The organism is Micromonospora sp. NPDC023888 (genome assembly GCF_040639415.1).
In the GTDB taxonomy this organism is placed as follows: domain Bacteria; phylum Actinomycetota; class Actinomycetes; order Mycobacteriales; family Micromonosporaceae; genus Micromonospora.
Map to the genome: position 1 here is coordinate 1 of NZ_JBEZZW010000044.1, position 55850 is coordinate 55850.

53 protein-coding genes (1 of these 53 running past the window's edge) are annotated in these 55850 nt (G+C 70.6%); 18 read left to right on the forward strand and 35 right to left on the reverse strand.

The window, feature by feature from the left end:
• Positions 1-213: 213 nt before the first annotated feature.
• Positions 214-441, reverse strand: coding sequence for a hypothetical protein (locus AB0F61_RS29005; protein WP_357815982.1), 228 nt, complete (start codon positions 439-441; stop codon positions 214-216).
• 463 nt (positions 442-904) lie between these two features.
• Here AB0F61_RS29005 and AB0F61_RS29010 point away from each other — a divergent pair, with 463 nt between their 5' ends.
• Positions 905-5188, forward strand: a complete 4284-nt coding sequence (locus tag AB0F61_RS29010) for a fibronectin type III domain-containing protein (protein WP_357815985.1) — start codon at positions 905-907, stop codon at positions 5186-5188.
• A 237-nt stretch (positions 5189-5425) separates the two neighbouring features.
• On the opposite strand, the gene AB0F61_RS29015 is transcribed toward AB0F61_RS29010, so the two are convergent.
• The 10 genes from AB0F61_RS29015 to glgX form a co-directional block, all read right to left on the reverse strand.
• The gene (locus AB0F61_RS29015; protein ID WP_357815988.1) at positions 5426-6580 is read right to left on the reverse strand and encodes a helix-turn-helix domain-containing protein; all 1155 of its coding nucleotides are present in this window, start codon (positions 6578-6580) and stop codon (positions 5426-5428) included.
• A complete protein-coding gene (locus AB0F61_RS29020) occupies positions 6567-6728 on the reverse strand; it encodes a hypothetical protein (RefSeq protein WP_357815991.1) in 162 nt (53 codons plus the stop codon). The genes AB0F61_RS29015 and AB0F61_RS29020 overlap by 14 nt, the downstream gene beginning before the upstream one ends.
• A gap of 112 nt (positions 6729-6840) precedes the next feature.
• Positions 6841-8031: a helix-turn-helix transcriptional regulator gene (locus AB0F61_RS29025; RefSeq protein ID WP_357816117.1), complete on the reverse strand. Its 1191-nt coding sequence runs from the start codon at positions 8029-8031 to the stop codon at positions 6841-6843.
• A gap of 102 nt (positions 8032-8133) precedes the next feature.
• Positions 8134-8712 carry a hypothetical protein gene (locus AB0F61_RS29030; RefSeq protein ID WP_357815994.1) on the reverse strand — a complete coding sequence of 193 codons (579 nt, stop codon included), beginning with the start codon at positions 8710-8712 and terminating at the stop codon, positions 8134-8136.
• A gap of 247 nt (positions 8713-8959) precedes the next feature.
• Positions 8960-9121 (reverse strand): hypothetical protein, encoded by a 162-nt coding sequence (locus AB0F61_RS29035; protein WP_357815996.1) that lies wholly within the window; start codon positions 9119-9121, stop codon positions 8960-8962.
• Positions 9122-9245: 124 nt separating this feature from the next.
• The gene (locus AB0F61_RS29040; protein ID WP_357815998.1) at positions 9246-10436 is read right to left on the reverse strand and encodes a helix-turn-helix domain-containing protein; all 1191 of its coding nucleotides are present in this window, start codon (positions 10434-10436) and stop codon (positions 9246-9248) included.
• 636 nt (positions 10437-11072) lie between these two features.
• Positions 11073-12257, reverse strand: a complete 1185-nt coding sequence (locus AB0F61_RS29045) for a low temperature requirement protein A (RefSeq protein WP_357816001.1) — start codon at positions 12255-12257, stop codon at positions 11073-11075.
• Positions 12258-12720: 463 nt separating this feature from the next.
• The gene (gene treZ, locus AB0F61_RS29050; RefSeq protein ID WP_357816003.1) at positions 12721-14445 is read right to left on the reverse strand and encodes a malto-oligosyltrehalose trehalohydrolase; all 1725 of its coding nucleotides are present in this window, start codon (positions 14443-14445) and stop codon (positions 12721-12723) included.
• Positions 14442-16748 carry a malto-oligosyltrehalose synthase gene (gene treY, locus AB0F61_RS29055; protein WP_357816005.1) on the reverse strand — a complete coding sequence of 769 codons (2307 nt, stop codon included), beginning with the start codon at positions 16746-16748 and terminating at the stop codon, positions 14442-14444. The genes treZ and treY overlap by 4 nt, the downstream gene beginning before the upstream one ends.
• Before the next feature lies 1 nt (position 16749).
• A complete protein-coding gene (gene glgX / locus AB0F61_RS29060; RefSeq protein ID WP_357816008.1) occupies positions 16750-18867 on the reverse strand; it encodes a glycogen debranching protein GlgX in 2118 nt (705 codons plus the stop codon).
• Positions 18868-19368: 501 nt separating this feature from the next.
• Here glgX and AB0F61_RS29065 point away from each other — a divergent pair.
• Together AB0F61_RS29065 and AB0F61_RS29070 are read left to right on the forward strand one after the other, a co-directional pair.
• Positions 19369-20640 (forward strand): glycosyltransferase family 4 protein, encoded by a 1272-nt coding sequence (locus tag AB0F61_RS29065; protein WP_357816120.1) that lies wholly within the window; start codon positions 19369-19371, stop codon positions 20638-20640.
• A 242-nt stretch (positions 20641-20882) separates the two neighbouring features.
• Positions 20883-21527: a maleylpyruvate isomerase N-terminal domain-containing protein gene (locus AB0F61_RS29070; protein WP_357816011.1), complete on the forward strand. Its 645-nt coding sequence runs from the start codon at positions 20883-20885 to the stop codon at positions 21525-21527.
• A gap of 320 nt (positions 21528-21847) precedes the next feature.
• On the opposite strand, the gene AB0F61_RS29075 is transcribed toward AB0F61_RS29070, so the two are convergent.
• The 4 genes from AB0F61_RS29075 to AB0F61_RS29090 form a co-directional block, all read right to left on the reverse strand.
• Positions 21848-23131: a citrate synthase gene (locus AB0F61_RS29075; RefSeq protein WP_110567066.1), complete on the reverse strand. Its 1284-nt coding sequence runs from the start codon at positions 23129-23131 to the stop codon at positions 21848-21850.
• A gap of 175 nt (positions 23132-23306) precedes the next feature.
• Positions 23307-25343 (reverse strand): sulfatase-like hydrolase/transferase, encoded by a 2037-nt coding sequence (locus AB0F61_RS29080; protein WP_357816014.1) that lies wholly within the window; start codon positions 25341-25343, stop codon positions 23307-23309.
• The gene (locus AB0F61_RS29085) at positions 25336-26766 is read right to left on the reverse strand and encodes a class I SAM-dependent methyltransferase (RefSeq protein WP_357816016.1); all 1431 of its coding nucleotides are present in this window, start codon (positions 26764-26766) and stop codon (positions 25336-25338) included. Before AB0F61_RS29085 ends, AB0F61_RS29080 begins: the two co-directional genes overlap by 8 nt.
• A gap of 17 nt (positions 26767-26783) precedes the next feature.
• Positions 26784-26933 (reverse strand): hypothetical protein, encoded by a 150-nt coding sequence (locus AB0F61_RS29090; protein ID WP_007459587.1) that lies wholly within the window; start codon positions 26931-26933, stop codon positions 26784-26786.
• Positions 26934-27130: 197 nt separating this feature from the next.
• On the opposite strand from AB0F61_RS29090, the gene AB0F61_RS29095 reads away from it, so the two are divergent.
• Positions 27131-27976 carry an arginase family protein gene (locus AB0F61_RS29095; RefSeq protein WP_357816123.1) on the forward strand — a complete coding sequence of 282 codons (846 nt, stop codon included), beginning with the start codon at positions 27131-27133 and terminating at the stop codon, positions 27974-27976.
• Positions 27977-27979: 3 nt separating this feature from the next.
• Here the strand turns inward: AB0F61_RS29095 and AB0F61_RS29100 are convergent, their stop codons facing one another.
• From AB0F61_RS29100 to AB0F61_RS29110, 3 genes are all read right to left on the reverse strand, one after another.
• A complete protein-coding gene (locus tag AB0F61_RS29100; RefSeq protein WP_357816018.1) occupies positions 27980-29506 on the reverse strand; it encodes a HAMP domain-containing sensor histidine kinase in 1527 nt (508 codons plus the stop codon).
• A complete protein-coding gene (locus AB0F61_RS29105) occupies positions 29484-30230 on the reverse strand; it encodes a response regulator transcription factor (RefSeq protein ID WP_357816021.1) in 747 nt (248 codons plus the stop codon). Before AB0F61_RS29105 ends, AB0F61_RS29100 begins: the two co-directional genes overlap by 23 nt.
• A gap of 113 nt (positions 30231-30343) precedes the next feature.
• On the reverse strand, positions 30344-30574 hold the full coding sequence (locus tag AB0F61_RS29110) for a hypothetical protein (protein ID WP_357816024.1): 231 nt from the start codon (positions 30572-30574) through the stop codon (positions 30344-30346).
• A 199-nt stretch (positions 30575-30773) separates the two neighbouring features.
• Between AB0F61_RS29110 and AB0F61_RS29115 the strand changes: the two genes are divergently transcribed.
• The 3 genes from AB0F61_RS29115 (at position 30774) to AB0F61_RS29125 (ending at position 33482) form a co-directional block, all read left to right on the forward strand.
• The gene (locus AB0F61_RS29115) at positions 30774-31721 is read left to right on the forward strand and encodes a serine/threonine-protein kinase (protein ID WP_357816026.1); all 948 of its coding nucleotides are present in this window, start codon (positions 30774-30776) and stop codon (positions 31719-31721) included.
• Between the two features lie 70 nt (positions 31722-31791).
• A complete protein-coding gene (locus AB0F61_RS29120; protein WP_355033508.1) occupies positions 31792-32217 on the forward strand; it encodes an OsmC family protein in 426 nt (141 codons plus the stop codon).
• A gap of 413 nt (positions 32218-32630) precedes the next feature.
• Positions 32631-33482, forward strand: a complete 852-nt coding sequence (locus AB0F61_RS29125) for a hypothetical protein (RefSeq protein ID WP_357816030.1) — start codon at positions 32631-32633, stop codon at positions 33480-33482.
• An 11-nt stretch (positions 33483-33493) separates the two neighbouring features.
• Here AB0F61_RS29125 and AB0F61_RS29130 read toward each other — a convergent pair whose 3' ends face one another.
• The 5 genes from AB0F61_RS29130 to AB0F61_RS29150 form a co-directional block, all read right to left on the reverse strand.
• Positions 33494-34015, reverse strand: coding sequence for an ATPase (locus AB0F61_RS29130; RefSeq protein WP_357816032.1), 522 nt, complete (start codon positions 34013-34015; stop codon positions 33494-33496).
• Positions 34016-34125: 110 nt separating this feature from the next.
• Positions 34126-34572, reverse strand: coding sequence for a response regulator (locus AB0F61_RS29135; RefSeq protein ID WP_145782537.1), 447 nt, complete (start codon positions 34570-34572; stop codon positions 34126-34128).
• A 68-nt stretch (positions 34573-34640) separates the two neighbouring features.
• Positions 34641-34988 carry an STAS domain-containing protein gene (locus AB0F61_RS29140; RefSeq protein ID WP_357816035.1) on the reverse strand — a complete coding sequence of 116 codons (348 nt, stop codon included), beginning with the start codon at positions 34986-34988 and terminating at the stop codon, positions 34641-34643.
• Between the two features lie 116 nt (positions 34989-35104).
• Positions 35105-36148, reverse strand: a complete 1044-nt coding sequence (locus tag AB0F61_RS29145) for a cobalamin-dependent protein (RefSeq protein ID WP_357816038.1) — start codon at positions 36146-36148, stop codon at positions 35105-35107.
• Positions 36145-37929 carry a PP2C family protein-serine/threonine phosphatase gene (locus AB0F61_RS29150; protein ID WP_357816041.1) on the reverse strand — a complete coding sequence of 595 codons (1785 nt, stop codon included), beginning with the start codon at positions 37927-37929 and terminating at the stop codon, positions 36145-36147. The genes AB0F61_RS29145 and AB0F61_RS29150 overlap by 4 nt, the downstream gene beginning before the upstream one ends.
• Positions 37930-38139: 210 nt before the next feature.
• Here AB0F61_RS29150 and AB0F61_RS29155 point away from each other — a divergent pair, with 210 nt between their 5' ends.
• The 3 genes from AB0F61_RS29155 (at position 38140) to AB0F61_RS29165 (ending at position 39952) form a co-directional block, all read left to right on the forward strand.
• Entirely contained in the window at positions 38140-38472 is a 333-nt protein-coding gene (locus AB0F61_RS29155; protein ID WP_357816044.1) for an STAS domain-containing protein, read from the forward strand.
• Positions 38473-38566: 94 nt separating this feature from the next.
• Entirely contained in the window at positions 38567-39238 is a 672-nt protein-coding gene (locus tag AB0F61_RS29160; protein WP_357816046.1) for a helix-turn-helix domain-containing protein, read from the forward strand.
• A gap of 54 nt (positions 39239-39292) precedes the next feature.
• Positions 39293-39952 (forward strand): dihydrofolate reductase family protein, encoded by a 660-nt coding sequence (locus tag AB0F61_RS29165; protein ID WP_357816049.1) that lies wholly within the window; start codon positions 39293-39295, stop codon positions 39950-39952.
• Between the two features lie 89 nt (positions 39953-40041).
• Here AB0F61_RS29165 and AB0F61_RS29170 read toward each other — a convergent pair whose 3' ends face one another.
• On the reverse strand, positions 40042-40356 hold the full coding sequence (locus tag AB0F61_RS29170) for a hypothetical protein (RefSeq protein WP_357816052.1): 315 nt from the start codon (positions 40354-40356) through the stop codon (positions 40042-40044).
• A 200-nt stretch (positions 40357-40556) separates the two neighbouring features.
• On the opposite strand from AB0F61_RS29170, the gene AB0F61_RS29175 reads away from it, so the two are divergent.
• The 3 genes from AB0F61_RS29175 (at position 40557) to AB0F61_RS29185 (ending at position 43617) form a co-directional block, all read left to right on the forward strand.
• Positions 40557-41534, forward strand: coding sequence for a DUF2267 domain-containing protein (locus tag AB0F61_RS29175; RefSeq protein WP_357816055.1), 978 nt, complete (start codon positions 40557-40559; stop codon positions 41532-41534).
• 115 nt (positions 41535-41649) lie between these two features.
• Complete coding sequence (locus AB0F61_RS29180; protein WP_357816057.1) at positions 41650-42438, forward strand: fused MFS/spermidine synthase; 789 nt, start codon at positions 41650-41652, stop codon at positions 42436-42438.
• 84 nt (positions 42439-42522) lie between these two features.
• Positions 42523-43617, forward strand: a complete 1095-nt coding sequence (locus AB0F61_RS29185; protein ID WP_357816059.1) for an AI-2E family transporter — start codon at positions 42523-42525, stop codon at positions 43615-43617.
• A 24-nt stretch (positions 43618-43641) separates the two neighbouring features.
• Here AB0F61_RS29185 and AB0F61_RS29190 read toward each other — a convergent pair whose 3' ends face one another.
• The 3 genes from AB0F61_RS29190 to AB0F61_RS29200 are packed head-to-tail and all read right to left on the reverse strand — an operon-like array spanning position 43642 to position 46025.
• A complete protein-coding gene (locus AB0F61_RS29190) occupies positions 43642-44943 on the reverse strand; it encodes an NAD(P)/FAD-dependent oxidoreductase (RefSeq protein WP_357816062.1) in 1302 nt (433 codons plus the stop codon).
• A 54-nt stretch (positions 44944-44997) separates the two neighbouring features.
• Positions 44998-45660, reverse strand: a complete 663-nt coding sequence (locus AB0F61_RS29195; RefSeq protein ID WP_357816065.1) for a GNAT family N-acetyltransferase — start codon at positions 45658-45660, stop codon at positions 44998-45000.
• Entirely contained in the window at positions 45657-46025 is a 369-nt protein-coding gene (locus AB0F61_RS29200; RefSeq protein WP_357816068.1) for a helix-turn-helix domain-containing protein, read from the reverse strand. The genes AB0F61_RS29195 and AB0F61_RS29200 overlap by 4 nt, the downstream gene beginning before the upstream one ends.
• Before the next feature lie 118 nt (positions 46026-46143).
• Here AB0F61_RS29200 and AB0F61_RS29205 point away from each other — a divergent pair, with 118 nt between their 5' ends.
• Positions 46144-46818, forward strand: a complete 675-nt coding sequence (locus AB0F61_RS29205; protein ID WP_357816071.1) for an NAD(P)H-binding protein — start codon at positions 46144-46146, stop codon at positions 46816-46818.
• A 42-nt stretch (positions 46819-46860) separates the two neighbouring features.
• On the opposite strand, the gene AB0F61_RS29210 is transcribed toward AB0F61_RS29205, so the two are convergent.
• Together AB0F61_RS29210 and AB0F61_RS29215 are read right to left on the reverse strand one after the other, a co-directional pair.
• The gene (locus tag AB0F61_RS29210; protein WP_357816073.1) at positions 46861-47586 is read right to left on the reverse strand and encodes a VOC family protein; all 726 of its coding nucleotides are present in this window, start codon (positions 47584-47586) and stop codon (positions 46861-46863) included.
• A 127-nt stretch (positions 47587-47713) separates the two neighbouring features.
• Entirely contained in the window at positions 47714-48322 is a 609-nt protein-coding gene (locus AB0F61_RS29215; protein WP_357816075.1) for a TetR/AcrR family transcriptional regulator, read from the reverse strand.
• Between the two features lie 131 nt (positions 48323-48453).
• Here AB0F61_RS29215 and AB0F61_RS29220 point away from each other — a divergent pair, with 131 nt between their 5' ends.
• Both AB0F61_RS29220 and AB0F61_RS29225 read left to right on the forward strand, forming a co-directional pair.
• Positions 48454-49362, forward strand: a complete 909-nt coding sequence (locus tag AB0F61_RS29220) for a TIGR03620 family F420-dependent LLM class oxidoreductase (protein ID WP_357816078.1) — start codon at positions 48454-48456, stop codon at positions 49360-49362.
• Positions 49363-49388: 26 nt separating this feature from the next.
• Complete coding sequence (locus AB0F61_RS29225; RefSeq protein ID WP_357816081.1) at positions 49389-50138, forward strand: SDR family oxidoreductase; 750 nt, start codon at positions 49389-49391, stop codon at positions 50136-50138.
• A gap of 198 nt (positions 50139-50336) precedes the next feature.
• Here AB0F61_RS29225 and AB0F61_RS29230 read toward each other — a convergent pair whose 3' ends face one another.
• Positions 50337-50894, reverse strand: coding sequence for a WHG domain-containing protein (locus AB0F61_RS29230; RefSeq protein WP_357816084.1), 558 nt, complete (start codon positions 50892-50894; stop codon positions 50337-50339).
• 111 nt (positions 50895-51005) lie between these two features.
• Here AB0F61_RS29230 and AB0F61_RS29235 point away from each other — a divergent pair, with 111 nt between their 5' ends.
• Complete coding sequence (locus AB0F61_RS29235; protein WP_357816086.1) at positions 51006-51722, forward strand: MBL fold metallo-hydrolase; 717 nt, start codon at positions 51006-51008, stop codon at positions 51720-51722.
• An 84-nt stretch (positions 51723-51806) separates the two neighbouring features.
• On the opposite strand, the gene AB0F61_RS29240 is transcribed toward AB0F61_RS29235, so the two are convergent.
• Positions 51807-52511, reverse strand: a complete 705-nt coding sequence (locus AB0F61_RS29240) for a TetR/AcrR family transcriptional regulator (RefSeq protein WP_357816089.1) — start codon at positions 52509-52511, stop codon at positions 51807-51809.
• A 90-nt stretch (positions 52512-52601) separates the two neighbouring features.
• Here AB0F61_RS29240 and AB0F61_RS29245 point away from each other — a divergent pair, with 90 nt between their 5' ends.
• Positions 52602-53630, forward strand: coding sequence for a hypothetical protein (locus AB0F61_RS29245; RefSeq protein ID WP_357816092.1), 1029 nt, complete (start codon positions 52602-52604; stop codon positions 53628-53630).
• Positions 53631-53715: 85 nt separating this feature from the next.
• Here AB0F61_RS29245 and AB0F61_RS29250 read toward each other — a convergent pair whose 3' ends face one another.
• The 4 genes from AB0F61_RS29250 to AB0F61_RS29265 form a co-directional block, all read right to left on the reverse strand.
• A complete protein-coding gene (locus AB0F61_RS29250) occupies positions 53716-54009 on the reverse strand; it encodes a DUF6510 family protein (protein WP_357816095.1) in 294 nt (97 codons plus the stop codon).
• Between the two features lie 35 nt (positions 54010-54044).
• Positions 54045-54809, reverse strand: coding sequence for a ferredoxin reductase (locus AB0F61_RS29255; RefSeq protein ID WP_357816125.1), 765 nt, complete (start codon positions 54807-54809; stop codon positions 54045-54047).
• A 7-nt stretch (positions 54810-54816) separates the two neighbouring features.
• Entirely contained in the window at positions 54817-55416 is a 600-nt protein-coding gene (locus AB0F61_RS29260; RefSeq protein ID WP_357816098.1) for a sulfite oxidase-like oxidoreductase, read from the reverse strand.
• A 76-nt stretch (positions 55417-55492) separates the two neighbouring features.
• On the reverse strand, positions 55493-55850 hold the final stretch of the coding sequence (locus AB0F61_RS29265) for a TerC/Alx family metal homeostasis membrane protein (RefSeq protein ID WP_357816100.1). 668 nt of this gene lie beyond the right edge of the window; only the last 358 of its 1026 coding nucleotides appear in the window; its start codon lies off the right edge, out of view — the gene reads right to left on this strand; it ends in the stop codon at positions 55493-55495.

Here is a 55850-nt window from a genome sequence, read left to right on the forward strand (position 1 = left end):
CCTCGGGGGGGGGGGGGGGCCCCCGGGGCGCCCCCCCCACCCCCACCCCCGTCTGTTTACTCCAACGTCACTGGGCTGCGGCGTTTGGCGTGGCGTGGGCATGAGGACCGGTGGCGGGTCGTCCTGGACGAGACGGTGACGCGTGGCGTTCGCTGTGAGTCGAAACGACGGGCTGACGACGACTCGTCACGGGTCCAGTTGGACTAGGTTCGGTCAACGGGTGAGGCCGACAAGCGTCGCCAGTCGCGCCACACCGGCCGGCGCCGGCTGCGCGCGGGCAACATCGGCGATCACGGTCCGCGCCACCGGCCGGCACCGAACCTCGGCCGGCGCGACACTGTCCGCGTCCACAAGCGCCCGTGCCGCACCGCGCAGGTCACCCACCTGGAGGTACGCCCGCGCGACGTCCACCAGGTACGCGCCCCGATACTCGACCGGCAACCGCCGCGCGGAACCGTCGCCACCGTCCGCTCATCACCCGCACCTCGCCCAGAGTCGTCCGGGGTGAACTCCCCCATGGAACCCTGACGCAATTCCCTCGAAGGGCTCAGGAATCGGGACCAACCGGGTTCTGCGAAATGGTCACCCTGGGAAGACCACCTTGTTGCCAAATTCGGTCAAAAATATTCAATGCCCACCTTTTAAGCAATCGACGCGTTGCGCGGTACGGGGTCGCTCGACCCAACCCGAGCCTGCTAGCTTCAGCCGGATCCCGATCTTCTTCAGGGATAATGCTCACCATTAGAGGGGGTTCTCGTTGTCCCTGTCGAAACGCAGGAATCGGCACATCACATTAGGCACTGTCACGGCCCTCATAGCAGCCATCGTCATTTCGTTCCCAGCGCGCGCCCAGGCCGTTGACGCCTTACCAGCGCAGGGCATGTCGGCTGCGGCGGTAAATGCGATGTTCACGCAATACGGAAACGCAGGAGGCCACTGGACCGGAGGCGACCGCACTTTCTCCGTACTTCTGCCGGACGGGCGGTTGGCCTGGCTCTTCTCTGACACGTTTCTGGGCAGCGTAAACGCGGATGGCTCGCGCCCGGCCAACTCGCCCATGGTCCACAACACACTCGTGGTACAAGACGGCACGGCGCTGACCGCGACGCTGCATGGCGGGACATCAGCGGCCCCGAAGTCGTTGATGTGTGATGACAGCGTGGGTCTCGGCTGCTGGATAGCCGGCGCGATGGTCGAGGGCAACAATCTTCAAGTCCTGGTCAACAGGTACGATTCGACCGGCCCAGGCACGTTGGATGTCGCGCCCACCGGAAACGCCCTCGTGACCCTGAGCCTCCCCTCATTGTCTGTCACCGGGGTCCGGGAGCTTCCCCTGAACCCCCGGATCACCTGGGGGCAGTCGCTCGTCACCGACAATGGTTACACCTACATCTACGGGTCGGAACACGCCGCCGACTTCAAGTTCGCGCACGTCGCTCGCGTTCCGGTCGGTGGTCTCACCGGGAAGTGGCAATTCTGGAACGGATCCGGGTGGGTCACCACGGAGAGTTCTTCGGCCCGTGTGGCCAGTGGGGTGGGCACCGCATTCACGGTTAGCAAGCTGGATGGCCGTTTCGTCCTGATAACGGTGGAGGGCCATCTCGTCTTCAACAACACAATTGTTGCCTACAGCGCTGATTCTCCAGCGGGGCCGTTCTCCGGACCGCGTGAGCTTGCGCGGGCCCCCGAGGCGGGAAACTCGCCGCCGACGATCGTCTACGACACCTCGCTGCACCAGGACCTGGCCCGCGATGGCAAGCTGCTCCTGTCGTACAACGTCAATGCCTTGAACACCGATGACTCCAAGGCGAACGTGTCGATCTATCGCCCCCGTTTCATCGAGGTGGATTGGCCCCTGCCGGCACCGAATCCAGCAGGTGTGCCGGCTGCCCCCAGCAACCTCGCGGCGAGTACGGACGCGGACGGCGGTATCCACCTTTCCTGGCAAGCCCCGGCTGGCCAGACCCCGAAGTACTGGGTCTATCAGCGGGACACCACCGCCCAACAGATTCAGTGGGTGCGGCTGCCAGCTTCGGTCACCACGACAAGCATCGACCTGTCCCTGCTCCGCGACGACCACACCTACGAATACCGGATCACCGCCGAAAACGGGACTGGCGAGGGCCTGCCGTCCAACGTCGCCTCGGCGACCGTCACCGTGCAACCTCCGCCCGCACCCAGCGGCCTGACGGCCGTCCCCCAGTCAACTGGTGACATCGTCCTCAACTGGCAGCCCGCCGACCGATCCTGGTATTACGAGGTCGAACGGCTCGACGTCACCGCGGGCAAGACGGAGTGGCTGCCGCTCGCCCACCCCGATGGGACCGCCACAACGCTCACCGTCAGCTTGCTCGAACACCAGAGCCGATACGATTTTCGCGTCCGCGGGGTCGGCGGAGGCGGTAAGGGCCCATGGTCGGCGACAGCAAGCGCCACGGCTCAATTCACTGTGCCTGCGGCACCGAGCGGGTTGGCCGCGACCGCTCAAGCCAACGGCGATGTCAAGCTGGCGTGGACCGCATCCCCCGGCCAGGTGTGGTACCGCGTGTACCAACGTGACGTGACCGCAGGCGAAGCCGCGTTTACCGCCTGGCCACTTCCGGTCATCGACGCCACGACCGCGACGGCGACCTACCTGGCCCACGGCCACGAGTACGAGTTCAAGGTCGCAGCCACCAACAAGGGCGGCGAGTCTGCGCACTCCAATGTGGCGCGGGCGACCGCGACCTACCCTCTACCGGGCGCGCCGACCTCCCTGCGGGCCACCTCCGGCGACGGCAAGGCGACTCTGACCTGGCAGGCTCCGGGTCCGAACGTCTGGTACAAGGTCTACCAACGCGACGTCACGGCTGGCGAAGCTGCCTTCACGGCTTGGCCGTACCCGGTGTCCGAAGGGACGTCCGCAACCGCTCTCTACCTCGCCAACGGGCACCAGTATGAGTTCAAGATTTCTGCGACCAACGCCGCCGGTGAGGGGCCGGCAAGCAATGTCGCGGCCGTTACTCCTGCCCCGGCATTGCCAACCGCTCCTACCGGCCTTACTGCGGTAGCGAAGTCGAACGGCACGATCCAGCTCACCTGGCAGGCTCCCGGCCAGAATGTCTGGTATCGAATTTACCAACGCGATGTGACAGCGGGCGAGACGACCTTCCGGGCGTGGCCCTACCCGGTCACGCAAGGAGTCGCAGCCACTGCGGAGTACCTTGCGCACGGGCACCGGTATGAGTTCAAAGTCGCCGCCACCAATGCCGCAGGGGAAGGGCCGAGCACCGCGGCCGCCAGCGCCACCGCTCTGTACGCACCACCCGGCGCCCCGACCAACCTTCGCGGCGCCGCCATGGGCGAGGGCAAGATCGAGCTGAACTGGGACCCGCCTGCGCCGGGCACATACTCGGTCATCTATTGGCGGGACGTAACCGCAGGACAAACGGCGTTCACACGCCTCGAATACCTCACTAGCGAACCATCCATCACGATGGCATACCTCACCCAGGCGCACACCTACGAGTATCAGGTCGCCGCTACGAACGCCGGCGGTGAAGGGTCGCGTTCCTCGGCGGTGCGAGTCACGGCCTACTACAGCCTGCCAGCGTCGCCGTCGAATCTCACCGCTCGGGCGGGCGACGGACAGGTCACCTTGAACTGGACCCGTTCCGCTACGCCCAATGCTCAATATTTCGTCTACTCCCGAGACACGACTGCGGGGCAGTCATGGCAACGTACGCCTCTGCCAACTGACGCCGCCACGATCACGATGCAGTTCCTCAACAACGGGCACTCGTACGACTTCCGGGTGACAGCCACCAACGCGGGTGGGCAGAGTCCTCCGTCCAACACCGTCTCGGCGAGGCCCCTGCCTCCGCTGCCCGGCCCACCCTCGAACCTGACCGCCCGGGCTGGTGATGGGGAGGCCACCCTCACCTGGAGCGCCAGTTCGTTCCCGAACGCCTACTACCTGATCGAATACCGCGATGTCACGGCCGGCCAGAGCTGGCAGCAGGCCCCGTACCCCGTTCCCGGGGGCACGTCGATCACCATGGGTTTCCTGCACAACGGGCACCAGTACGAGTACCGGGTCAGGGCCAGCAACGTCGCCGGTGAGAGCAGCCCTTCCAACGTGGCGACCGTACGACCCATGCCGCCCCGACCACAGGCTCCTTCCAATCTCACCGTGACGGCGGAGGGCTGCGCCTCCGTCAGTCTGAGTTGGACACCGAGTCCCAGCTCGAATGTGTACCACTGGATCGAGTACCGAAATGCCACCAGGGGGCAGGCCTGGACCCGAGGGATCTACCCGATAATTGGCAAGTCGACGATCAAGATGGACTTCCTCACCAACACTCACACCTATCAATTCCGGGTGTTGGCCGACAACATCAGCGGCGACAGCCCCACAAGCAATGTTGTAAGCGCGCGACCCATGGCGCCCAACCCCGGGCCGGCCCGGTATGTCGAAGCCATCGGGGCTCCCGGCCGGGTCGACGTGAGTTGGTTCCGATCCGTCGTCACCGGCTGCGGCGCTCCCTACTATCAGGTCCAAGTCCGCAACAAGTGGGAGCAGGGCGACTGGAGAGTCCTCGGCAACACGACAGACACGAAGTGGACGTGGTATAGCCTGAACAGCAGCGACCTCCATGAATTCAGGGCTGTTGCGGTCAACGAGACAGGCTGGGACTACGGAGGTTCTGACGCTGACAGCCCTCTCTGGATACCGACGTCTTCGACCGTGACTCGCAAGAACAACAACCTCAACGGCAGCAATGCCTCGGCAGCCGCTTGGGCCAACAAGTATGGCACACCATGCTATCGAGACTCCTTGCAGACTGTTTGCATGGGAAAGTCCCCTGGCGGTGATCAACCCATGACCGTTGGAGACATCCTCCACTATCCGGATTCACTAGAAGATTTCCGGTCCAGGCTCCAAGATGAGGCCAGAAAGAGGACGTGTCTGCTGGAGACTCGTGGTCGGTCGACCGCCGTCGACCGAGGACCAGACCTCATGCGGCATGAAGCTGTCCACTCCGTTCAATGGAGCCGCTATACCTCGGTAGCGGGTTACTCAACCGCGTACGGGATAGCATCGGCGATATCCTGGTGGACGTTTCACAACCCAGTCGACGGAAACTGGTTCGAGACGGATGCCAACCTGTACCACGGCGGCTACTGGGAGCTGGACTGTAGTAACTGACCTGTAGGAACTGGGCATACAGAAGGAACCCCTGGGCGACGCGCCGGCCTTCGAGGCGCCACCCGGGGGTTCCTTCTGTCCGCCGCCCGGCGCGAAGATCGTGAAGCGAAGTTCTTTCGAGAAGACGGCCAGGGCCAGCTGCTCCTGAGCCTGCCTCGTCGGCCTCGCGCGTGATCGTCCGACGGCGGGCAGGGATCACGCCGACTCGTGGTCATCCTCCCCCGAGGCCAGCGGCCCTCACCGGGTAAGGCCGACCAGTGTGGCCAGTCGCGCCACACCGGCCGGCGCCGGCTGCGCGCGGGCAACGTCGGCGATCACGGTACGCACCAACGGCCGGCACCGAACCTCCGCCGGCGCGACGCTGTCCGCCTCGACCAGGGCGCGAGCAGCGCCGCGGAGGTCACCCACCTGGAGGTACGCGCGCGCGGCGTCCACGAGGTAGGCGCCCCGATACTCGGCCGGCAACCGCCGCCACGCCTCCCGCCGCACCACTGCCGAGTGCCGCCGCAGCGACTCGACGGCATCACCCCGCGACGCTGCCACCAACACCCGCGCCAGCTCGACAACGATCGGCCCGAAGCTGGTGCGGTGCTGATCGTCGTACCCCCGAAGGTTTGCGGCGACGCCCGCGGCCCGCTCGGTCAGCTCGTCGGCGCGGCGGGAGTCGCCGCTGCCGGCGGCGGCCAGGGCGGCCTGCACCAGCAGCGTCCCACCCACAGCCCACTCCCCCACCGACCGCTGCGGCGTCACCGTGACGCGATTCGCGGCGGCGAGCGTCGCGGCCAGGGCGAGGCGGCCGCGGTCTGCCGCACGTAGCGCCTGGGCTACCGCGATGGCTGCCGTTGCCGCCAGGATCTGGTTGTCTCCGGCGGCGGCCATCGCCCGGTCGGCGGCCAGCCAGGCCAGGTCTGCCTCGTCGAGCTTCACCAGCAGCGACGAGGTGATCCGGTACGCCGGCACCAGCACCTCCGCCGACCGCGCGCCCTGGACGGCGTCCAGCAGACCCGGCAACACCCGCACCAACTGCCCGTAGTGCGCGTGCTGGTAGGTCAACCAGGCGTACCCGACCTGCCTTCTCACCTCTTCCGGCGTCTGGGCCGGGGCCTGCGGGATGTCGTAGCGGGCGAGCGCGGCGCGGATGTCGTCCACCCCGGCCGGCGTGCCCGCCGGGGTGCTCGGCTGCTGGCCGAGCAGCACCTCCGGATCGACCCGCAGGACGTGGGCCAGTTCCTGGATCACCGAGTACCGGTCCAGGGCGCGCACGCCCCGCTCCACCTTGTCCACCCAGCTCTTCGACCTACGCAGCCGGTCGGCAAGCATCTGCTGGGTCATCGACCGCCGTACCCGCCAGCGGGCCACCTGGCGACCGATCGGGAGGTCATCGTTGGTCACGCCGCCACCGCCGGTCCGGGACCGCGCGGGTCGTGTCCTCCACGGGTACGCGCTCCGCCTCGGCCTGGGCCAGGAGGCGCTGCTTGGCAGCCTCCCGCTCGCCGGCCTTACCGTTGTTATCCGGAGCGTTGTCGTCCTGCCCGCTCATCCCCGCCTCCTCCGTCAGGGGCCCGGGAAGCTCGCCGCCCCAGGGCCATGGGACGTGTTCACGTCCCAAACCGGACAGTAGGGCGGATTGGTGATGCGTTGATTACTGGCAGTTATGCGGCCAGGTTGACGCCGATGCGGCCGGCGAGCAGGCGAAGCTCGTCGGGGATGGCTCGGCGCTGGGCACGGTGGGCCAGCGTCACCACGGCATCGCGGGCGAGGGGATTGATGGCGAACGGAATCGGTGCGGCTCGCTCGGCCTGCACGAATGCGGCGAGGGCCTCAACGTCCCGGCGACCGCCGTCCGCGAGGGCGCGGCCGAGGTCAAGCCAGTAGGACTGCTGGCGGATCGACGCTGCGAGCACCTGCGGTCGGACCGTCCTGGACAACTCAATGACGCGACCGGACTCTCCCTGCTCGGCCGCGATGGACATCTCCCACAGGCCGACATTTGTTGGCCCGAACCCGCAGCCGTTGAAGCCCGCGCCGTCGGCCGGATCTCCGAGGGTCGCTGCCTCACGAGCTGCCTCTGCGAGGTGATCGCGGGTGACATCCAGGCGACCGCTCACGGCCGAGGTCAGCGCAGCAGAGAGGTGGAGTTGTCCGAGCATCTGTCGGACTCGCTCGTCGGCGGCGTCGGCTTGAAGCTCGGTCAGAGACCGGTCAGCAGCACGGGCCGCGACGGCGGCGGACTCGATCGGCAGGCTCTGCGCGTAGGCGAAACGGGATGCTGCGATCCATGCTGGGTCCTCAGCGTGCTCGGCGACCGTTCCGGAGAGCCGGGCAGCGTTGAGAGCCAGATGCCGGTATCCAAGGTTCCGCAGGCAGGTGGCGGCCTGGTAGGCCACCTGGACGAGCACGGTGCCGCCCACAGCGGCGGCTTCGAGCAGCAGACCGGGGAGCAAACGAGCCATGGCTGGGTAGTTGCAGGACGTACGGAGCTGTTCGACGCGAGCAATCTCCGCGGCCAGCCGGTCCGGCCTGTAGGTCGACGGGCGGCGCTCGCCGTCCTCAATATCGATCAGGGCTGACCAGATCGCCGGCACGCACTCGGCGGCGCTCTCACGGGCCGGGTCGCCCGACTCGGTGCCCTGGCCCAGCAGGTCTGCCACGGTGACCTGAAGCGCGGCGGCGAGAGTTACGAGAGTGGAGCGACGATCGATGGTCTTCCGGCCCGACTCGACCTGCGAGATGTAGGACTGGGTCACACCGGCGAGCCCGGCGAGGACGGCCTGGGTCATGCCGCCCCGGCGCATCCGCCAGTAACGGATCCTGGCACCGATGGTGTCCGGCTTCGTCACCATGCCTTCGCCAACCCCCAGATAGAGGACCAGGACAGCGGCCACACCCTGCAGCCCCCGCACGTTGGACGGTACACCGAGAGTGCGTGCAAGTGACGGCAGCCACTACAGATATTTGCTTGGTTCGGTCTGCACATCGTCATTTATTGAAGCTCCCGCATCATCCCTCCCGTGCCAAGGAAGTTCAGTCTTATGAGGGGGCGACCCTTCGAACCACGCCTCCTGCCGCTCGTTGCCATATATCGATTCGTACTGCACGTGAATCCTGATCCGCTGGGTCACCGCCGCCCAAAACTCGGCATCTCTCACTGAGTCGTAGTCCTCTACCGCAAGGATCATCAGTTCCTGGCCGACCGGGATGGGCTTACCTGGGCGAAGGGATGAGAAGTTGGGCCAGGTCGTGAACGTGCCGCGCAGTGGATCGACAACCTGCTTTTCCCACGGCCCGACCTCATCACCGTCGAGATACAGCGTAGTTAAGCTGATGATAGCCGGGCCAAGGCCGGCATTTCGAATTCGAATGCCTGCCAGGCCGCTATTCAACCGGAGGCAGTCCAGGCTCAACAATGGACGAACAGATTGGAAGTTGTGCCTTCGGCTTGCTCGTGCCTCCGTAATCGAAACCACAAGTGAAGCGACGGCGACCACAGTTGCGCAGATGGCAGTAACCGAATTCGCGTCCACAGCTCTCCTCGTCCAACGGTGAGTCGGGCATGCCATCGATCAGGAGGCACCGTCTCCCAAGCTACGTCGCTCGGGCAACCGGAAACGGTCGCGTTCTCAGTTCGCGGTCGGCCAGCTACCGGGTCCAAGTCCGGTGCGGCATGCAATACCCTTCACACGATTCGACCTTGACGTCACAACTCCACGATCGCCGCGGTCTCCGATCGACCGCCGCTCCCGCCAGCGCGCCACCCGATGGCCGATCACGTCATCGCTGGTCACGCCGCCACCGCCGGTCCCGAACCGCGCGGGTTGTGTCGTCCACGGGTACGCGCTCTGCCTCGGCCTGCGCCAGAAGGCGCTGCTTGTCAGCCTCCCGCTCGGCCGCCTCACCCTTGGCCGACGGAGCGTTGTCGTCCTGACCGCCCATCCCCGCCTCCTCCGGTGGAGGCCCAGCTACTCAGGATCGACCGTTGCCGCGTGGACCATCAGGACGCGTTCGCGTTCCAAACCGGACAGTGGGACGGGGATGGCGATGTCGTGATTACCGGCAGTTATGCAGCCAGGTTAATGCCGATGCGGCCGGCGAGCAGGCGCAACTCGTCGGGGATGGCTCGGCGCTGGGCACGCTGCGCCAGCGTCACCACGGCATCGCGGGCGAGGGGGTTGATGGCGAACGGGATCGGCGCGGCCTGCTCGGCCCGGATGAATGCGGCGAGGGCCTCGGAGTCCCGACGACCGCCGTCCGCCAGCGCTCGCCCAATGTCGAGCCAGTACGACAGTTGGCGATTCGAAGCCTTGAGCACCCGCGGTTGGATCGTCCGGGACAGCTCGATTATCTTGCCGTACTCGCCCTGCTCAGCCGCGATGGACATTTTCCAGAGCCCCACATTGGTTGGACCGAAGCAACACCCGTTGAAGCCGCCGCCGTCGGCTGGATCTCCCAGACTCGCCGCCTCGCGTGCGGCCTCGGCGAGGTGGTCGTGGGCAACGTCCGGACGAGCGTCCACGGTCGAGGCCAGCGCTGCCATGAGGTGGAGCTGACCAAGCATCTGCCGCACCCGGACGTCGGAGGCGTCTCCCTGAAGCTCCACGAGTGAGCGGTCAGCGGCCCTGGCCGCCAAGCGGGCGGACTCGATCGGCAGGCTCTGCGCGTAAACGAACCGCGCTGCGCCGATCCACGCGCGATCTTCGACGTCCTCGGCAGCCGATACGGATATCCGGGAGGCGTTGAGGGCCAGGTGGCGGTAGCCGAGGTGCCGGAGGCAGGTGGAGGCCAGGTAGGCGACCTGAGCGAGCGCGGTGCCGCCCACGGCAGCGGCTTCGAGCAGCAGAGTCGGGAGCATGCGGGCCATGGCGGGGTAGTTGCATGAGTTGCGGAGCTGATCGGCGCGAGCGATCTCGGCCGCCAGTTGATCCGCCGTGTAGGTCGACGGGCGTCGCTCGCCGTCCTCGATCTCGATCAGGGCCGACCAGACCGCGGGCACGCACTCGGCGGCGCTTTCACGGGCCGGGTCGCCCGACTCGGTGCCTTGGCCGAGCAGATCGGCCACCGTGACCTGGAGCGCGGCAGCGAGAGCGACCAGGGTGGAGCGACGGTCGATGGGCTTACGGCCGGACTCGACCTGCGACACGTAGGACTGGGTGACGCCAGCGAGCCCAGCGAGGACGGCCTGAGTCATGCCGCCCCGGCGCATCCGCCAGTACCGGATCCTGGCGCCGATGGTGTCCGGCTTCGTCACCATGCCTACGCCCACCCCCAGTTAGAGGACCGGATTGCGGTGTTGAAGCGCTACGCCCGCACGGTTGGACGCTACACCCGCAGAGCACCGCATCGGTGACGGTCGACGTCGTCCGGTTGCGTCTGGCACCTTCCGTGGTCAGCCGGCTTCCGAGCCTCGATCGGCAATGATGGGCGGCATCGCCGGGCGGTGCCCCGTCTGTAAACGCACCGTAGCCCTCACCGCTGACGGAAGAGTTGCGCGGCACAACAGCACCATTCGTGCCTACGCCCCGCCCGAGGAGTGCCCCGGGGGTGGACAGCGTGCGGAAGCCGCCGGGTCATGAGCACAAGCACGGCCCGGCGCAGATGTCAAGTCAATCTGGACAGGCGCCACGCTGGTGCCAACTAATAGCGGTGTCCTTTCGCCCCGGCGCCGGTGGACACGCGAACGCCGAACTGAAGTGGTGACGTCAACTCCAACGCTTCACCGGTCGCCGAGAACTCCCATCCGAGACCAATAACGCCATCGATGACCTGATATCTGACCGCATGATTACCTGGTAGCCAACCCGCATCAGAGCAGCTCACATGCCCCACTCAATTGCGCACAAGATCGTTAGCTGAGTGAAGGCTTGCGGCTAAGCTGGGCTGGGCGGGTTCAGAGCCGCGGGGGCAAGGATTGATCGCCCACCTCCCGGCCACCGCGCAGTAGGTCGAACCCGACGACCCCTGCGAGCACGACGGCGGCTGCCGCAGCGGGCACCAGTACGGGTTGCCCGACCAGGGGCGGGCCGATGGCGATGAGCACGCCTAGCCCGATCAGCCGAGGCATGGACACGCGGGTGAACACGTGCCGCCCGAGTAGTGCGTGTCCGGCGAGGAAGAGCGCCGGTCCGCTCAGGATGATGACCAGCCAGGACGCCGGGGCCGCTGCGGTCGAGTGCGCGATCGCCATCTCGTCGGAGACGGTGATGGCGACGATGCCGGCCACCATGAGCAGATGGGCGAAGGCGGATTCCCTGTTTCGAAAGCCCGGCTCGTGCGCATGGGAGAAGGCCGTGCCGAGCTTTTCCCGGGTGCGGTAGAAGTAGGTGAAGTAGAGCAGCACGGTGGTACCGAAAGCCACCGTGAACGCCGTACCTCGGTGGAGGCTAAATTCGCTGGCGTGGAATGTTCGCCCGGTGGTGATGACCGTCTCACCGAGCCCGATGATGATGAACTGCCGGTAGCGCTCGGCAAGATGCTCGCTGGCCAGATTCCACTCCGACGGGGTCGTACGACCGAGCTTCGGCGTCGGCCATCCGGAGAGCGCGGCCAGGTAGTCGATTGCGATGGCCAGGCTCCATAGCGCCACCCGGGCTGTCTCATCGACCAGTGCGCCGGCGAACCAGGGCACCGCCGAGACCACGAACCAGGGAACTGCGCGCAGCGGTCGACAGCCGAGCGGATCCCGGCGCAGAGCGATGGCCAGCAGGGAACTGCGGCCCAGGTTGATCGCGACGTATGCGATCGCGAAGAGTAGTCCGCGCTGTTCGAACGCCTCCGGGATAGTCGTGGAGATTAGCAGGCCACCGAACATGGTGGCGATTACCAGCAACTGGATATGGATCAGCCGTGAGTCCAGGGTGTCGGTCACCAGGTTGGTGTACGACCAGACCCACCACACTGCCAACAGCAGGATCAGCGTCTGGTAAGCGCCGGTCCAGTCCAGCCGGTTGAGCAGGGTCTGAGAGAGCCGGAAAAGGATAAAAATGTAAATCACATCGAAGAACAATTCGACGTAGGTGGCCTGCTTCGGCTGACCAAGATCGCGGACCAGCCCGGGGCGCTTCTCCGTCTTCATTCGAACCCGTTCCTTCACCCGTCCGGACTACCGGCTCCCGGAAGAGTCATACCACGGGCAAGTCGGACCGACGGGCGCTTCGTTCATCGCCGCAGATGCTCCGATGACCCCACTGTATCCGGGATTGTGGATGAACCTGGGCGCTGTAATCGATGTGTCTAATACTCCAGCAGGAGATCCGTCTCATGGTTCGGTGAGGGCTTGCCGGGCGTAGTGGCTGATCTTGGCTTGGTTTTGGCGCCGACGTCGGTCAGTGATGACCTTGGTACCGGTCGGCAGCCCGCGGCAGGGTGATGAACGCCCAGTCGTAGTAGCGGTGTCCTTTCGCCCCGGCTCCGGCGGAGGGGCCCGTCACGAATGCTGGGTCACGATCTCCGCTTGTTGCACGGAATGGCCCGTCGTTGGTCGCGTGATGTCATGCACGCGCTCATCTGCCGCGATCCGCAGTCATCCTCACTCGACATCACAGCGCCACGATCGCCGCAGTCTCCGCCGGCAACTGGATCCGGTCCCGCATCACGGTGACCCCCTCCCCCGTAGCCAGCAACACCCGGCGAGCCACCCCAGGCAGCGACACCCCCTGCCCCCGCCCAGCCAGGTTCGCCACCACAAGCGTGTCCCCCCGCCGCATCACCAAAAACTGGTCCCCATGCTGCACAGAAACCGCGTGCATCCGAGGATCCGACAGATCAGGGCAAGACCGCCGCAGCCCAATCAACCGCTGGTAAAAGGCCAACATCGAAGCATGCTCAGGCTTGTCCAGCTCCGCCCAGTCCAACCGCGACCGCGTGAACGTCTCCGGGTCCTGCGGATCCGGCACGTCCCCCTCCGGCCACCCGTGCGACGCGAACTCCCGCCGCCGCCCGGTCCGCACCGCAGACGCCAACTCCGGCTCCGGATGGGAGGTGAAGAACTGCCAAGGCGTAGAAGCCGCCCACTCCTCCCCCATGAACAGCATGGGAGTGAACGGCGCGGTCAGCAGCAACGTAGCGCCAACCCGCAGCAGCGAAGGCGACAGAGAGGCCGAGATCCGATCCCCGGTAGCCCGGTTCCCGATCTGGTCATGGTTCTGTAGATAAGCCACGAGCCGATGACCAGGGACGCGGGAATCCAGAGGCCGCCCGTGATGACGGTTCCGGAAGCTGGACCAAGTCCCCGCGTGGAAGAACCCACCCGTCAACACATCAGACAGCGTCTCCAGGGAGCCGAAGTCCCCGTAGTACCCCTGCCGCTCCCCCGTCAGCAACGTATGCAGGGCGTGGTGGGCGTCGTCGTTCCACTGCGCGTGCAGCCCGAACCCACCCGCCTCCCGAGGCGTAATCAGCCGCGGGTCGTTGAGGTCGGACTCGGCGATCAGCGACAACGGCCGCCCCAGGTGCGTCGACAGCGACTCGACGGCAACCGTCAGCTCTTCCAGGATGGGCACCGCCCGCGAGTCGTGCAGGGCGTGCACAGCATCCAAACGCAGCCCGTCGACGTGGTAGTCGCGCAGCCACATGAGCACGCTGTCGATGATGTAGCGGCGTACCTCGTCGGAGTGCGGGCCGTCCAGGTTGACCGAGCGGCCCCAACTGTTGCTCTGCTCGGCGAGGTAGGGCCCGAACTGCGGCGCGTAGGCCCCGGAGGGCCCGAAATGGTTGTAGACAACGTCGAGGATCACCCCCAACCCGCGAGCGTGGGCGGCGTCGACGAACCGTTTCAGGCCGTCGGGGCCGCCGTAGGGCTGGTGCGGGGCGTACCAGCAGACGCCGTCGTACCCCCAGTTGTGTTCGCCGTTGAAGGCGTTGACCGGGAGCAGTTCGATCAGGTCGATGCCCAGCGACACCAGGTGGTCGAGGCGGTCGATGGCCGCGTCGAAGGTGCCTTCCGGGGTGAAGGTGCCGATGTGCAGCTCGTAGAGGATGCTGCCGGGCAGTTGGCGGCCGGTCCACGAGGTGTCGGACCACGCGAAGGCCGAGTGGTCGTAGCGGCGGCTGGGCCCGTGCACACCAGCAGGCTGCCACGGTGACCGGGGGTCGGGCAGCGGGGTTTTGTCGTCGTTCAGCAGAAAGGAGTAGTCGAGGCCGGCGTTGGGCACGTCGACCCGCCACCAGCCGTCGGCGGCGGCGCGCATCTCGTGGTCGGCGCCGCCGGTCAGGCGCAGCCGCACGCGGGTGGCGTCCGGGGCCCACACGGAGAATTCGGTCATGACGCAGCCTCCACGGCAGCGGTGGGAGGAGCCAGTAGTGCGACGGGATAGTCGGACAGAAGGTCGTCCAGAGGCGTCTCCCCGCCACTGTAGACCCGACCGGTGAACAGGTCGGTAACCTCGTTAACGGGAAGCGACAGTGCGGTGTTGCACCAGCCACCGGCGCGGGCCAGGCCCAGCGGGAGCCGGGTCGCCACGGTGATCGCGCCGCCCCGGTCGAACGCCACCGCGTGCCGTCCCTGCGGCCCGTGCGCGGGCACCGGCCGGTAGCCGGTGAACAGCTCCGGGTGCGCGCGCCGCAACCGCAGGGTCCGCGACACGACGAGCAGCTTCGCCGCTCCGTCGGTGTCGATCGGGGGACGCCAGCCGCCGTCGAGGCGTGCCAGCAGCTCTCGGCGTACGTCGAAGTCGACCGGGCGGCGGTTGTCCGGGTCGACGAGGGAGTTGTCCCACAGCTCGGTGCCCTGGTAGGTGTCCGGGACGCCGGGCATGGTGAGTTGCACGAGTTTCTGCCCGAGGGAGTTGCACCAGCCGGCGGGGGTGATGGCGGCGGCGAGTTCGGTCAGCTCGTCGTGCAGGCTCGGGTCGTCGTACATCCGGTCGATGACCGCGTGCATGGCCTGCTCGAAGACCGGGTCGGGGTCCGCCCAACTGGTCGAGGCCGCGGCCTCCCGGGCGGCCTTCTCGGCGTACGCGTGCAGCCGTTCCCGTTCGATGGGCCACGCGCCGACAGCGGTTTGCCACAGCAGGTGGGCGAAGGACGGGTCGGGCAGCGGCGCGTACTCCATCCAGGTCTTGACCTGCTCGGCCCAGCGGCCCGGCAGCTCGCTGAGCACGGCGAGGCGGGCGCGGACGTCCTCGCCGCGTTTGGTGTCGTGGGTGGAGACGGTGGTCATGCTGGCGGGCCAGCGGACCTGCTGGGCGGCGGCGAAGCGGTGGAACTCCGCCGGCGGCACCCCGAAGTGGGCGGGGCTGCCGCCGACCTCGTTGAGCGCCACGAACCGGGTCCACCGGTAGAACGCGGTGTCCTCCACGCCCTTGGCCATCACCGCGCCGGTGAGCTGCGGGAACCGCTGCGCCAGCTCGTCGTTGGGGTCGCGCAGCCGGCGGGTGACCGCGTCCAGGGAGGCCGCCAGGTCGGGGCGGCGGCGGCCGGCCTCGGAGCGGGCGGCGGCGAGGTGCCGGGCGCCGTGCGGCGGGTAACCCCGGTAGACCTCGAACGCGGCGGCCAGCTCGGCGAGGGCCGCGCGGGCCTGCTCGGTGGGCACCTCGGGGGCGAGCGCGGCCAGCCGGGTCAGCTCGGCGGCGAGCAACTGGGTGGCGGCGGCCAGCTTGGTGCTGTGAGTCAGGTTCTCCCAGGAGGTGCGGTGCCCGACGAGCTGGGTGTCCAGCACCGTGAAGTCGCCCTCGGCGTCGGTGTCGACGAAGAGCCCACCGACCGCGGCGAGGGCCTCGTAGCCGGTGGTGCCGTCCACCGGCCAGTCCGGCAGCTCCTCGCCGTACTCCAGGATCTTCTCCACCACGAGCCAGGCGTCCGGCGCGGCGGCCCGCAGCCGGGTCAGGTAGCCGGCCGGGTCGCGCAGGCCGTCGGGGTGGTCGACGCGGATGCCGTCGACCTCCCCGGCGGCGGCCCAGCGCAGGATCAGCTCGTGGGTGGCGGCGAACACCGCCGGGTCCTCCACACGCAGACCGGCCAGGCCCGCGATGGCGAAGAACCGGCGGTACGTCAGCTCGGCGTCGCCGCGACGCCAGGAGACCAGCTCGTAGTGCTGCCGGTCGTGCACCTGCGCCGCGGTGCCGTCGCCGGTGCCGTCGGCGATCGGGAAGCGGTGCTCGTGGTAGCGCAGCTCGTTGTCGACGACCTTGAGGTCGTTCAGGGCGGCCGGGTCGTCGGCAAGCACCGGCAGCAGCAGCCGGCCCCGGTCCCAGTCGATGTCGAACCAGTCGGCGTACGACGAGTCGCGGCCCCGGCGCAGCACGTCCCACCAGGCCGGGTTGGCCGGTGGCACGGCGACACCCGCGTGGTTGGGAACGATGTCGACGACCAGGCCGAGCTGCTGGGCCCGAAGCGCGCCCAGCAGTCGCTGCCTAGCGGCCTCACCGCCCAGCTCCGGGTTGACCGCCCGGTGGTCGACCACGTCGTAGCCGTGCTGGGAACCGGGGGTGGCGGCCAGCAGCGGGGCGGTGTAGAGGTGGCTGACGCCGAGGTCGGCGAGGTAGTCGACGATCGCGGCGGTGGCGTCCAGGTCGAAGCCGGGGCGGACCTGGACGCGGTAGGTGGCCTTGGGAGGGGTGGCGGCCATGTCAGATCGTCCTCTCCAACACCACGAGGGACCGGTCCGGCACCCGGATGGTGCCGCCCGCGCTGATCACCGTGGCGTCGCCCGGTTCGGGTTCGGCCGTGCTGATCACCCGTTCCCACTTCTGGCCGTACTCGCTGCCGGGCATGGTGAAGTCCAGCGGCGCGTCGTGGGCGTTGAAGCAGAGCAGGAACGACGCGTCGTGGTGTTTCTGGCCGTACTGGCCGCGCTCGCGGATGCCCTCGCCGTTGACGAACAGCGCCACCGAACGGCCGAAGTCGTTGCCCCAGTCCTCGCCTGTCATCTCCCGCCCGTCCGGGGTGTGCCAGGCCAGGTCGGGCAGCGGCTCGTCGATGCCGCGCCCATTCACCGGCAGGCCGGTGAAGAACCGGCGACGGCGGAACACCTGGTGCCGTTTGCGGAACGCGGTGAGCGTCTGGACGAACTCCAGTAGCTGCTCGTCGACGTTGTCCCAGTCGACCCAGGCCAGTTCGCTGTCCTGGCAGTAGACGTTGTTGTTGCCGTGCTGGGTGCGCCCCAGCTCGTCGCCGTGGCCGATCATCGGCACCCCCTGCGACAGCATCAGGGTGGCCAGGAAGTTGCGCCGTTGCTTGGCCCGCAGGGCGAGCACCGCCTCGTCGTCGGTGTCGCCCTCGACCCCGCAGTTCCAGGACCGGTTGTGGCTCTCGCCGTCGCGGTTGTCCTCGCCGTTGGCCTCGTTGTGCTTGTCGTTGTAGGACACCAGGTCGTTGAGCGTGAACCCGTCGTGCACGGTGACGAAGTTGATGCTGTGGAACGGACGGCGGCCGTCGTCCTGGTAGAGGTCGGCGGAGCCGGAGATCCGCGACGCGAACTCGGCCAGGGTGGCCGGCTCGCCGCGCCAGAAGTCCCGCACGGTGTCGCGGTACTTGCCGTTCCACTCCGTCCACAGCGGCGGGAAGTTGCCCACCTGGTAGCCGCCGGGGCCGACGTCCCACGGTTCGGCGATCAGCTTCACCTGGCTGACCACCGGGTCCTGCTGGACCACCTCGAAGAAGGTGGACAGCCGGTCGACCTCGTAGAACTCGCGGGCCAGGGTGGCCGCCAGGTCGAAGCGGAAACCGTCCACGTGCATCTCGGTCACCCAGTAGCGCAGCGAATCCATGATCAGTTGCAGGGAGTGCGGGTTGCGCACGTTGAGGCTGTTGCCGGTGCCCGTGTAGTCGACGAAGTAGCGGCGGTCCTCCTCGCTGAGCCGGTAGTAGCTGGGGGCGTCCACGCCCTTGAAGCTCAGCGTCGGGCCGAGGTGGTTGCCCTCGGCGGTGTGGTTGTAGACCACGTCGAGGATGACCTCGATGCCGGCCGCGTGCAGCGCCTTGACCATGCCCCGGAACTCCTGCACCTGCTGGCCGGTGCGGCCCAGCGCCGAGTAGCCGTGGTGCGGGGCGAAGAACCCGATGGTGTTGTAACCCCAGTAGTTGCGCAGCCCCAGGTCGACGAGGCGGTTGTCGTGGATGAACTGGTGCACGGGCATCAGCTCGATCGCGGTCACCCCGAGCCGGGTCAGATACTCGATCATCGGCGGGGAGGCGATGGCCGCGTACGTGCCGCGCAGCTCCTCCGGGATGTCCGGGTGGCGCATGGTCAGCCCGCGCACGTGCGCCTCGTAGATCACCGAGTGGTGGTAAGGGGTGCGCGGCGGCTTGTCGTTGCCCCAGTCGAAGTACGGGTTGACCACCACCGACTTCGGCATGAACGGCGCCGAGTCGGTCTCCGACATCTTCTCCGGCTCCGCCAGGTCGTAGTCGTAGACCGCCGGGTCCCACGCCACGTCACCGTCGATGGCCTTCGCGTACGGGTCGAGCAGCAGCTTGTGCGGGTTGCAGCGCAGCCCGTTGGCCGGGTCGTACGGGCCGTGCACCCGGTAGCCGTAACGCTGCCCCGGCTCGATGCCCGGCAGGTACGCGTGCCACACGTAGGCGTCCACCTCACGCAGCTCGACGCGGCGCTCCGCGCCGGTGTCCCACTCGTCGAAGAGGCAGAGCTCGATCCTGTCGGCCACCTCGGAGAAGATGGCGAAGTTGGTGCCCATCCCGTCGTAGGTGGCGCCCAGGGGGTAACGCTCGCCCGGCCAGACCTGCATGTTGCTCCTTAGCCCATGGTTGTGCGCGCGCCGGCCGACGCATGCCCGCGCGCACGCAGGTAATGCCCCCGGCCCGGGAGCGCCAATCCATCCTTTCAGGCGGTGACTGAAAACCACCTGTCTGATGCGGGCTACACCCTCAGGTGTCCTCCGTCACGATGACCCTTTTCGAGGTGCGTTCTCGGGCCCGATGCACTTTCCTTGACCGGGGACAAGCGTTCGCGCGCGTTCCGCCTGGCCCTCTGCCACCCCTTACACCTCACTCCGCCGCCACTGACGCCGGCGTACCACCATGCATGGACGGAGATTGATGTGACACTGCGGGTCGACGAGCAGCACACAGCCACCAAGGACCGGGCCCACCGGCCCACCCTGACCTCCCGGTCCCCGCTCCCGACCCAGCCCGGTCCCTCCGCGCAGCCCGGTCTGTCCCCGCAGCCCGGCGCGACAGTGCCGGCGCAGCCCGGCCCCGGGGTGCCCCCGCAGACCCGTCGCATCCTGATGCTGTCCTGGGAGTACCCGCCGGTGCTCGTCGGCGGCCTCGGCCGACACGTGCACGCACTCTCCGTCGCCCTCGCCGCCGCCGGCCACGAGGTCACCGTCGTCACCCGCCACACCGACGGCGCACCCATGGAGGAGTACGCCGACGGCGTCCGCATCCTGCGCGCCCCCGAAGACCCGGTCACGTTCCCCCTCGCCACCAGCTCCCTGCTGGCCTGGACCATGGCCTTCAACCACACCCTCACCCGCACCGCACTACGCGCCACCCAGGCCGGCGCCTACGACGTCATCCACGCCCACGACTGGCTCGTCGCCCACACCGCGATGACGTTGCGCGACCACCTGGACATCCCGCTGGTCAGCACGATCCACGCCACCGAGGCCGGGCGGCACCAGGGCTGGCTGCCCGAGGAGATGAACCGCACCATCCACGGCGTCGAGCAGTGGCTCACCAGTGAGTCCGGCCGGGTGATCGTCTGCTCCGGGTACATGCGCGACGAGGTGAACGCCCTGTTCGACGTACCGGTCGGTCGGGTCGACGTGGTCGCCAACGGCGTGGAGCCGCACCGCTGGCGGGTGCCGGCGCGCGCGGTGGCCGCCGCCCGCGCCCGGTTCGCCGGGGACGGCCCGCTCGTCACCTTCGCCGGCCGGCTCGTCTACGAGAAGGGCGTCCAGCACCTGATCGCTGCGCTGCCCCGACTGCGGGAGCGGCACCCCGGGCTGCGCGTCGTGATCGGCGGCGACGGCCCGTACCGCGCCGAGTTGGAGGCCGAGGTGCACCGCCGCGGCCTGGGCGGCATGGTCACCATGCCGGGCTTCCTCGGCGGCACCGACCTGCCGGCGTTGATGGCCGCGTCCGACTGCTTCGCCGTGCCGAGCATCTACGAACCGTTCGGGATGGTGGCCCTGGAGGGCGCGGCGGCCGGCGCGCCCCTCGCCGTCGCCGCCACTGGTGGCCTCGCCGAGATCGTCGAGCCGGGCGTGACCGGGATGACCTTCCGCCCGCACGACCCGGACGGGCTCGCCGACGCGGTGGACGCGCTGCTGTCCGACCCCGACCGGGCCCGGGTCATGGCCCGCCGTGCCCGCCGGATGGTCCACGACCAGTACGGCTGGTCGGCGATCGCCCAGCACACCGCCGCCAGCTACGCCGCCGCGATCGCCACCGACGACGCGTTCACCGCCCAACGGGCCGAGCAGCGCATGGCCCAGGGCCGGGCTCTGCCGGCGCTGCCCCAGGGCAACCTGCTCGCCGCCGCCGGCCTGCGCTGAGCCACACGGCGCACGCATACGCCGCCTGATCGACTCGGCTTCCCTGGGGTCGCGGTGTCCCGTGCCGGGGACCGCCCGGCTTCCTGCAAGCCGAGTCGATCACGCCCGGTCGCGCTTGATCGACTCGATTTCCTTGACGTCGGGGTGTCCCGTGCCGGGAACCGCCGGCTTCCTGCAAGCCGAGTCGATCATGGGGCCACGAGCGCGTCGCACCGGTCGGGCGGGCCTGCCAGAATGGGCCAATGCCTCGTCCTGTCGACGCCCTGGATGCCAGCTTTCCGGTGGCCGCCTCGATCGCGCTGGACCTGATCCGACGCCCCGAGGTGTCCGAGCAGTGGTCGAGCCCGAGCACGCTGCCCCACCTGTCGGTGGGTGGCCTGGCGTGCCACCTGGGACGTCAGGCGGTACGCGCGGCGGAGCTGCTGCCGATGCCGACCGACCTGCCGGTGTTGGAGTCGGCCGACAACCACTACGAGCGGGCCGCCTGGGTCACCGAGGGTCCCCCGGACGAGGCGTCGGTCGCCTCGGGTTCGGACGAGGCCGAAGCGGTACGGGGGCCGGCGGAGCTGCACGCCCGCTGCGCCGACGCGCAGGCGGAGGTCGGCGACCTTCTCTCGCGAGGGGCGGCCCGGGACGTCGTGCCGATCCCGTGGCAGGGCTGGGCCCTGCGGCGCGGCGACTTCCTGCTCACCCGTCAACTGGAGATCGTGGTCCACTGCGACGACCTCGCGGTGAGCGTCGGCGTACCCACGCCGGAATTCCCGCCGGAGGTCTTCGACCCCGTACGTGACCTGCTGGTGCGGCTGGCCGTACGCCGCCGTGGTCAGTCCGCGCTGATCAGCGCCCTGAGCCGCAGCGAACGAGCACGGAACATCTCCGCCTTCTAATGCCCTCGCCAGGGTCGCCGCCCCGAGCCCGCCAACCAGCGGGCCGGAGCGTGATCGACTCGGCATCCCCGCACGTCGGGCCATCCGCCGGCGTGATCCATTCGGCTTTCAGGAAGTCGGGCCGTTCACCGGCGTGATCCACTCGGCTTTCAGGAAGTCGGGCCGTCCATCGCACTCGGACACCCCGACTTCACGAAAACCGAGTCGATCAAGCGCCGGCCGGCGACCGACGCGGACCATCGGCAGTCCCGGGGGGCGGATGCGCGGCAGGCCGCCGACCCGAAGGGGGTCGACGGCCTGCCGGTGAAGCGAGGAGCGGGTCAGCGCTCGGCGAAGGGGACGTAGTCCCGCTCGGGCGCGCCGACGTAGACCTGCCGCGGACGGCCGATCTTGGTCTCCGGGTCGCTGATCATCTCGCGCCACTGGGCGATCCAGCCGGGGAGCCGGCCGAGCGCGAAGAGCACCGTGAACATCTTGGTCGGGAATCCCATGGCCTTGTAGATCAGGCCGGTGTAGAAGTCCACGTTCGGGTAGAGCCGGCGGGAGACGAAGAAGTCGTCGGCGAGGGCGATCTCCTCCAACTCCATGGCGATGTCCAGCAGCGGGTCCGGCTTGGCCATGCGGCCCAGCACGTCCTGCGCGGCCTTCTTGACGATCGCCGCACGCGGGTCGTAGTTCTTGTAGACCCGGTGGCCGAAGCCCATCAGCTTGACGCCGTCCTCCTTGTTCTTGACCTTGCGGACGAAGGAGCGGACGTCGTCGTCACCGGCGTGGATCTGCTGGAGCATCTCCAGCACCGCCTGGTTGGCACCGCCGTGCAGCGGGCCGAACAGCGCGTTGACCCCGGCGGAGACCGAGGCGAACAGGTTGGCGTTGCTGGAGCCGACCAGGCGCACGGTCGACGTGGAGCAGTTCTGCTCGTGGTCGGCGTGCAGGACGAACAGCATGTCCAGCACCTTCGACATCACCGGGTCGACCTCGTACGGCTCCGCCGGCACGCCGAAGGTCATCCGCAGCAGGTTGTCCACGTACCCCAGCGAGTTGTCCGGGTAGAGCAGCGGCTGCCCGATGGACTTCTTGTAGGCGTACGAGGCGATGGTGGGCACCTTCGCCATCAGCCGGACCGTGGAGATCTCCACGTGCTCGGAGTCGAACGGGTCCAGGCTGTCCTGGTAGAAGGTGGACAGGGCGCTCACCGCGGACGACAGGACCGCCATCGGGTGGGCGTCCCGGGGGAAGCCGTCGAAGAAGCGGCGCATCTCCTCGTGCAGCAGCGAGTGCCGCCGAATCCACTCGGTGAACTCGGTCAGCTGCTGCTCGGTCGGCAGCTCACCGTAGATGAGCAGGTAGGAGACCTCCAGGAAGGAGGACTTCTCGGCCAACTGCTCGATCGGGTATCCCCGGTAACGCAGGATCCCCGCGTCGCCGTCGATGTAGGTGATCGCCGATGACGCAGCCGCGGTGTTGACGAAACCGGGGTCGTACGTCGTCATCCCGGTTTCCTTCAGCAGCTTGCTCACCCCGATACCGGCGGGGCCCTCGACCGCGGGATGTACCGGCATCGAAAGCTGCCCACCGGGGTGATCGAGCTTGACTTCCGTCATGTGGTTCCTCGCTTCGCCGGCAGATCTACGTTGAATTGCCTTCGCTTCTACCGTAATTGCGGCTCGGGGGACAACGCCCGCCGTGGTTCGGCGGTGAGGCATGCGTCACCCGATTCCCGACCGGGCCGCCGGGAAACCCGGCTTCCCGGCAGGCGGGACGAGCCCGGGGGCCAGGTCAGGACAGTGCGAGGCGTCGCAGCGTACCGTCCGTCGCGACCTGGTAGACGTCGAGCTTGTTGCTACCGGCGTGGAACAGCTTGTCGTCGGTGAGCAGCGCGGCGAACCGGCGTCCGCCGGGGTCGGGTGGCACCACCGGGACGACGGCCCCGATCCGCCCGTTGACGGCCACCGCCAGCAGCGTGCCGTCCGGGATCCGGTCCGGGACGTCCCCCCAGACGAGCGCCGGGAGGGTGCCGGTGTCCGGGTCCATGGCCGTGAACGCGGCCAAATCTGCCACCCGGGCGTTGCCGCCGGCCGGTCCGGCGCGTACCTCGGTGCCGACCAGGGGGTGCGGTGGCGGCAGCGGCGGCGGAGCGGGCACCCCGCCGGGGAAGGTGACCGGTTCGCCCGGGCGGTCGTAGAAGTGTTTCGTGCCGTCGCTGCGCGGAGCCTGCCGGGCGGAGCGGCCGTCGACCCGCCAGGGCAGCCGGATGTTGGCCTCGTCGGCCACGGTCGGCAGTAGGTCGACGTGTTCCCAGTTGCGGTCGTCCACCCGCCCGGTCTGCTGCCGGGGCTCCTTGACGAACATCGGCACCCAGGCGACCTCACCGGCGGCGGCCTTGATCGCGTCCATGCCCCGACCCTGCGCGCCCGGACGGAAGCTGACGCCGTGGTCGGCGGTGACCACCACGAGGGCCTGGTCGTAGAGGCCGCTGGCGCGCAGCGTCCGCAGGGTCTCCCCGATCAGCCGGTCGGTGTAGCCGAGTTGGGCGAGGTGGCGTCGCCGGGCCAGGTCGATCCAGCCGGCGCCGTCGTTGGGCAGGTCCTCGGGGGCGTCGTAGCGCGCCCCGGAGGGCAGGTACGCCCACGGCGAGTGCGGCATCAGCAGGTGCAGGAAGTGCAGGGTCGGCCGGGGCGTGGGCTTCAGCCCGGCCAGGAAGCTGGTGAACCGGGCCGGTTGGTTGTCGTCGAGGCTGTCCCAGCGGAACGTCGGGTCGGCCGGCACCGGCTCGGCGGCGTCCAGGCCGGCCTCGGCCCGGGTCTGCTCCCGGTAGGAGTCCTCCGGGTCGACGGCGCTCTCCGTCGGCCCGGCGACCTGACCCAGCAACTTGCCGGTCTCCCGGACCAGCACCCCGAGCCCCTGCTCGGGGGCGACGGGCTGTTCGCAGCGGCTGGGCGGGCACAGTCGGGTGATGCTCTCCTCGGCGCGGATGTCGTACAGGCCGCCGAAGGCGGTGAAGATGTTGTCCGGGTACTGCGAGTAGTGCGGGGCGACCGGCTTCGCCGGGTACCGGCCGGTGAGCATCGCCGGCAGCGCGTTGGGTGTCCAGCCGCTGACCCCGGTGGCGTTGCGGTACCAGGTCGAGCCGGAGGCCAGTTCGGCGAAGTGCGGGTACCTCGCGGCGTCGATCCGCCCGTCCGCGCCGAGCAGGCTGACCAGCGGCAGCTCGTCGAGGATCAGCATGACCACCGGTGGGTGCACGCCGGTGCCCTGCGCGGTGCCGGCGGCACCGCCGTCGCCGCGCGGCAGCACCACCGCCGAGGTGGGTGAGACGAGCAGGAAGAGCGCCACGAACGCCACCGGCCCGGCGGCGGCCAGTCGCAGCACCCGGCCCGGCGCCCGCCACCGCCGGTGTGCGACCGCGCCGCCGGCACCGGCCAGCACGGCCACCAGCAGCAGGGGTACGCCCCGAAGCGGCGTCACGTGCCGGCCCACCTGCACGGCGAGGGCGGCGAGCAGCAGCCCGACCAGCCCGGTGTGGGTGAGGGCGCGGGCGGCCCGGCCGGCCAGTCGACTGAGCGCGCCGAGCACTGCCACCGCGATCGTGGGCAGCACCGCCACCAGGGCGGTCAGCAGCAGGATCTGGGCCGGGTCGGCGCGGTGGAAGAGGAAGAAGTCGGGGCTGCGGCCGAGCACGTCAAGCAGTGGCTGGGTGACCACCAGGCCGACCAGCGCGACCACCTCCAGCAGCCGGCCCAGCTCGCCCCGCCAGCCCTGGTACCACCGCCCGGAGGCCGAGCGCGGCCGGTCGACCGGGGCCGGTTCAGCCACCCATCACCGTCCGGTAGAGCGTGCGGGTGCCCGAGGGCAGTTCCAGCCGGTCGGTGATCCGGCCCCGGGCGGCGAGCAACGCCTCGAAGGTGTCGCGTCGGTAACCCGGGAAGAGGCCGGCGGGCTTGTTGGCGAGCAGTCGGGCCGCCATCGGGTCCTCCGGTGCGACGAACTCCACCACCACCGCGCCGCCGGGCCTGGTCAGCCCGGTCAGCCAGTCGACGACCTCCGGCAGCGGCACGTTGCGCCCGATCGCCAGGTGGTGCACCACGGCCAGGGCGAGCACCACGTCGGCGGAGGCCCGTTCGGCGAAGCCGGCCCGCTCGACGCCCCGCCAGCCTCCACCGGGTGACGGGTCGGCGAGGTCCAGCACCAGCGGCAGGATGCGGCGCTGTCCCTCGGCGCGCAGTTTGCGGTACAGCTCGTCGACCACCGCCGGGTCCTGCTCGACGGCGACCACGTAGTCGGCGTGCCCGGCGGCCAGTCGGGAGTAGCGGCCGTCGTTGGCGCCGAGGTCGAGCACCAGGCGGGGGCGGGTGCCGGCGGCCACCGCGGCGGCCACGAACTGCTCCTTCGCCACCCGGTCGCGGGCCGAGTAACCGCAGGTGTGCTGGTAGTCCGACCAGTGGCTCCCGGCCGGGCGATGGTCCAGCTTGCCGACCAGTTTCCGCATGCCGCGCACTGTCGCCAGCAGCAGCTCGCGGGAGAAGCCGGCGGCCCGTAGCTGGTCGCGGACGTCGGTGGTGCTGGCGGCGGCGTTGCGGCGCTGCATGGCGCCGTGCAGGTGCAGGTGAGTCAGCACGCCGGGGCGCAGCCGGCGGGTGCCGCCGAACAGGGGCCGGAGTTCGTCGGCCGCGATGCCGTCGACCCGGGCGCGCAGCCAGGGTTGGAAGTCGACGCCCAGGTGGGCGGTGAGCATCAGCGGATAGAGCACGGTCTGGCAGAACTGCCGGTAACCGGCCCACGGCTCGCCGTCGCGGACCGGCTCGAAGGAGCCGATGTCGATGAAGACCGGCTCCGCGCCACGCCACTGCAGGTTGTAGGCCGAGCCGTCCTTGGTGGTGAAGCCGTCGGTGAGCGCGGCGCGCAGGATCTCCAGGTGCAGCAGGGCCGCGTCGCGCAGCATGCCGAACGACCACTCGTACGGGTGGGAGACGAACGGGATGCGCTCGTGGCGCAGCACGGCGGCCCACGGTGCGCCGGTCGCGGCGGGCACCAGTGTCGACGGGGCGTCCTCGGTGGCGCAGACCTTGCGCGCGGCGACCAGGGCCGGGAAGAACGTGCTGCCGGCCAGGGCACGCCAGTGCTCGGCGGCCTGGGGGTCCAGCCCGCGCAGCACCTCGTCGCCGACGTGGAAGACGCGGTTGGCGGGGTCGCGGAACGAGGCCGGCTCGGGTCGTACCTCGGTGGGTGAGATCGCCATCGTCGGGACCGGACCGTTCACCGCTGGTCGGTCGGCTGCCGGCGGAACCGGTCGACGAGGCGTCGCCAGTAGAGCTTGGCGGCGACCGCGGCGCCGGCCACCCCGCCGACGACGGCCTGCACGATCAGGCTGCCGGATCCCGCGTCCAGGTAGGCCAGATGTATCACCGATCGCTCCTTGCCCTCGCCCGTCCTGACCCCGGTCCCAGGCGTACACCATGAGGGTTTTGACCTAGAAAGCCGGACTTGTCCCTCACCGTACGCTGATCGCCATCCGCGTCGCGGGCACATTCGCGGACTCCCAGCCTCGCCACAGAATGGGACCGGGACACCACCCCCGCCGGTACGCTGCGGACGTGCGCTGGATGATTGTGGACGCGCCGTTGGACTCCTCCGGAACGGGGCGCGGCGAGGAGCGGGCCCCTGCCGCGCTGCGCCGGGCCGGCCTGTGCGACGCCCTGTCCGCCGACGACGACGGGCAGATCGACGAGGCCCGGTTGCGCGACCCGATCCGTGACCCGGTCAACGGGGTGATCGGCGCCGAGGGCCTGGTCCGGGCCGGTGGCGCGATCGCCGCGCGGGTCGGCGCGCTCATGGCGGACGGCCATCGACCGCTGGTGCTCGGCGGGGACTGCGCGATCCTGCCCGGCATCTGCCAGGCCCTGCCGCCGGCGACCGCGCTCTGGTTCGTCGACGCCCATCCCGACTTCCTCGACGGTGCGACCTCACCGACCGGCGAGGCCGCCGACATGGACCTCTCGGTGGTCACCGGGCACGGCCCCGCCGCCATCGGGCCGGACGACGCACTGCTCGACCCGGGCCGCGTCCACCTGCTCGGGCACCGCCCGGCCACCGACGAGAGCAGCCGGGTCGAGGCGGCCCGGATCGACCCGGCGATCCACCAGGTGCCCGCCGCCGAGCTGCTGCGCCGGGGCGCCGGGGCGGTCGGCGCCGCGCTGGCCGCCGACGGCGACACCCCCGCCTGGCTGCACCTCGACCTGGACGTGGTGGACCCGCGCGACCTGCCGGCGGTGACCTACCCCGAGCCGGACGGGCCACGTTGGGCGGACCTGATCGCGCTCGTCACCCCGTTGGCCCGCACCGACCGGCTGCTCGGCATGAGCGTGACCGACCTGAACACCGACGAGGACCCCGACGGGCGGCACACCCGGCGCGTCGTCGAGGTCCTCGCCGAGATGCTGCGCGGCTGATCCTCAGGTGTCCGCGTGCGCCGACCAGGCGTCCTGTGTGGGATGGGGCAACCGGACGCTGAACACCGTCCGCCCGGGACGGCTGTCCACCGCGACAGTGCCGTGGTGGGCCTCCACCACGGCCGCCACGATCGCCAGGCCGAGACCGGTGCTGCCGTGCGCCCGGGACCGGGAGCTGTCGCCGCGCGCGAACCGTTCGAACAACTCCGGTTGCAACTCCGCCGGCACCCCCGGGCCGTCGTCGGCGACGGTGAGCACGGCGCTGTCGGCGTCGACGGCGAGCGTGGTGACGACAGTGCTGCCCGGCGGGGTGTGCACCCGGGCGTTGGCGAGCAGGTTCGCCACCACCTGGTGCAGCCGGGCCGCGTCACCGGGCACCCGGATCGCCACCTCGGGCAGGGCGAGCTGCCAGCGGTGGTCGGGGCCGGCGACGTGCGCGTCGCTTACCGCGTCCACCAGCAGGGCGGTCAGGTCGACCGGGTCCGCCGCGAGCGGCCGACCGGAGTCCAGGCGGGCCAGCAGCAGCAGGTCGTCGACGAGGCTTGTCATCCGGGTGCTCTCCGACTCCACCCGGCGCAGCGCGTGCGCCACGTCGGCGGGAACCTCGTCGCGGCCGCGCCGGGCCAGCTCCGCGTAGCCGCGGATCGCCGCGAGGGGCGTGCGCAGCTCGTGGCTGGCGTCGGCGACGAACTGGCGTACCCGGGTCTCGCTGGCCTGCCGCGCGGACAGCGCGTCGGCGACGTGGCCCAGCATCCGGTTGAGCGCCGCGCCGACCTGGCCGACCTCGGTACGCGGGTCGGTGTCCGCGGCCGGGACCCGGACGGCGAGCGCCACCTCGCCGCGGTCCAGGGGCAGTTCGGTGACCCGGGTGGCGGTGGCGGCCACCCGGTTGAGCGGGCGCAGCGTGGCCCGCACGATCAGCGCCCCGGCGACGCCCGCGAGGAGCAGCCCGACGGCGACCACCCCGGCCTGCGCGGCGAGTTGTCGTTGGACGGTCTCCCGCACCCCGGCCAGCGGGACGGCGACGACACGTATTCGGCCGTCCCAGTACTGCCGGGCCACGGCCCGGTAGTCGCCGCGGGCGCCCAGGTCGACGGTGCGCGGTCTGGCGTCGAGGGGCAGGGCCGCCAGTGCGGCGACCTCCCCGACCGGGACGGTCTGCTCGTCCGGGAACGGGTCGTCGCTGGACGGGCTCTTGGTCAGGGTCCGGGCGCTCGTCACCCGGCCGTCGGTGATCTCGGCGACCACCGTGCCGGACGGGGACCCGGGTGGGATGGCCGGGCCACTGCCCGGAAACGCCGGCCGCCCGGGGCGGTCACCCCGCGGGACGGTGGCGGGGGCCAACTCGGCGTCGAGCCTGGCGATCAGGGCGTGCCGCAGCGCCACCGTGGTGAGGCCAGCGACGGCGACGCTGACCACCGCCAGCAGCGCGACCAGGGCAAACACCAGCCGGGTACGCAGCGAGCGGCCGGCCAGCCACCGGCGGGCGGCGCGCAGCGGGCGGTGGCTACTCGGCGGGCTTGAGGACATAGCCCGCACCGCGCAGCGTGTGGATCATCGGCGCCCGACCGGCGTCGATCTTCTTGCGCAGGTACGAGATGTACAGCTCCACCACGTTGGCCTGGCCGCCGAAGTCGTAGTGCCACACCCGGTCGAGGATCTGCGCCTTGCTGAGCACCCGGCGCGGGTTACGCATCAGGTACCGCAGCAGCTCGAACTCGGTAGCGGTGAGGGTGATCAGGTGGCCGTCGCGGCGTACCTCGTGGCTGTCCTCGTCGAGGCTGAGGTCACCGACGGTGAGGACCGCGTCCTCCCGGGCGGCGACGGCGAAGCCGGAGCGGCGCAGCAGCGCGCGCAGCCGGGCGATCACCTCCTCCAGGCTGAACGGCTTGGTCACGTAGTCGTCGCCGCCGACGGTCAGGCCGGCGATGCGTTCCTCGACGGCGTCGCGGGCGGTCAGGAAGAGCACCGGGACGGTGGGGGCGTGCTCGCGCAGCCGGCGCAGCACCTGGAAGCCGTCCAGGTCGGGCAGCATCACGTCGAGGACCACGGCGTCCGGCTCGAACTGTCGGGCGGCGCTCAACGCCGCCATGCCGTTGCCGGCGCTGCGGACCTGCCAGCCCTCGTAGCGCAGCGCCATCGACAGCAGGTCGGTGAGTGTCGCCTCGTCGTCGACCACAAGCACCCGGACGGGTTCGCCGTCGGGGCGACGCAGCTCGATCCGGCTCGGCGCGGACTGCCCGTTGGTGACCATGGCGCCCATCGTGGCCGCGCCGGCTGTGCCCCGCCCCTGCGGAAGCTGTGTGCCGGCTGTGCGGCCGGTCCGACGTGACGCCGGTGTCGCCACCGGTCAGCCTCGCCCCGTGGTCACTCGGACACCCCGTACGCGTCGGTGCGCACGAACCGCATGCTCCAACCGCCCGCGTCGTCGGGCCTGTCGCGTTCGTAGAGGTGGTCGGGGCCGGGCTGCACCGGCCCGGTGCCGTCCGGGTGCCGCATGATCCAGTGCGGTGGTGGGGCGCCGTCCGACCCGGCCGGCAGCAGGCGGACCAGGCCGTCCGCGGGCCCGCCGACGAAGCGTACGGTGACCTCGCTCATCGCGGCGCCCCCTCGGGTGACCGTGCCGGCACAATCGGTGACGCCGGCTCTGGCTCGCAAGCTACCGCACCCACCACCGTCGGCGCAGCGCGGTGCGCGCTCAGCTCGCCCCGAACAGCGCCGCGGTTTGCCCAGCTCGGCGCTCGGGTACCGCGACCGGAGCACCCGCCGTCGGCGGAGCAGGGTCGAGGAGTGGTCGATGCGCACACTGGACGGGCGGTACCAGCTCGAGCAGCGCATCGGCGTGGGTGGGATGTCCGAGGTGTGGCGGGCGCACGACCAGGTGCTGGACCGGCCGGTGGCGGTGAAGCTCATCCTTCCCGGTCCGGACGACCAGGACGGCCCGGTGGACCGGATCCGCGCGGAGGCCCGGTCCGCCGCCCGCCTGGTGCACCCGAACGTGGCGAGCGTGCACGACTTCGGCACCGCCTCGACCTGGCCGGGCCGTCCGGTGCCCTACATCGTGATGGAGTTGGCCGAGGGTGAGACGCTCGCCGCGCACCTGCGGGCCGGGCCGCTGGACTGGCGGATCGCGGTCCGGGTCTGCGCGGAGGTCGCCGCGGCGCTGGCCGCCGCGCACGCCGAGGGCATCGTGCACCGCGACGTCAAACCCGCGAACGTCATGCTCACCCCGTCGGGCGTGAAGGTGCTCGACTTCGGCATCGCCATCCCCGCCGGCGCACCCGACCCGACACCCACGGGGATGGTGTTGGGCACCCCGGCCTACCTGGCGCCCGAGCAACTGGAGCGGGCGCCGGCCACCCCCGCCGCCGACATGTACGCCCTCGGCGTGGTGCTCTACTACTCCCTCACCGCCCGTCTGCCGTACGACGCGGCGACCATCAACGAACTGCTCGGCGTACGCCGTTGTCAGCCACCGGAGCCGCTGCCCGAGATCGAGGGGCTGCCGCCGGAGGTGGCCGAGCTGTGCCGGTCCTGCCTGGCCGACGATCCCGCGCGGCGTCCGAGCAGCATGGTCGCGGCGCTGCTGCTGGCCGAGGCCGTGGACGCCCGGGTGTACGTACCGATGACGATCCCCACGCCTCGCCGACCGGTGCCGACGTCGGCGTGGACCGAGCGGGCCGCCGCCGAGGCGACCGAGGCGGTGGCCCTGCTCGACGAGCCGGAGCGGACCTCCGGACGCTGACCACGGGCCCACCGGCGTTTCGGCGGGCGGCGGCCGGGTAGCCGACCTGCCGAGCGACGGGAGAAACGCGATGCCGGATCAGAGTTCCTGGCTGCGTGAGGCCACCGCGACCGCCGAGGGCGGTCACGTACGCACCGACGATGGCGGGCTCTCCACCCCGCTGGCCTCGCCGCTGGCGGCGCACTGCACGGGGCTGAGACCAGAGCAGTTGCTGGCCGCCGCCTTCGCGTCCTGCCTGCACCACGCGGCGGTGGAGGCGGCCGGGGAGATCACCGATGAGGCGCACACCGTGCAGGTGCGGGCGGAGGCGAAGCTGGGACGGGACGACGACGGTCTCTACCGGGCCGACGTGCACGCCTCGATCTCGTCGGCCGGCCTGAGCCGAGACCAACTGGCCGACCTGGTGGAGTACGCCGACCGGCTCTGGCCGTTCTCCAGCGGCGACGCGAGCCGGCACCGGCTGACCGTCACGCCGGCGGAGAACGGTCGACACTGACGCTCATTGCCGGCGGTGCCGGTCACCTCGGACGGCCCCTTTGCTCTGCTGCCACCCACGCACCACCCGGTGTCCGGGTATCGCACACGCGGTGGTGCATCGGTGGCAGCAGAGCAAAGGACGCGGGGAACACCCACGCCAGGCCACCGCCGGGCCGACAGACCTCACCCGTTCTGGTGATACGCCATCACCCGGAAGGCCCACCCTCGGCGGCAGCGCGATTCCGTGGGCGTCACCTGGCCGCCTGCCCGCCTTCGCGCAGCGAATCGGATATGCCGGTCTGGCCCGATCCGCGAGGTTGATCGGCCTTGCTCCGCCTTCGCCCCTGGAAATCCCCAAGATCGGGGCAAATTGTGGCGCAGGCCACGCTACGGGCAGGCGATATCGAGCAATTGGGTCTTTAGCCTCGTCAGGTGCATCCCGACGACCCCTCCGACCAGAAGCTGACCGACTCGCATCCGAGCACCCAATCGGGCGAAGTCGCATCAACCGAATGGACGATCGGCCGGCACCGCGTCCCCGAACCGCCCCGGCGTCCCCTGCTGGGCTCGACCCCGATCCGGATAGCCCTCGCCACCGGCGTCACCTGCTGCCTCAGCCTCGTCGCCGTCGCCACCGCCCGGGGCAACGACGACGAGCCGGCCCGCTCGGCGGAACCGCTCGCCGAGGCGGTCGCCGACCGCGCCGCCATCGCCGACGAGCGCGCCTCCCGGTCGCTTGATCGTGACCTCGCCCCCGCGCGGGTCCTGCCCAGCCCGACGGCGACACCCAGCCCCACACCCACCGTCGCGCGCAAGGCACCCAAGAAGCCGGTCAAGCCCCGCCGACCCCGACCGGTCGCCGGCCTCGACCAGGCGCAGATGGACAACGCGAAGATCATCGTGGACGTCGGCCTGGACATGAAGATGCCGCGCCGCGCGCTGGTGGTGGCGCTGTCCACCGCCATGCAGGAGAGCAACCTCTACAACCTGGCAAGCGACGTGCTCCCCGAGTCGGCTGACTACCCGAACCAGGGCAGCGGCTCCGACCACGACTCGCTCGGGCTGTTCCAGCAGCGGCCCAGCAGCGGCTGGGGCACGGTGGCCGAACTGATGCGCCCCTCGTACGCCGCGCGGGCCTTCTACAGCGCCCTCAACGAGATCCCCGGCTGGCAGGACATGAGCGTCACCGCCGCCGCCCAGGCCGTGCAGATCTCCGCCTACCCGGACGCGTACGCCCAGCACGAGGAGCGGGCGGCCACCGTCGCGGCGGCGCTCACCACCTGAGCCGACCGCTCTCAGCGACGGCCCGGCGGCGGCTGCGCGCCCGCGTCCAGCCCGCCGACCCCCACCCGGCTCCCCGGTACGCCGGCAGCCGCGGTCGGAGTGGCGGCGGGCACCTGGTCCTCCGTCACCTGAGCGAGGATCTCGTCCACCCGCGCCTCACGCCGCCGCCGGACGTACAGTGCCGCCTCGAAGTCGCGCCGGGCCTGCACCGCCTCCTCGTACGCCCGCTCGCGCACCTGCCGTGCCTCCGCGCGGGCCCGGTCCAGCTCGGCACGGGCCTCGGCCAGGATCTCGGCGGCCGCACGATGCTCAACGGCACCGGCGTGCCGGGTGACGGCGCTGTCGCCGAGGTCCAGCCGCTGCAGGAGGCCGCTGAGCCACGCCGCCTCCTGCCGGATCTCGTCCCACTCGCCGCCCGCCGCGGCGGCACCCTCGGCGCGGGCCGCGAGCCGGGACAGGCGGATCCCCAGCTCGTCAAGGCAGGAATCCACCTGCCACCTGTCGTAGCCGGTCTCAACGATGGAGAACCTCATCCTGTCGCCCCCAGGCAGCCGCTGTTACTTCCCCTCCTGGATCCTCGGCCGCGACCACGGCGACCGAGGAGGTTCGGGAAAAATGTTCAGCATGCGCGCACGGGCACGCGTCAGACGCGCTTGGGCAGCACGACCACCCGTCCGAAGAACTCGTCGATGCGCCGGACCACGTCGTTGAAGTCGTCCAGGTCGATCGGCTTGGTGACGTACGCGTTGGCCTGCAACGTGTAACTGCCCACGATGTCGGTGTCGGCGTTGGAGGTGGTCAGCACCACGATCGGAATGGTCCGCAGGTCCTCGTCCTGCTTCACCGCCCCGAGCACCTGCCGGCCGTCCATCCGCGGCATGTTCAGGTCGAGCAGGATCACGTCCGGCCGGCGGGCCTGCTGGTGCCGGCCCTCGGCGCGCAGGAACTCCATCGCCTCCTCGCCGTCGCTGACCACGTCGATGACCTTGTCGACGTCGGAGTCCGCCAACGCCTCCTCGATCATCAGTACGTCACCGGGATCGTCGTCGACCACCAGGATGCGTACCGGCTGCGGGCTGTCTGCGCCCATCACTACCTGCCTCGGGTCGGCGGGGACGGGACCTGACGGTCACCGCGTTGGCGGGGAAATCTAGCCCATCAGAGGGCGGTGCGGGACGCGGGGTCGACCGATTCCGGTTCGTAGCGCAACACGTCGGCCAGACCGGTCATCGCCAACACCCGCTCGACACGGCCGTTGGCGCCGACGAGCCGAAGCCAACCCCCGTCGGCCGCGGCCTGATTGTCCCCCCGGACGAACGCGGCCATCCCGGTGGAATCGCAGAAGGTGAGATCGGTGAGGTCGAGCAGCACCCGGGATTCACCGGCGGCCATGAGGCGATCGATCGCGGCGGTCAGCTCGGGAGACGTGCTCATGTCCAGCTCGCCCGCCAGACGCAGGCAGGCGCCACCGCCGTCGCGCTCGACGTAGCTGACGCTGAACGTCACCGTTCTCCCCCTCGCTCCACCCACCGGTGGGACATTTGCAGTGCGGCAAGTATACGCAGGGTCGAGCCGCGAACCGCAGGGCACGGTGATCGACAGCGGCGGGGCGGGTGGCCCGCTCAGCGGCCCACGTCGGGCAGCGCGGCGCGACCCAGGGCCACCATGCGCTCCGCCCGGGGGAAGTCGCGCAACGCCACCGCGTAGTGCTCCAGGGACCGGCCGACGGCCCCGCCGGGCACCCCACGACTCACCAGGATTCCCGCCAGCCACTCGACGAACTCGGTGAACAACGAGGCGTCGTCGACGTAGACCGCCGCGGCCAGGAAATCCACGATGTGACCCAGGTCGCTGACGGTGGAGTCGAGCTGACTGGCGGTGTAGGTGGCCGTCGCCGGCACCCGCTCCCGCAGGTCGGTCAACGCGCTGTCGATCAGCTCGCCCCGACGCCGCACCAGGCTGGCGTACTCGTCGTCGGCCAGGTGGGCCAGCCGCGCCGGCGGCACCCTCCGCAACGCCCGCTCGTCGGCGACCAACTCAGCCGCCGAGGGCGCGTCCGGCGCCCAGGCCACGCCGAGCCGGCGCGCCCACCGGCCGTCCGCGCCGAACCCGCGCCCACCCACCAGCACCGGCACGTCCGAACGGCGGCAGGCCTCGATCATCCGGTGGGCGTGCGGCAGCCGCATCGGCAGCGCGCACGCCAACGCGACCGCGTGCGCGTCATAGCGGTGCAGGTACGACACGAGGTGCGCCGCGGGCACACTGGCGCCCAGGAACGTCACCTGCCAGCCCCGCAACCGCAGCACCTCGGCCACCAGCCGGGGCGGCAGCGCGTGCCACTCGCCATCCATGCACGCGACGACGACCCGCCCGCCGGTCGGACGGGGATTGACGTGCGCGGCCACCGCCGCCACCACCCGTTCACTGATGTGGGTGGCCGCGTGCTCCTGGGCGACGCTCCACTCGTTGCGCGCCCACCGCTCACCCACCTCCGCCTGGGCGGGCGCGACCAGGTCGAGCAGCACCCGCTCCGCCGGCACGCCCGCGTCGAGCAGGCCGATCGCCATGTCGATCGCGGCGTCCTCGTCGGCGTCGGCGAGGCAGTCCAGGTAGCCGACGTAGGCGTCGCTCGGGTCGACGGCAGCGGTGGCGGCGGTGGCGGTCACGCGTCGGTCTCCCCGGGCAGGTCGGTGTGCACGGGCACCGAGTGCAGGTGCCGCGACGGGCGTCCACCCGGGCCGGCCGCCCGCAACGCCAGCACCGCGATGTCGTCGTGGTCGCCCTGCGCCAACCAGTCGCAGGTGACCTGCTCGACCCGCTCGGCCAGGGCTGGCGCCGGCATCCGTTGGCAACCGGTCACCGCGGCGACCAGCCGTTCGGCACCGAACTGCTCGTCGCCACGACGGCCACCGCGGGCCTCGGTCACCCCGTCGCTGTAGAGCAGGCAGGTCTCGCCCGGTGCCAGCCGGACGGTCACCTCGCCGACGCGCGGGTCGGGCACCACCCCGATCAGCATGCCGTGCAGCGGCACCGACTCCACCTCGCCGGAGGCGCGCAGCACCAGCGGCGGCAGGTGGCCGCCGCCGGCCATGGTGAGGGTGAGACCGCCGTCGCGGTGTGGACGCGCGACGCCGAGCACGATCGTGGCGAAGCGGCCCTGACCCTGCGCCTGGGTCGTCTCCAGCATCGCGTCGTTGAGCAGCCGCAGCAACCGCCCGGGGTGCGACTCCAACCGGTGCAGCGCCTGGAGGCACTGGCGCAACTGGCCGGTGAAGACGGCTGCCTCGACCCCCTTGCCCGACACGTCGCCGAGGAAGAACACCGAGCCACCGTCGGCGAGCCGGTGCGACCCGTAGAAGTCACCACCGATGCGGAGCCCCGCCTGCGCGGGCCGGTACGCGGTGCCCCACCGCACGCCCGCGGCTTCGGCCGGCTCGACCGGCAACAGGCTGGCCTGGAGGGTGTCGGCGACCTCCGTCTGGTCGCGGTAGAGCAGCGCGGTTGTCATCGCCGCGCCGGCCCGGGCCGCGAACGCGCGGATCAGCTCCTCGTCGGCCTCGTCGTACGAGCCGGGGGCGGCACGGGCGACCAGCAGCACCCCGACCGGCGCGTCCCGGCCCGGCAGCGGAACGACCCGGGCGGCGGTCCCGACGCCGGCGAGCTCGGGCAGCCAACCGGCGTCGACCGCCTGCTCGACCAACCAGTCCAGGGCGTGCGGCTCGACCCCGCTCAGCCCGTCGGCGATGACGGTGGGCAGATCGCCGCCGGCCAGCACTCCGTTGTCCACCGACGCCGCCTCGTCGTGGGCGCCCGAGGCCCGCCACCAATGGGCCCGACCGGAACGGTGTGCGAGGACCAGCACGGCCACCTCGGCCAGGGTCGGCACGGCGAGTCGGACGATCGCCGCGGCGGCCCGGGCGGGATGCAGCGGATTGCCCAGCTTGTCACCGACCACGGCCAGGAAATTCGAGCGGGCCCGCTCGGCGAGCAGCGCCTCGGCGCCGCCGACACTGTCGGTGACGTCCTCGACGTACCAGCAGCAGCGGGCGCCGGAGAGGGGCACCTGGCGGGCGGTCAGTCGGCGTCCGCGATGGGTGAAGCCGCCTGGGTCGCCCTCGCTCAGGCCCGGCACACCGGCCGCGCTGAGCAGCTCCCCGGGCAGCACACCGGGTAGCAACCGCTCGGCCACCGGGCTGACGTGCCGCACGACGCCGTCGGCGTCACAGACCACCAGGCCCTCACGGAGGTGCTCGACGACCTCGAACCAGTCGAGTGCGGCAGCATCGCGTTCGATTGCCATCTTCGGCAGGCCCGGGGCGGAGCGGGGCGGCGGGGCCGCGGCGGGCCGGGGCGACCTGTCGGCGGGCCACGCCGGAGGCTGCGTCGTGCTCGGGGTGAAGATCCGTCCGTCGCCCGGGTCCCAGTCCCTGACGTCGGAAGCAGTCACCAGCGGAGCCCCACTCCTTGTCATCCACCCGAACCCGTACCGGAACCGGCGTCCACGGCCACAACTCTCCAGCCCACCCTACGCCGGGACGCACAAAGCGGCATCTCAGCACGGCTGGCGAGGTGCCGCCGCCGGCGGCTGGGCGGCAGCGGGTGGGCGTGTCACCGGCCCCCGATTTGCAATCGTCCACCCGGCTGGGAACATGGTGGGATGTCCGACCAGCTGTTGACCATCGAGACAACCCGGCTCGACGCCGGGCACGTCCGACTGCGGCTGACTGGCGAGCTCGACTACGCCTCCGCGCCCGAGCTGATCGCCGCCGCCGCCGATCTGCGCGGCGACCAGCGGGTGCTGATCGACCTGACCGGCGTGACCCTCTGCGACTCCTCCGGGCTGAGCGCGCTGCTGGTGGTGCACCGCGCCGCCGGGGCGATCCGGCTGACCGGGGCCGGCCCGCAGTTGCAACGGATGCTTGACCGCACCGGTCTGACCGAGTTGCTGACCGTCGAGCACGCGGCCGACGACCTGCACGCCATCGGCTGACCCGCGGCCGTCTCCCCCACGTCGTCCCGGAGGAGGTCCGCGCTTGCGCTTCGAGCACCGCGACGCCGAGACGGACGCGAGCATCGTCGACCGGGTGTGGCGCACCGGCAGCGACGCCGAGGACACGATGACATCCGCGGCGCGCACGTGCTGCCAACTGATCCTCACGCGGATGCGGGGGCAACTCCTCGCCAGCCTGCGCGGGCCGGAGACCAGGGCGACCACGGCCCCGGTCCCGCCGAACGCCGAGTTCCTCGGTATCCGGCTCACGCTCGGCACCGTTCTCCGGCCGCATCCCGCAACCTCGATCGTCGACGGGTTCGTTTCCTTTCCCGTGACGGACTCGGGCCGAATCGTCATCGGCGGCGAGGCCTGGGAAGCGCCGACGTACGACAACGTCGAGCAGTTCGTCCGGCGTCTGCGGGACGCGGGTCTGCTGGTGCGATCACGTCTGCGGGTTGAGGAGCACATGGCCGGGCACCCGGAGGGTCGTCCGTCCACACGGACCCTTCAGCGGCAGTACCGCGCGATCACCGGCCTCTCGCAGACCGCGGTGGCCCAGATCGACCGCGTGAACGCCGCGGCCACGATGCTGTGCGACGGGCTCGACTGGCGCACGGTCGTCGAGACGCTGGGGTACTTCGACCAAGCTCACCTGGCACATGCGTTGCGGCGCTACGTCGGGCACACCGCGCGGGGGTTGCAGGCGGGCGACGACGCGACGATGTCGTTCTTGTACAAGATCTCCCCGTGGCCAGGCAGCTAGCCTCCGTCTGCCAGCCCCCGGCGGCTGTCCCAGTCCGGAATTCGGAGGAGAATCGTGCTGCTCAGCGTCAACGTGTTCGTCAGCCTCGACGGGATCATGCAGGGGCCGGGAGCCCCCGACGAGGACCGCTCGGGCGGCTTCGACCGCGGCGGGTGGCTCGTCCCGCACGCATCCGTGCACACCAACGAGGTGGTCGAGGGCTGGTTCCGGGAGGCGGACGCTTTCCTCTTCGGCCGCACGAGCTACGGCCTGCTCGGCGGGTACTGGCCACAGGTCACCGCACCCGACGACCTGATCGCCACCAAGCTGAACACGCTGCCGAAGTATGTCGTCAGCAGGACGCTGTCGGACCAGGAGGCCGACTGGAGCCCGACGACGGTCCTCCGCACCGACATCGTCGACAGCGTGCGCCGGCTCAAGGGGCTTCCCGGCAAGGAGCTCCAGGTTCACGGCAGTTGGCAGCTCGTGCAGGCGCTACACCAGGCCGGGCTTGTCGACCTCTACCGGCTGCTCCAGTACCCGGTGGTCGTCGGAACCGGGAAACGTCTGTTCCCGGACGGATCGACGCCCGCGACACTCGCCACCCCCGAAGGGAGCGCGCGTGTGCTGCCCGGCGGTGTTGTCTCGCTGACGCTGACCCCCACGACCGTCGGTTTGATCTCCGCTGGGGCGTACACCGTGCAGAGCGGGCGCTCGACGGCGGTCCCCGACTGACACCGATGCCCGGCCGGAACGACAGGTGTCTTGAGCAGGCGGGGATGGCCCCCGACCCTGGGACCTGGGGTCGGGGGCCGGAGGAATGTCTACGGAGTCGTCATCGGCTGGAGTCGGGGCCCGTTCTCGCGCAGCTCGCCCGTCGGGGCCGGGTCGACGTCCTCGGGCTCCCCCGAATCGGGCGTCTGGTACAGGTAGCGGACGAACTGCCCATCCGCCTCGTTGTCGTCCGCGCCGGGCCACTGGCCGATGCAGTCCATCCCGATGACCTCACGGCCGGTCCCGTCGGCCTCCTCCAGCAGCGCCCACAGGCTCACCGGGTAACACCTGGTGACCTCGGGTGCGAGCTGCCAGCGGGCGTACCAACCACGTCGGGCGGGGACGATCTCGACGATCTGCTTCATGACGACCTTCCTTCCGCGTACCTCGGAAGAACTCCGGTCCTGACCCATCGTGCGGGCCGGGTGGGTGAGCGGCCCTCACCCGCGCCGGATGAAGCGTCGCGGACACCGGGCCGACCCGCCCGACGACGTCCGTTTCGGCTCCCGGGACGGCGGGAAGGCGGCTGACACAGCCCACGATCCCCAGCGGAAGGGGTGCCACCATGCGCAAGCAGATGGAGGGCGACAACCAGCGGCGTCGGGCGCTGGCCCGACAGGCCCGTGACCAGGGTCGCCAGCCCAGCGAGATCGGTGCCAGCCTGAGCGCTTCCAAGCAGCTCAAGAGCCTCGACCAGGGCAGGCGGGCCGGCCCACCAGCGGCCGGAGCGCGCAAACCGGACAGCACGCGTGGCGGTCCGGCGCCGCCGCAGGTCGGCACCGCCGACAATCCGAGGCCGCAGCCGTCCCCGCCGACCGGCACCGCCGGGGTACGCAGCATGGGCTACCACGATCTGGTCGACGAGGTCCGGCGTCGGGCCGGGGTCGACTTCAAGACGGCCAAGGTGGGCACCGAGGCGACAGTGCTGGTCCTCGCCTTCGCCCTGGACGCCGCCGAGCGGCAACGCCTGCTCGCGGCGGTGCCGGCGTCGCTGCACGACGTGCTGCCCATCGACGGCATCGAGCGGCACCGCGACCTGCCCGGCTTCCTGGCCGAGGTGGGCCGGATCAGCGGCAACACCCCCGAGCAGGCCCGATACCAGGCGGAGGCGACGATCGCCGCGCTCGCCGAGCAGGACGGCGACCTCGTCGAGTCGTTGCACGTACCCGACGGGTTGCGTGACCTGCTGAACCCACCGGAGGCCGGCGGCGGCCTGGTGGGCGCCTCCACCACCACACCCACCCTGGACCAGGACGAGATCGACGCGGCGCTCGACGACCTGCCCTACTGGACCGGCGACAGTCAGGGTCTGCACCGGGTGGTCGCGCTGCCGCCGGACAACCTGGACCGGGTGCTCGACCGGCTCGACCGGATGCGCCAGGACAGCGGGCGCGGTCCGAGCATCGGCCGTCCGGGCGACACCGCCGCCGTGTTGACGGTACGAACCAGTCAGGCCGACGGGGTGACAGCGCTCGACGTGGACCTCGCCCACCAGATCGACGACGCGATCGACGAGGTGGGGGCCGGGATGGCCGGCGGCTGACCGGCCGCAGCGGCACCCACGGGCCGGTGGACGCGGGACCTCCCGCTCCGCCGGCCCGTTGGCTGTGCCGGGCCACGCGCGGTCGGGGTCGTGGCCCTGAGCTAGCGTGCCGGTCATGAACCGCGCCGCCGACCGGCTGGAGCTGGTCGCCGACCCGGTCCGGCGGACCGGCCGGACCCTGCTGTCCGCCGGGGTCGAGCAGTCGTACGTGGACGTCGAGGATCCCCGGCACCTGCACTTCGAGTACGTCCGGCGGATCGCCTCGGCGGTCGAGCTGGCCGCCCCGGCGGGTGCCCCGCTGAGCGTCCTGCACCTGGGTGGTGGCGCGTTGACGTTGCCCCGCTGGCTGGCCGCCACCCGGCCCGGCTCCCCGCAACGGGTCGTCGAGCGGGACCCGGCGGTGGTCGAGCTGGTGGCCCGGGAGTTGCCGCCGCTGCCGCCGCAGGTGCGGGTGGAGGTGGACGACGCCCGGGACGCGCTCACCGCCACCCCCGCCGGCTCCTACGACCTGGTGATCGCCGACATCTACCGGGCGGCCCGGATGCCCCCGCACGTGCGCACCGTCGAGTTCGCCGCCGAGGTGGCCCGTGTCCTGCGCCCCGACGGGATGTTCCTGGTCAACGTCACGGACCTGCCGCCGCTTGTCGCCACCCGGGTGCAAGTGGCCACGGTGCGGGCGGTCTTCGCCGACGTGTGCGTGCTCGGCGACCGGCGGATGCTGCGCGGCCGGAGGTACGGCAACCTGGTGTTGGCCGCGACGTCGCGTCCCGGCGGGCTGCCGGTCGCCCGGTTGGCGGTGGCGGCCCTGCGTGATCCGGTGCCGGGCGGGCTGCTGCACGCCGCCGCGCTCGACACGTTCGTCGCCGGCGCCCATCCCCGCACCGACGCCGACGAACGCGGCTGAGCCGGCCCTCGTCGGCCGGCCCCGAGCAGCCGTCGCGTCCGCAATGCCGGGTTTCCGACGGCGAGCGTCGGGAAGGCGCGGCGGATGAGCAACGCCGACGACCGGGTGACCGCCCGCCGCACCCTGATCGTGATCGGGCTGGTGCTGGCGACCGCGCTCGCACTGGCCCTCGTGTACGCGACCCGCCGGGTGCTGGTCTGGACGGTGGTCGCCGCGTTCTTCGCCGTGGCGCTCAAACCCCTCGTCGACCGCGTGCAACGCCGTCTCGTGCGGCGGCGCTCGGTGGCCACGCTGCTGGTGTTCCTCGTCGCGTTCGTGCTGCTGGCGATCCTGGCCGCGCTGATCCTGGTGCCGTTGTCCGGGGAGCTGGCCCGGTTCGCCGACCGGGCGCCCGGGCTGCTGCACGACGCCCGCGCCGGCCGGGGGCCGCTGGGGCAACTGCTGGAACGCACCGGCGCGCGGCGTTACGTGAGCGAGCACTCCGACCAGCTTCGTGACCTCGGCACCCGACTGCGGCAACCCGCGGTGGGCGTGCTGCGCGGCGTCGTCACGACGGTCGCCGGGGTGGTCACGGTCATCGTGCTGGCGTACCTCATGGTCCTGGAGGAGCCGCGGCTCACCCGTGGCCTGCTCGCGGCGGCCGGGGACGGTCAGGGCGAGCGGCTGCGCCGGGTGGGCCGGGAGGTGTCGCGCACCGTCACCGGCTACCTCACCGGCAACCTGTTGATCAGCCTGGTCTGCGGGGTGTTGACCTTCGTGGTGCTGCTCGTCACCGGGGTGCCGTTCGCGGCCGTGATCGCCCTGCTGGTGGCGGTGGCCGACCTGATACCCCTTGTCGGCGCGACGCTCGGCGCAATCATCGCGGCCGGGGCCGGTTTCCTGCACTCCCCCACCGCCGGGGTGGTGGTGCTCGTCTTCTTCGTGGTCTACCAGCAGGTGGAGAACCACCTGCTCCAGCCGTTCATCCTGTCCCGGGCGGTCCGGCTCAACCCGTTGACAGTGCTGGTGAGCGTGCTGCTGGCGGCGGAGCTGGCCGGTCTGCTGGGCGCGCTGCTGGCCATCCCCGCCGCCGGCATCGGGCAGACCCTGCTGCGCGAGTACGGCCCCCGCCGGCTGCGGCCCGCGCCGCCGGCCGGTCCGGGCGCGCGACGACCGGCCGGTCCCACCCCGCAGGGCTGACCGGCCGGCGCGGGTGCTGCCCGCTCAGCGGGCTCGGGACGCGACCTCGGGTGTGGTGCTCTCCAACGGCACCGCGTTCGCCGGGACCAGCCCCAACTGGACCGCCGAACGGGTGAGCGCGGCGTCGAGCACCCAGTCGGCGCCGACCCGCGTGCGGTTCCCCGGCATCGCCATCAGGTGGTACGCCCGGGTGACCGTCTTGGCCGGCAACCCGGCCAGGTTGACCTGCAACGGGTTCGCCGCCGCGTCCTTGCCCCCCAGGTCGACCACCCAACCCAGGTCGTGGTGCTTGTACGGCTTGCGCTTGCCGAACCCGTACGACGCGGCGATGTTGTGCGCCGCGCGCTTGCCCTGCCGCTGCGCGTGCTGGGCCGTCATCCCGCAGATCTTTCCCGGGTTCACCAGGTCGGGCACCGCGGCGGCGTCGCCGCAGGCGAACACCTCCGGGTAGCCGGGCACGTTGAGGAACTCGTCGACCACCAGCCGCCCCCGGTCGGTGCGCAAACCCAACTCGTTGACGAACGGGTCGGGGCGCACCCCCACACACCACACGAGGGTGCAGGTCGGCACGTACTCGCCGTCGGTGAGCTTCACCCCGTCGCAGGTCGCCTCCGCCACGGACGTGCCCAGCCGGACGTCCACACCACGGCGGTCGAGCACCCGGTGCGAGGTGTTCGACATCCGCTCGTCCATCTCGGGCAGCACCCGCTTCGCCACGTCGAGCAGCATCCACCGCGGCCGGACCGGGAGCCGGGGCCGCTGGGCGTGCAGCGCGTCGGTGAACAACTGCCCGTGCGCGGCGACCTCGGTGCCGGTGTAGCCCGCCCCGACCACCACGAACGTGGAGCGAGCCTGCTGCTCGGCCGGGTCCTCGGCCTGCTCGGCCAGTTCGAGCTGACGGACGATGTGATCGTGCAGGTAGACGGCCTCGGGCAGGCCGCGGAAGCCGTGCGCGTACTCGGTCACCCCCGGGATGGGCAACAGCTTGTTGACGCTGCCCACGGCGAGGATCAGCCGGTCGTACGCCAACCGGTTCTTCTCCCCCTCCGCCTGGGTGAAACCGACCCAGCGGTTCTGCAGGTCGACGTGGTCCGCCTCGCCGACCACCACGCGGACGCCCTTGAGCGTCCCGGTCAGGGGCACCGCGATCCGTTTGGGCTCCACCACCCCGGCCGCCACCTCGGGCAGCAACGGAAGGTAGAGGAAATAGTCGGTGGAGTTCAGCACCACGATCTCGGCCCGGTCCCGGGCGATCCGGCTCAGCGTCTTCGCCGCGTGGTAACCGGCGAACCCGGCCCCCACGATCACCACACGAGGTTTCGTCATTGCGGGCCGTTTCCCGTCGAAGCCCGGGACAAACGTCAGACGCGCCACCCGCGCTCAGCTCGGCTGGAGCCAGACGTGGCCGCTGCTGCCCACCGCCTCCAGGCCCCACTCCGGACCGAAGGCCCGTTGCTGACTCCCCCACGACCGCCGGCCTACCGGGCCGGACCAGGTCCTTCGCCGTCCGGCGGCACACCGGGCCCGCTCGGCGCGGTGATCGCCCAGCGCTCGTGGTCGCGCCAGGCCGTCGATGAACAGGTAGTCCCGGGAGAAGCCCTCCAGCCGGAGGCCGAGCTTGCGGGCGACCCGCCGGGACGACTCGTTACCCGGTTGGATGTTCGCCTCCAACCGGTGCAACCCGACAGTGCGGAACGCGTGGTCGATCACCAGCGCGACACCCGCCGAGGCGTGCCCGGTCCCGCTGTACGGCTGGAACGCCGCGTATCCCAGGTAACCACCACGCAGCGCACCGAGCACGATCCCACTGATGTTCACGTAGCCGGCGATCTCGCCGCTGGCCCGGTCGCAGATCAGGTAACCGGCACTGTCCCGGCGGCGGATCCGCCTCAGGTAGCTGTCGTACTCCTCGGGGCTGGCCGGCGCGATCAACCACGGGTGGTGCAGGTCCCGACTGCGCCGCGCGGCGGCGACGAACTCGTCGACGTCGGTGGGCCGGGGCCGCCGGATCGCGGCGGGCCCACCGGTACGCAGGTATCTCACGGCCGACCACTCTGACCGACCGGTGCCGCTTGTGTCCACGCCTCCCGCGCCCTGAGCAGGGCGGGGAGATGATCCCTGCTCCACGTGCGGGCCGCGTCGACAAGCGTCAACAGGCTGCGCCCCAACTCGGTGAGTTCGTACTCGACGCGGGGCGGATTCTCCGGGTACGCGGTGCGCACCACCAGCCCGTCGCGTTCCATCGCCCGCAGGGTCTGCGTCAGCACCTTGGGCGTGACGCCACGAAGCGGCACCCGGATCTCGGTGAAGCGACGCCGACCGCCCTGCAGACAGAGCACGACCATCCCCGTCCACTTGTCACCGATCTGGAACGGCAGGGCACTTGAGGGGCACATCGGATCGAACATCTCCGGATCCAGATCCGTCACCATACGCCCCCATTCGTCCCGGTTCCCTTGTAGTAACCAGTATCTCGTAGATACCGTTCCCGGCGTCCGCAGCGACACCCAGACGGGGGACGAATCCATGAGCAGCATCGCCATCTTCGGAGCCGGCGGCAGAGCGGGACGGGCCATCACCGCCGAGGCGCGCGCCCGTGGACATCTGGTCACCGCGGTCGTCCGGAATCCGGGAACGATCAACGACATCGCCGCGGACGGCGTCTCGGTGGTCCGCGGCGACGTCACGGACGTGCGCTCGACGTCGACGATCTCCCCTGGTCACGACGCCGTGGTCAGCGCGGTCAGCCCCGCGTCCGGGCCCGAAGCGCTGGCCGCCCTCGGCCGACTCGACGACAGGTTCTTCGTCAACGCCGTCGACGCGCTCCTGCACGCCATGACCGAGGCCGAAGTCCGTCGCCTCGTCCTCATCGGACTCTTCGCCAACCTTCAAGACGAGCACGGCCGCCTGATCCTGGACGACCCCACGTCGTTCCCGAGCCACCTGCGCCCATTCGCCCTGTCGCACACCGCCGGCCTGGACCGGCTCCGTGAGGCGGACACCCCCGTCGACTGGCTGATGCTCACCCCACCGGCGATGCTGGACGCGGCAGCCCCGCGACTGGGCCGGTACCAGGTCGGCGGGGATGTGGTGCCCCGGTCCGGATCGACCACCCTGTCCTACGCCGATCTCGCGGTCGCGGTGCTCGACGAGATCGAATCCCCTCGGCACCACCGCACCCGCGTCTCGGTCTTCGACTGACCTGCGCCGCCTGCCTGGCTCAGGGACCGCCCTGACGGGCTCCTAGCGGGGCGTCCGGAGCCAGAACTCACCGCCGTCCGGGTCGGCCATCAACACCCGCCCGCCGCCATCACCGGGACCGGCGTCGATGACTGTCGCGCCGAGCGACAGCAGACGGTCGAGCTCCGCCTGCCGGTCGACGTCGGCGTCCGGAGCGACGTCGAAGCGGACCCGGTCCCGGCCCCCGTTCGGCATGTACGGCGGACCGCCCCAGGAGATCTTCGTCCCCCCGCGCGGCGACTGGATCGCGGTCTCCTCGTCCTGGTCCCAGACCAGCGGCCACCCCAGCGCCGCGCTCCAGAAGTAGCCGACCGCCGGCGATCCGTCGCAGGCGAGCGCGCCGATCGGCCCGGTGTCGGCGAGGAACCTGTTGCCCGGCCCGATCACGTCGAACTCGTTGCCCTCGGGGTCGGCGAGCACCACGTGGTCGTCCGCCGGGTCCTGGCCGATGTCGATGTGTCGTCCGCCGAGTTCCAGTGCCCTGTCCACCGACTGCCGCTGGTCCTCAAGCGAGCTGCTCGTCAGGTCGAAGTGCATCCGGTTCTGGACGACCTTGGGCTGCTCGCACGGGACGAAGCGGACCCGGAAGTCGGGGTCACCGATGGGCAGCAGCAGGACGCCGTCGTGTGGATCGTCGACGATCTTCCGATCGAGGAGCCCGGACCAGAACTGCGCGAGTCGCAGCGGCTCGCGCGCGTCGAAGCTGATCGCGAACAGGTGTGCAGTCATCGCCTCGCCCATCTCCCCCCGACCGGACGCCGCGCCGGCCGTTGGGGCGGAAGCCTAGGAGCGAGCGGGGTCAGCCGCATCCGAGTTTCCGATGCGGTGGCGGGGCTCCGCTGGGGACGCTCCCTGGTTACCGGGCCGGATAGGCCGCAGCGGTGAAGGCGAGCAGGGCGATCTCGGCCGACTGGTGCAGTTGGTCGCGCCGGACTCCGGCCGCCGCGTGGACGGCGTGGCCCTCGGTGACGACGCTGAGGAAGCGGGCCAGGGCGGTGGGGTCGACCTCCGGTGGCAGGTCGCCCTCCTCGACGGCGCGGGCGAAGCGGGCGGCCAGGGCGCTCTCCCCGGTCAGCCGGCTGGCCGCCAGGAAGTCGGCGATGGCCGCGTTGTCGGTGCCGCAGGCGGTGGCACCCTGGATGGACAGGCAGCCGGCGGGACGGTCGGGGCGGGTGAGCGCCACCACGTTGTCCCGCAGCAGCGCCGCGGCCACGTCCCGGGCGGTGGGCTGGTCCAGCGCGTCGCGCGCGTAGGCCATCTCGACGTCCGCGTACCGGGCCACCACCTTGCGGAACAGGCCCTCCTTGTTGCCGAAGGCCGCGTACAGGCTGGGCTTGTTGATGCCCATGGCACCGGTGAGCTCGGTCAGTGAGGCGCCCTCGTAGCCGTGCCGCCAGAACACCTCCATCGCCCGGTCCAGGGCCTCGTCAGTGTCGAAACCACGCGGTCGTCCGGTCTGGGTCATCTCCTCGGCCTCCTTACCGCACCCACTCTACCGCCGCCAAAACCGATCGGTACAAAAGTTTGGGGAATGGCGCCCGACCCTGCTAGGTTTCCTTCCATACCGAGCGGTACAGAAATGTGGAGGGAGTCGCCATGGACCACGTGAGGCGCACGCTCGGCCCGGTCGGGATCTGGAGCATGGAGCTGCGTGCAGCAGCCCGGCCCGAGGTCCGCGAGGCCGCCGCCGAGCTGGACGAGCTGGGCTTTCCGGCGCTCTGGATCCCCGGCCTCGACGGCCCGGGGGCAGTGGACGACGTCGAGCACCTGCTGGTCGCCGCGCCGCACGCCACCATCGCCCTGGGCGTGCTGTCGATGTGGGGTCAGGACCCGGCCGCGGTGGGGAGCCGCTGGTCCGCGCTGGATGCGGCGTACGGCCCGCGCGCCGTCCTCGGCCTCGGGGTCAGCAACGCCCACTCCGCCGCCAACGCCGGCCAGGACTACGGCAAACCGACAGTCTCGATGCGTCGCTTCCTCGACGGTCTCGACGCCGCACCCCACCCGATTACGGCCGAGCGACGCCTGCTCGGCGCGCTGGGTCCGAAGATGGTCGATCTGGCCAGCTCGCGCACCTCCGGTTGGCACCCGTTCCTCGTGACTCCCGAATACTCGGCGGCGCAACGCGCACGCGTGGGCGACGCCCCACTCATCGCTCCCCACCTCGCGGTCGTCCTGGACCGCGACCCCACCCGCGCGCGGGCGGCCGCCCGCGCCGGCATCGGGATGTTCATCGGTTTCCCCGCCTACCGCGCCAACCTCGGCCGCCTCGGCTTCGGCGCGCAGGACCTGATCCCGGGCGGCAGCGACCGGCTCATCGACGCCCTCGTCGCCTGGGGAGACCTCGACGACGTCGCCGACCGCATCCAGGCCCACCTGGACGCGGGGGCCGACCACGTCACAGTGCACGTCCTGCGGCCCGACGCCGGCGACGGCGCCGACCTGCCGCGACAGCAGTGGCGGGAACTCGCCACGCTGCTACCCCGCTTCACCCCGCACACCGACTAGAACACCAACCCCAAGGAGTACGAATCATGGCTCAGCTCAATGGCAAGACCGCCCTGGTCACCGGTGGCACCACCGGCATCGGCCTGGCCGCGGCCCGCCGCTTCGCGGCCGAAGGCGCGCACGTCTTCGTCACCGGCCGCCGCCAGCAGCAGTTGGACGAGGCCGTCCAGGCCATCGGCCCGAACGCCACGGGAATCCGCAGCGACATCGGCAACCTCGACGACCTCGACCGCGTCTTCGAGGCGATCACGGCCCACGGCAACGGACTGGACGTGCTGTTCGCCAACGCCGGCGGAGGGGAGTTCGCCGCCCTGGACGCGATCACCGTCGAGCACTACGCGGACGCCTTCGACCGCAACGTGCGCGGCACGATGTTCACCGTCCAGAAGGCCCTGCCGGTGCTCAACGACGGCGCGTCGGTCATCCTGACCGGCTCGACCGCGGCAACGAAGGGCACCCCCGCCTTCGGGGTCTACGCCGCCTCCAAGGCTGCCATCCGCTCGTTCGGCCGCACCTGGGCCGCCGAGCTGGCCGGTCGCCGGATCCGGGTCAACACCCTCGTGCCGGGCCCGACCGACACTCCCGGCATCACCGGGCTGGCCGCCAGCCCGGAGGAGGCACCCGCGCTCGTGCAGATGCTCGTCGCCACGGTGCCGCTGGGCCGGATGGGCCAGCCGGAGGAGATCGCGAACGCCGCGCTGTTCCTGGCCTCCGACCAGAGCAGCTTCATGACCGGCGGCGAGATCTTCGTCGACGGCGGCGCGAACCAGGTCTGACCGAGGCGTCGCCCGCGATCACGGTGCCGGCCGACGACGAGACGTCGGCCGGCGCCCAGCCCTCAACGCCGCGGCACCGGCGAGCACATGATCCACTCGGTTTCATTGATGTGGGGCTAACCAGGACGTCTGGACACCCCGAGATCAATGAAACCGAGTGGATCACGGGCGATCCGGGCAGCCAGCTCGGCCCGGTGCTCATCGGGCCAGCGCGTCGGCGAGACGGGCGATGCCGAACTCGTATGCCTGGTCGACATCGCCGCCAAGCTTGAAGGCACCGGCCAGTTCCATGCTGACGAACCCGTTCGCCCATGCGGTGATCGTGCGGGCGGCGTCCAGGGCGTGGTGTTCGCCGGCGAGGTTCGCGGCTACCCGCAGCATGGGTTCGACGGCGTGGGTGAGGGCCTCGACGCTGGGCCCGGCGAGGTCGGATCGTGGCGCGAAGATCAACTGGTAGCCCTTCGGCCGGGCGTGCGCGAACGCGCGGAAGGCCCGGGCCAACTCGGCCAGGTCGCGGCGGGGATCGGCGCCAGCACCAATCGTCGCGAGTCGCGCACCGAGGTCGTGGACGGTGGCTTCGGTGATGAGGCGTACCAGGTCGTCGCGGTTGCGCACCCGCTTGTAGAGCGACGGTGCGCGCACGCCGACCCGGTCGGCGACGGCCTGCATGGTCAGGCCGGAGATACCCGCCGACTCCAGGATGTCCTGCCCCGCGTGGACGATGGCGTCGAGGGAGGTCCGATCGGGCGTCGGCATGCCACTTCCCTCCGGCTCAACGGAATCACCCCATGGCTATTGACCATAGCCATGATGGCTAGGTAGCGTAGCCATCATGCAGACGATAGCAATCCCGGCACCGGTGCGGCGATGAGGCTCGCCCCGCACCTGCGCCGCATCGGCAACGACATCGTGGCCGCCTACCTCGTCGACACCGACGAGGGCGTGACAGTCATCGACGCGGGCATGCCCGGTCACTGGAGCGACCTGCGGGCCGAGCTGTCGGACCTGGGCCGCTCGCTTGACGACATCAGAGGTGTCGTCCTCACCCACGGCGACAGCGACCACATCGGGTTCGCCGAACGGCTCCGGCGCGACCACGGCGTACCGGTCTACGTGCACGAGGCGGACGCCGCCCGCGCGCGAGGCGAGGTCAAGGCCGACAACTCGTGGGGCCGGATGAAGCTCGGCGCGACGGCAGGCTTCTTCTGGTACGCGATGCGCAGGGGCGGGCTTCGCACCACCCACCTCACCGAGGTCGTCTCCGTGCACGACGGCCAGGTGCTCGACCTGCCCGGCGCGCCACGCATCATCGGCGTCCCCGGCCACTCGCCGGGCAGCATCGCCATCCACGTGCCGATCGCCGACGCCCTCTTCGTCGGTGACGCCATGACCACCCGGCACGTGCTGACCGGCCAGCGGGGCCCGCAGCCCGCACCCTTCACCGACGATCCCCACCAGGCGCTGGCGTCGCTGCACCACCTCGAAGACGTCCAGGCATCGTGGATCCTGCCGGGCCACGGCGCGCCGTGGTCCGGTGGAGTCGCCGAGGCGGTACACGCAATCAGGACCGTCGCCAGCTCCTGATCCGTCATGATCGATTCGACATCGCCGAAGTCGGGGTGTCACGAAGGGCTTGGGCGCGGAAACCCCGATTCCAGCGAAACGGATCTATCCACGCGGGGAATCGATGGCGGGGTCGCCGCCGGAGCCAGCGTGCCGCGCTCGTGCCGCGGACGCGTCGAGTGCCGGGCCGAGCGGCGTCAGCGCGGCTCGCACCAGGTCCGGCAGCGACCTGGACGGCACCACGAACCCCTGCATTGATGGCGCCTCGTGCGCGGCCTCCAACCACTGTCCAAGCGCGACCCTGGCGACCGCGCCAACGCTGGCGGCGAGCACCTGGACGGTCAGCCGGTCCAGATCTGGACAGCGTTCGCTGAGGGCATCGGCGAGTGGGCCCTCGATCGTGGTGACGGTGTCGACGTAGCAGGTGCGCAGTGCGGGACTGGCCGCGATCATCAGCAGCGCCTCGGGCGCGTGCTCGCCCGAATCCGTGTACTGACCGACGACGGCGTCGATGACCGCGTCAGCGAGGCCGACATCGGCGGGACGGGCGACCACGGCCGCCGCGACTCGTGACGCCCGCTGCGCCGTGACCGCCGCAACAATCGCCTGTTCCCGGCTGGGGAAGTAGTTGTTGTAGGTCCGGGGAGACACACCGGCGGCCTCCGCGATGTCGTCGACGCGGACATTGTCCGGCCCACGTTCCAGCGCCAGGCGCAGCGCCGCCGCCTGGAGCGCCTCCCTGGTGGCCTGCTTCTTCCGTTCCCGCAGGGTCGGCCGGACTGTCACGTCGTCCACTCTCACACGGATCATGCGCAGACGCAAACTTGCGTGCACGCATGTTTTTGGTAACGTCGCTGCGACCACAGCCCCGACCGCACCGATCGGAAGGACGACACACACATGCGCGCCAAGGGCATGACCTACGACACCGGCTTCGTCCGCGACGGCCACAACTCGGTGGACCGTTTCGACCCCGACGTGGTCCGGCGCGAACTGGGCATCATCCGCGACGACCTGCACTGCACCGCCGTCCAGATCGTCGGTGGCGACCCGCGACGCCTGGAACTCGCCGCCCGCGCCGCCGCCGACCTCGGACTGGAGGTCTGGTTCTCGCCGTACCCATTGGACCTGTCCCCCGACGAGATCCTCACGCTGTTCCTCGACTGCGCCGAGCGCGCCGAACGACTGCGTACGGAGGGAGCCGAGGTCGTGTTCGTCGCCGGAGTCGAGCTGAGCATCATGAACCGGGAGTTCATCGACGGTGACCGCATCGACGATCGCCTCAGCCAACTGTTGTCCGCACCCGGCAACCGCGCAGAACGGATCGCCGAGGTCCGCGCCCGGCTCGACCGTTTCCTCCGCACCGCCGTGGCAGCGATCCGCGAACGCTTCCACGGAAAGCTCACCTACGCCGCCATACCGTTCGAGGGCGTCGACTGGGACCTGTTCGACATCGTGACCCTCGAACTCATCCGGTCCGCGGAGGTCGCCGACCAGTTCCGGGCCGGCGTGCGCGATCTCGTCGCGGCACAACCCAAGCCCGTCGCCGTCACCGGCTTCGGAGCCGCTACCTGGCGTGGGGCCGGCGACGTCGCCCCCCGCAGCATGGAGATCATCGAGTACGACGACAGCACCGGCCTGCCCCGGCGACTGAACGAGCGCTACGAGCGCGACGAGGCTGGTCAGGCAGCGTATCTCGGGGAACTGCTCGACATCTTCAGCAGCGAGGGCGTCGACGCCGCCTTCGTACACCTCTTCGCGCTCTCCAACCTGCCCCACCGCCCCGACGGCGACCCCCGCGACGACCTCGACCTCGCCAGCCTCGGGATCGTCAAGGTCCTTGAAGGCCGCAACGGCGACACCTATCCCGGCCTGCCCTGGGAGCCCAAGGCCGCCTTCGCCACGGTCGCCGCCCGCTACTCCAGCTGAGGTCGGTTCCTTGTCGCCCGGCTCGACGGTACGAGCATGACCGACGGGGGCCACCGGGTCCGGTGATCGATGGAGATCAGCCTGGTCAGAGCGGGCCGGGGAACGTCTGCTGCATCGGCATCGGCACCTGGAGGAACGTGGTGCCGCGCAGGTCCAGCCAGGCCCGGTCCGGTCCGCGGACCAGTCGCAGCATCACCGCCTCGCAGGAGGGGCAGCGGGCGACGAGGCCCGGGGCGTGCGAGTAGACGTGCAGGCTCGCCATCGAGCCGGTCGTCCCGCAGTTCTCGCAACGGCCCATCGCGGTGCTCAGGTCGACGGTGAACAGCTCACGCATCGGCCCGTCGAGCATGTTGCCGTCCAGGTACGACATCTCGGTCATCGGATCTCCTCGGCGGTACGGAGCGGGGCGGGCGGTCAGCCGGTGGGGCCGAAGCGTTCGGTCTTGACCCGCCGCGACGGGTGGCCCAGCCCCACCATCAGGTCGGCCACGGTCTCCACGAACGCGGTCGGACCGCAGACGTAGGTGAGCGGTTCCAGGTCCGGCGGCCAGCCGTGCGTGTTGACGTCGGCCAGACCGATCCGGTGCGGCTCGCCACGCCAGCCCTCGGGCGCCTCGCGGGTGTAGACGTACGCGATGTCCAGGCCGAAGTCGTCCCGGACCCGGCGGCGCAGCTCATCGGCGTAGATCACGTCTCCGGGGGTGCGCACCGAGTAGATCAGCCGGAACGGGGCCTTGCTGCCGGTCGCCCGCCGTGCCCGGATCATCGCCATCAACGGCACGATGCCGGAACCACCGGCGACCAACTGCACCGGCGCGGTCTCCTCCGGCCGCCAGATGAACCAACCACCGAGCGGTCCGCGGATTTCCAGCGGGTCGCCGTCGGCAAAGACATCGATGAGGTACGGGGACACCTCGCCGTCGTGCACCCGCTGCACGGTCACCTCGACGCGCGGCCCGCCCGGACCGTCCACGACCGGCCCGGCGATCGAGTACGAGCGGGCCGCCTGGTAGCCGTCCGGGGCGGTCAGTCGCAGGTCGACGTGCTGCCCCGGCAGGTGCCCCGGCCAGTCCGGCACCTCCAGCACCAGGGTCTGCGCGGTCGGCGTCTCCACCCGGCGCTCCACCAGTCGGCCGACCTGCCAGCGGTTGGCCGTCCGGGGCTGGTTGCTCGTCGCCACGGCGCGCTCAGTCACCCTGGTACCGCTGTTCGCGCCACGGGTCGCCGTAGTCGTGGTATCCGGCGGTCTCCCAGAACCCCGGCTCGTCCATCGTCTTGAGCCGCAGGCCGCGCACCCACTTGGCGGACTTCCAGAAATACAGGTGCGGCACCAGCAGCCGCGCCGGCCCGCCGTGCTCGGCAGGCAGCGGCGCGCCGTCGAAGGTGTGCGCCACCCAGGCCCGGCCGCCGCGCAGGTCGTCAAGCGGCAGGTTCGTGGTGTACCCGCCGTAGGAGTGCGCGAGCGCGAAGTGCGCGCCGGTGTCGACGTCGGCGAGCAACGTGTCGAGGGAGACGCCCTGCCAGGTGGTGCCGAGCTTGGACCAGCGGGTGACGCAGTGGATGTCCACGTGTGGCGTCTCCTGTGGCAGGGCCATCAACTCCTGCCACGACCACCGGTGCTCGCTGCCGTTCTCGGCGGCGATGACGAACTCCCAGGTGTCCAGGGACACCCGGGGCGTCGGGCCGGCCGAGAGCACCGGGAAGTCCTCGGTCAGGTACTGGCCGGGTGGCAGGGCCGGCTCCTGCGTTCGGGGCCGACCCTGAAAGCCCGGTGACACGATTCCCATTGCACAGTCGTACCACCCGCGCCGGCCCGGCCGGGAGCTTTCCGACGTACCCCCCGGTCGTCGCGGCGCGGCGCGGTCAGTGTCGCTCCGTGACGACCTGGCGCTCCTCGGGCACGTCGCCGCCACGGGTGGCGCGCAGGCTGGTCAGGGTGACCACCACCAGCACACCGACGATCACGCCGAGCGAGGCCAGGGTGGGGATCTGCGGCACGCTGTCCCAGATGCCGTGCGCCCAGTGCAGACCGAGCTTCAGGCCGATGAACGCCAGGATGACGGCCAGGCCGTAGCTGAGGTGCACCAGCCGGCTCAGCGCCGCGTGCAGGACGAAGTAGAGCGCCCGCAGGCCGAGCAGGGCGAACGCGTTGGTGGCGAACACCAAATACGGGTCCTCGGTGATGCCGTAGACCGCCGGCACCGAGTCGACGGCGAAGACG

Excerpts from the sequence above, each read along its gene's own strand:
- treZ (WP_357816003.1), bottom strand. The coding sequence starts at position 14,445 with ATGACCGAATTCTCCGTGTGGGCCCCGGACGCCACCCGCGTGCGGCTG.
- AB0F61_RS29225 (WP_357816081.1), top strand. The coding sequence starts at position 49,389 with ATGGCTCAGCTCAATGGCAAGACCGCCCTGGTCACCGGTGGCACCACC.
- AB0F61_RS29250 (WP_357816095.1), bottom strand. The coding sequence starts at position 54,009 with ATGACCGAGATGTCGTACCTGGACGGCAACATGCTCGACGGGCCGATG.
- AB0F61_RS29185 (WP_357816059.1), top strand. The coding sequence starts at position 42,523 with ATGAGCAACGCCGACGACCGGGTGACCGCCCGCCGCACCCTGATCGTG.
- AB0F61_RS29110 (WP_357816024.1), bottom strand. The coding sequence starts at position 30,574 with ATGAGCGAGGTCACCGTACGCTTCGTCGGCGGGCCCGCGGACGGCCTG.
- AB0F61_RS29035 (WP_357815996.1), bottom strand. The coding sequence starts at position 9,121 with ATGGGCGGTCAGGACGACAACGCTCCGTCGGCCAAGGGTGAGGCGGCC.
- AB0F61_RS29040 (WP_357815998.1), bottom strand. The coding sequence starts at position 10,436 with ATGGTGACGAAGCCGGACACCATCGGCGCCAGGATCCGGTACTGGCGG.
- AB0F61_RS29085 (WP_357816016.1), bottom strand. The coding sequence starts at position 26,766 with ATGGCGATCTCACCCACCGAGGTACGACCCGAGCCGGCCTCGTTCCGC.
- AB0F61_RS29095 (WP_357816123.1), top strand. The coding sequence starts at position 27,131 with ATGATTGTGGACGCGCCGTTGGACTCCTCCGGAACGGGGCGCGGCGAG.
- AB0F61_RS29175 (WP_357816055.1), top strand. The coding sequence starts at position 40,557 with ATGCGCAAGCAGATGGAGGGCGACAACCAGCGGCGTCGGGCGCTGGCC.
- glgX (WP_357816008.1), bottom strand. The coding sequence starts at position 18,867 with ATGCAGGTCTGGCCGGGCGAGCGTTACCCCCTGGGCGCCACCTACGAC.
- AB0F61_RS29230 (WP_357816084.1), bottom strand. The coding sequence starts at position 50,894 with ATGCCGACGCCCGATCGGACCTCCCTCGACGCCATCGTCCACGCGGGG.
- AB0F61_RS29120 (WP_355033508.1), top strand. The coding sequence starts at position 31,792 with ATGCCGGATCAGAGTTCCTGGCTGCGTGAGGCCACCGCGACCGCCGAG.
- AB0F61_RS29220 (WP_357816078.1), top strand. The coding sequence starts at position 48,454 with ATGGACCACGTGAGGCGCACGCTCGGCCCGGTCGGGATCTGGAGCATG.
- AB0F61_RS29105 (WP_357816021.1), bottom strand. The coding sequence starts at position 30,230 with ATGGTCACCAACGGGCAGTCCGCGCCGAGCCGGATCGAGCTGCGTCGC.
- AB0F61_RS29235 (WP_357816086.1), top strand. The coding sequence starts at position 51,006 with ATGAGGCTCGCCCCGCACCTGCGCCGCATCGGCAACGACATCGTGGCC.
- AB0F61_RS29065 (WP_357816120.1), top strand. The coding sequence starts at position 19,369 with ATGCTGTCCTGGGAGTACCCGCCGGTGCTCGTCGGCGGCCTCGGCCGA.
- AB0F61_RS29115 (WP_357816026.1), top strand. The coding sequence starts at position 30,774 with ATGCGCACACTGGACGGGCGGTACCAGCTCGAGCAGCGCATCGGCGTG.
- AB0F61_RS29070 (WP_357816011.1), top strand. The coding sequence starts at position 20,883 with ATGCCTCGTCCTGTCGACGCCCTGGATGCCAGCTTTCCGGTGGCCGCC.
- AB0F61_RS29245 (WP_357816092.1), top strand. The coding sequence starts at position 52,602 with ATGCGCGCCAAGGGCATGACCTACGACACCGGCTTCGTCCGCGACGGC.
- AB0F61_RS29075 (WP_110567066.1), bottom strand. The coding sequence starts at position 23,131 with ATGACGGAAGTCAAGCTCGATCACCCCGGTGGGCAGCTTTCGATGCCG.
- AB0F61_RS29130 (WP_357816032.1), bottom strand. The coding sequence starts at position 34,015 with ATGAGGTTCTCCATCGTTGAGACCGGCTACGACAGGTGGCAGGTGGAT.
- AB0F61_RS29155 (WP_357816044.1), top strand. The coding sequence starts at position 38,140 with ATGTCCGACCAGCTGTTGACCATCGAGACAACCCGGCTCGACGCCGGG.
- AB0F61_RS29215 (WP_357816075.1), bottom strand. The coding sequence starts at position 48,322 with ATGACCCAGACCGGACGACCGCGTGGTTTCGACACTGACGAGGCCCTG.
- AB0F61_RS29240 (WP_357816089.1), bottom strand. The coding sequence starts at position 52,511 with ATGATCCGTGTGAGAGTGGACGACGTGACAGTCCGGCCGACCCTGCGG.
- AB0F61_RS29205 (WP_357816071.1), top strand. The coding sequence starts at position 46,144 with ATGAGCAGCATCGCCATCTTCGGAGCCGGCGGCAGAGCGGGACGGGCC.
- AB0F61_RS29210 (WP_357816073.1), bottom strand. The coding sequence starts at position 47,586 with ATGACTGCACACCTGTTCGCGATCAGCTTCGACGCGCGCGAGCCGCTG.
- AB0F61_RS29260 (WP_357816098.1), bottom strand. The coding sequence starts at position 55,416 with ATGGGAATCGTGTCACCGGGCTTTCAGGGTCGGCCCCGAACGCAGGAG.
- AB0F61_RS29180 (WP_357816057.1), top strand. The coding sequence starts at position 41,650 with ATGAACCGCGCCGCCGACCGGCTGGAGCTGGTCGCCGACCCGGTCCGG.
- AB0F61_RS29020 (WP_357815991.1), bottom strand. The coding sequence starts at position 6,728 with ATGAGCGGGCAGGACGACAACGCTCCGGATAACAACGGTAAGGCCGGC.
- AB0F61_RS29010 (WP_357815985.1), top strand. The coding sequence starts at position 905 with ATGTTCACGCAATACGGAAACGCAGGAGGCCACTGGACCGGAGGCGAC.
- treY (WP_357816005.1), bottom strand. The coding sequence starts at position 16,748 with ATGGCCGCCACCCCTCCCAAGGCCACCTACCGCGTCCAGGTCCGCCCC.
- AB0F61_RS29045 (WP_357816001.1), bottom strand. The coding sequence starts at position 12,257 with ATGAAGACGGAGAAGCGCCCCGGGCTGGTCCGCGATCTTGGTCAGCCG.
- AB0F61_RS29190 (WP_357816062.1), bottom strand. The coding sequence starts at position 44,943 with ATGACGAAACCTCGTGTGGTGATCGTGGGGGCCGGGTTCGCCGGTTAC.
- AB0F61_RS29200 (WP_357816068.1), bottom strand. The coding sequence starts at position 46,025 with ATGTTCGATCCGATGTGCCCCTCAAGTGCCCTGCCGTTCCAGATCGGT.
- AB0F61_RS29100 (WP_357816018.1), bottom strand. The coding sequence starts at position 29,506 with ATGTCCTCAAGCCCGCCGAGTAGCCACCGCCCGCTGCGCGCCGCCCGC.
- AB0F61_RS29170 (WP_357816052.1), bottom strand. The coding sequence starts at position 40,356 with ATGAAGCAGATCGTCGAGATCGTCCCCGCCCGACGTGGTTGGTACGCC.
- AB0F61_RS29135 (WP_145782537.1), bottom strand. The coding sequence starts at position 34,572 with ATGGGCGCAGACAGCCCGCAGCCGGTACGCATCCTGGTGGTCGACGAC.
- AB0F61_RS29025 (WP_357816117.1), bottom strand. The coding sequence starts at position 8,031 with ATGGTGACGAAGCCGGACACCATCGGTGCCAGGATCCGTTACTGGCGG.